Source organism: Dyadobacter sp. CY351 (genome assembly GCF_021502625.1).
GTDB lineage: Bacteria > Bacteroidota > Bacteroidia > Cytophagales > Spirosomataceae > Dyadobacter > Dyadobacter chenhuakuii.
In genome coordinates this window covers 1-57,671 of record NZ_JAKFFU010000002.1, presented here as the reverse complement: position 1 = coordinate 57,671, position 57,671 = coordinate 1, and the positions used below count along the sequence as shown (strand labels likewise).

Annotated in this window: 42 protein-coding genes and 2 tRNA genes (1 of these 44 running past the window's edge); 32 read left to right on the top strand and 12 right to left on the bottom strand. The window is 43.9% G+C overall.

Going from position 1 to position 57,671, the window contains the following annotated elements:
* On the bottom strand, window positions 1-43 hold the start of the coding sequence (arfB, locus tag L0660_RS02340) for an alternative ribosome rescue aminoacyl-tRNA hydrolase ArfB (RefSeq protein ID WP_233795372.1). Its footprint begins 365 nt before the window's first position; only the first 43 of its 408 coding nucleotides appear in the window; the start codon lies at window positions 41-43; its stop codon lies beyond the left edge, outside the window.
* Between the two features lie 303 nt (window positions 44-346).
* Between arfB and L0660_RS02335 the strand changes: the two genes are divergently transcribed.
* Window positions 347-1,702, top strand: a complete 1,356-nt coding sequence (locus tag L0660_RS02335; protein WP_233795371.1) for a DUF6600 domain-containing protein — start codon at window positions 347-349, stop codon at window positions 1,700-1,702.
* A gap of 95 nt (window positions 1,703-1,797) precedes the next feature.
* Window positions 1,798-2,817, top strand: coding sequence for a GntR family transcriptional regulator (locus tag L0660_RS02330; RefSeq protein ID WP_233795370.1), 1,020 nt, complete (start codon window positions 1,798-1,800; stop codon window positions 2,815-2,817).
* Between the two features lie 269 nt (window positions 2,818-3,086).
* On the opposite strand, the gene L0660_RS02325 is transcribed toward L0660_RS02330, so the two are convergent.
* The 8 genes from L0660_RS02325 to L0660_RS02295 all read right to left on the bottom strand — a co-directional run bounded on the left by L0660_RS02325 (window position 3,087) and on the right by L0660_RS02295 (window position 13,660).
* A complete protein-coding gene (locus L0660_RS02325) occupies window positions 3,087-4,370 on the bottom strand; it encodes a TIM barrel protein (protein ID WP_235157472.1) in 1,284 nt (427 codons plus the stop codon).
* Window positions 4,371-4,497: 127 nt separating this feature from the next.
* A complete protein-coding gene (locus tag L0660_RS02320) occupies window positions 4,498-6,621 on the bottom strand; it encodes a bifunctional aldolase/short-chain dehydrogenase (protein WP_235157469.1) in 2,124 nt (707 codons plus the stop codon).
* A 251-nt stretch (window positions 6,622-6,872) separates the two neighbouring features.
* Window positions 6,873-7,106, bottom strand: coding sequence for a T9SS type A sorting domain-containing protein (locus L0660_RS26270; protein WP_409013378.1), 234 nt, complete (start codon window positions 7,104-7,106; stop codon window positions 6,873-6,875).
* A gap of 96 nt (window positions 7,107-7,202) precedes the next feature.
* Window positions 7,203-7,595 carry a hypothetical protein gene (locus L0660_RS02315; RefSeq protein ID WP_235157468.1) on the bottom strand — a complete coding sequence of 131 codons (393 nt, stop codon included), beginning with the start codon at window positions 7,593-7,595 and terminating at the stop codon, window positions 7,203-7,205.
* Complete coding sequence (locus L0660_RS02310) at window positions 7,583-8,608, bottom strand: hypothetical protein (protein WP_235157465.1); 1,026 nt, start codon at window positions 8,606-8,608, stop codon at window positions 7,583-7,585. Before L0660_RS02310 ends, L0660_RS02315 begins: the two co-directional genes overlap by 13 nt.
* Before the next feature lie 121 nt (window positions 8,609-8,729).
* Window positions 8,730-10,817 (bottom strand): prolyl oligopeptidase family protein, encoded by a 2,088-nt coding sequence (locus tag L0660_RS02305; RefSeq protein ID WP_235157461.1) that lies wholly within the window; start codon window positions 10,815-10,817, stop codon window positions 8,730-8,732.
* Between the two features lie 32 nt (window positions 10,818-10,849).
* Window positions 10,850-12,733, bottom strand: a complete 1,884-nt coding sequence (locus L0660_RS02300) for a CocE/NonD family hydrolase (RefSeq protein WP_235157457.1) — start codon at window positions 12,731-12,733, stop codon at window positions 10,850-10,852.
* A gap of 9 nt (window positions 12,734-12,742) precedes the next feature.
* Window positions 12,743-13,660, bottom strand: coding sequence for a PE-PGRS family protein (locus tag L0660_RS02295; RefSeq protein ID WP_235157454.1), 918 nt, complete (start codon window positions 13,658-13,660; stop codon window positions 12,743-12,745).
* Between the two features lie 92 nt (window positions 13,661-13,752).
* Between L0660_RS02295 and aspS the strand changes: the two genes are divergently transcribed.
* From aspS to L0660_RS02185, 22 genes are all read left to right on the top strand, one after another.
* Window positions 13,753-15,510, top strand: a complete 1,758-nt coding sequence (gene aspS, locus L0660_RS02290; protein ID WP_235157452.1) for an aspartate--tRNA ligase — start codon at window positions 13,753-13,755, stop codon at window positions 15,508-15,510.
* Between the two features lie 141 nt (window positions 15,511-15,651).
* Window positions 15,652-18,057, top strand: a complete 2,406-nt coding sequence (locus L0660_RS02285; RefSeq protein ID WP_235157448.1) for an SLBB domain-containing protein — start codon at window positions 15,652-15,654, stop codon at window positions 18,055-18,057.
* A gap of 6 nt (window positions 18,058-18,063) precedes the next feature.
* Window positions 18,064-19,113, top strand: a complete 1,050-nt coding sequence (locus L0660_RS02280; RefSeq protein ID WP_255712123.1) for a Wzz/FepE/Etk N-terminal domain-containing protein — start codon at window positions 18,064-18,066, stop codon at window positions 19,111-19,113.
* Window positions 19,114-19,157: 44 nt separating this feature from the next.
* A complete protein-coding gene (gene pseB, locus L0660_RS02275) occupies window positions 19,158-20,174 on the top strand; it encodes a UDP-N-acetylglucosamine 4,6-dehydratase (inverting) (protein WP_235157442.1) in 1,017 nt (338 codons plus the stop codon).
* Window positions 20,175-20,185: 11 nt separating this feature from the next.
* Entirely contained in the window at window positions 20,186-21,361 is a 1,176-nt protein-coding gene (gene pseC / locus L0660_RS02270; RefSeq protein WP_235157435.1) for a UDP-4-amino-4,6-dideoxy-N-acetyl-beta-L-altrosamine transaminase, read from the top strand.
* A complete protein-coding gene (pseF, locus tag L0660_RS02265) occupies window positions 21,354-22,043 on the top strand; it encodes a pseudaminic acid cytidylyltransferase (protein ID WP_235157431.1) in 690 nt (229 codons plus the stop codon). The genes pseC and pseF overlap by 8 nt, the downstream gene beginning before the upstream one ends.
* Window positions 22,033-23,481 (top strand): UDP-2,4-diacetamido-2,4,6-trideoxy-beta-L-altropyranose hydrolase, encoded by a 1,449-nt coding sequence (gene pseG / locus L0660_RS02260; protein WP_235157427.1) that lies wholly within the window; start codon window positions 22,033-22,035, stop codon window positions 23,479-23,481. Before pseF ends, pseG begins: the two co-directional genes overlap by 11 nt.
* Window positions 23,462-24,499: a pseudaminic acid synthase gene (pseI, locus tag L0660_RS02255; protein ID WP_235157423.1), complete on the top strand. Its 1,038-nt coding sequence runs from the start codon at window positions 23,462-23,464 to the stop codon at window positions 24,497-24,499. Before pseG ends, pseI begins: the two co-directional genes overlap by 20 nt.
* Window positions 24,500-24,551: 52 nt before the next feature.
* On the top strand, window positions 24,552-25,886 hold the full coding sequence (locus tag L0660_RS02250; protein WP_235157421.1) for a lipopolysaccharide biosynthesis protein: 1,335 nt from the start codon (window positions 24,552-24,554) through the stop codon (window positions 25,884-25,886).
* Window positions 25,879-26,922, top strand: a complete 1,044-nt coding sequence (locus L0660_RS02245) for a hypothetical protein (protein WP_235157417.1) — start codon at window positions 25,879-25,881, stop codon at window positions 26,920-26,922. Before L0660_RS02250 ends, L0660_RS02245 begins: the two co-directional genes overlap by 8 nt.
* 21 nt (window positions 26,923-26,943) lie before the next feature.
* The gene (locus L0660_RS02240; protein WP_235157416.1) at window positions 26,944-28,236 is read left to right on the top strand and encodes a hypothetical protein; all 1,293 of its coding nucleotides are present in this window, start codon (window positions 26,944-26,946) and stop codon (window positions 28,234-28,236) included.
* Window positions 28,202-29,320 carry a glycosyltransferase gene (locus L0660_RS02235; protein ID WP_235157415.1) on the top strand — a complete coding sequence of 373 codons (1,119 nt, stop codon included), beginning with the start codon at window positions 28,202-28,204 and terminating at the stop codon, window positions 29,318-29,320. The genes L0660_RS02240 and L0660_RS02235 overlap by 35 nt, the downstream gene beginning before the upstream one ends.
* A gap of 74 nt (window positions 29,321-29,394) precedes the next feature.
* The gene (locus L0660_RS02230; RefSeq protein ID WP_235157413.1) at window positions 29,395-30,720 is read left to right on the top strand and encodes a right-handed parallel beta-helix repeat-containing protein; all 1,326 of its coding nucleotides are present in this window, start codon (window positions 29,395-29,397) and stop codon (window positions 30,718-30,720) included.
* Between the two features lie 46 nt (window positions 30,721-30,766).
* Complete coding sequence (locus L0660_RS02225; RefSeq protein WP_235157410.1) at window positions 30,767-31,873, top strand: glycosyltransferase; 1,107 nt, start codon at window positions 30,767-30,769, stop codon at window positions 31,871-31,873.
* Between the two features lie 255 nt (window positions 31,874-32,128).
* Complete coding sequence (locus tag L0660_RS02220; protein WP_235157408.1) at window positions 32,129-34,318, top strand: right-handed parallel beta-helix repeat-containing protein; 2,190 nt, start codon at window positions 32,129-32,131, stop codon at window positions 34,316-34,318.
* Window positions 34,319-34,496: 178 nt separating this feature from the next.
* A complete protein-coding gene (locus L0660_RS02215) occupies window positions 34,497-35,762 on the top strand; it encodes a nucleotide sugar dehydrogenase (protein WP_235157407.1) in 1,266 nt (421 codons plus the stop codon).
* A gap of 59 nt (window positions 35,763-35,821) precedes the next feature.
* A complete protein-coding gene (locus tag L0660_RS02210; protein WP_235157403.1) occupies window positions 35,822-36,814 on the top strand; it encodes an SDR family oxidoreductase in 993 nt (330 codons plus the stop codon).
* Between the two features lie 63 nt (window positions 36,815-36,877).
* Window positions 36,878-38,044, top strand: a complete 1,167-nt coding sequence (locus L0660_RS02205) for a glycosyltransferase family 4 protein (protein ID WP_235157400.1) — start codon at window positions 36,878-36,880, stop codon at window positions 38,042-38,044.
* A gap of 332 nt (window positions 38,045-38,376) precedes the next feature.
* Window positions 38,377-39,303 (top strand): sugar transferase, encoded by a 927-nt coding sequence (locus tag L0660_RS02200; RefSeq protein ID WP_233795346.1) that lies wholly within the window; start codon window positions 38,377-38,379, stop codon window positions 39,301-39,303.
* A 39-nt stretch (window positions 39,304-39,342) separates the two neighbouring features.
* Window positions 39,343-40,758 (top strand): capsule assembly Wzi family protein, encoded by a 1,416-nt coding sequence (locus L0660_RS02195; protein ID WP_235157398.1) that lies wholly within the window; start codon window positions 39,343-39,345, stop codon window positions 40,756-40,758.
* Between the two features lie 155 nt (window positions 40,759-40,913).
* Complete coding sequence (locus L0660_RS02190; protein WP_235157395.1) at window positions 40,914-42,248, top strand: capsule assembly Wzi family protein; 1,335 nt, start codon at window positions 40,914-40,916, stop codon at window positions 42,246-42,248.
* Between the two features lie 112 nt (window positions 42,249-42,360).
* Entirely contained in the window at window positions 42,361-43,833 is a 1,473-nt protein-coding gene (locus L0660_RS02185) for a capsule assembly Wzi family protein (protein WP_235157393.1), read from the top strand.
* 22 nt (window positions 43,834-43,855) lie between these two features.
* Here the strand turns inward: L0660_RS02185 and L0660_RS02180 are convergent, their stop codons facing one another.
* Window positions 43,856-44,248 carry an HIT family protein gene (locus tag L0660_RS02180; protein WP_235157392.1) on the bottom strand — a complete coding sequence of 131 codons (393 nt, stop codon included), beginning with the start codon at window positions 44,246-44,248 and terminating at the stop codon, window positions 43,856-43,858.
* A gap of 127 nt (window positions 44,249-44,375) precedes the next feature.
* Here L0660_RS02180 and L0660_RS02175 point away from each other — a divergent pair, with 127 nt between their 5' ends.
* Complete coding sequence (locus L0660_RS02175; RefSeq protein ID WP_235157391.1) at window positions 44,376-45,086, top strand: DUF1080 domain-containing protein; 711 nt, start codon at window positions 44,376-44,378, stop codon at window positions 45,084-45,086.
* Here L0660_RS02175 and L0660_RS02170 read toward each other — a convergent pair.
* Window positions 45,081-49,073, bottom strand: coding sequence for an AAA domain-containing protein (locus tag L0660_RS02170; protein WP_235157389.1), 3,993 nt, complete (start codon window positions 49,071-49,073; stop codon window positions 45,081-45,083). The genes L0660_RS02175 and L0660_RS02170 overlap by 6 nt on opposite strands.
* A gap of 37 nt (window positions 49,074-49,110) precedes the next feature.
* Entirely contained in the window at window positions 49,111-50,166 is a 1,056-nt protein-coding gene (locus L0660_RS02165) for a TerC/Alx family metal homeostasis membrane protein (RefSeq protein WP_235157388.1), read from the bottom strand.
* A gap of 356 nt (window positions 50,167-50,522) precedes the next feature.
* Between L0660_RS02165 and L0660_RS02160 the strand changes: the two genes are divergently transcribed.
* The 7 genes from L0660_RS02160 to L0660_RS02130 all read left to right on the top strand — a co-directional run bounded on the left by L0660_RS02160 (window position 50,523) and on the right by L0660_RS02130 (window position 57,562).
* Window positions 50,523-50,595 (top strand) — tRNA-Gly (locus L0660_RS02160).
* A gap of 65 nt (window positions 50,596-50,660) precedes the next feature.
* Window positions 50,661-50,746, top strand: a tRNA-Leu gene (locus L0660_RS02155).
* A 107-nt stretch (window positions 50,747-50,853) separates the two neighbouring features.
* On the top strand, window positions 50,854-51,552 hold the full coding sequence (locus L0660_RS02150) for a response regulator transcription factor (protein WP_235157382.1): 699 nt from the start codon (window positions 50,854-50,856) through the stop codon (window positions 51,550-51,552).
* Complete coding sequence (locus L0660_RS02145) at window positions 51,536-52,912, top strand: sensor histidine kinase (RefSeq protein WP_233795337.1); 1,377 nt, start codon at window positions 51,536-51,538, stop codon at window positions 52,910-52,912. Before L0660_RS02150 ends, L0660_RS02145 begins: the two co-directional genes overlap by 17 nt.
* A 142-nt stretch (window positions 52,913-53,054) precedes the next feature.
* Window positions 53,055-53,513, top strand: coding sequence for a hypothetical protein (locus L0660_RS02140; RefSeq protein WP_235157379.1), 459 nt, complete (start codon window positions 53,055-53,057; stop codon window positions 53,511-53,513).
* On the top strand, window positions 53,504-54,415 hold the full coding sequence (locus tag L0660_RS02135) for a bestrophin family protein (protein WP_233795335.1): 912 nt from the start codon (window positions 53,504-53,506) through the stop codon (window positions 54,413-54,415). The genes L0660_RS02140 and L0660_RS02135 overlap by 10 nt, the downstream gene beginning before the upstream one ends.
* Window positions 54,416-54,622: 207 nt before the next feature.
* Window positions 54,623-57,562, top strand: coding sequence for a DEAD/DEAH box helicase (locus L0660_RS02130; RefSeq protein WP_235157373.1), 2,940 nt, complete (start codon window positions 54,623-54,625; stop codon window positions 57,560-57,562).
* The last annotated feature ends 109 nt before the right edge of the window (window positions 57,563-57,671 follow it).

Genomic DNA, 57,671 nt, shown 5'->3' with positions numbered 1-57,671 from the left:
TTTGAAAGACCAGTTCGTTGTGTAAAATTTCAGGGTTGACCATTGGCTGACTGAAAATATTGTTAATGTGTTGTTAATGTTGACGATGGCGGATAGGGCTAAATTAGTTTACAATTGTCTTACAGTCAGCAAGCGGCAATTGAAATCTTTTATAATAGACAAATAAAGCATTAATAATCAATTACTTAATTTCATCATTTAAGAACAAAGCTGGAATCCGAATGTTACTCTGTTGCAACGTGGATTGTTTATACCGATTGCAGCGTTTTACAGCGTTTAAACCAAAACCAAAATAGTGTGTCTTACCTACGATTTAAATAAAGAAAAACAACTAATCCATATAGCCATGAAAATCATGCGAAAACTTCGGATAATGGGCCTGATCTTGCTTTTGCTCGGCGGTGTTTCCATATCTAGCAAGACACAGGCCCAGCCCGGAGTTAACATTTCTTTTCAAACATTCTATGAAGAGCTGTCTCCTTACGGACGATGGGTCCGGACGCCGCAATATGGCTCCGTTTGGGTACCAGATGCACCATCCGGCTTCCAGCCCTACTCCACTGCGGGATACTGGGAAGTGACCGAATATGGCAACACCTGGGTTTCGGAATACGACTGGGGCTGGGCGCCATTTCACTACGGGCGCTGGTCTTTTGATGATTATAATGGCTGGTTCTGGATTCCGGGTTATGAATGGGGCCCGGCATGGGTTAACTGGCGTTCCGGTGGCGGATACTATGGCTGGGCACCGTTGGGTCCTGGTATGCAAGTGAACATTTCGGTGAATCTGCCTTCTTTCTGGTGGGTTTTTGTCCCGCAACGTTACATTACCAGCCCGCGCTGGCATTCGTACTGCGCTCCGCGCAACCGCGTTTCGCATTACTATGGCAGAACGACCATTATCAACAACTACTATTATAATAACAACAGAACCTACGCTTACGGCCCGAGACGTGATGAAATTGAGCGTGTAACCAGAAGAAGTGTTTCCGTTCGTGAAATTGATATGCGGAACAGGGGACGTGTGGTTGTTGCGGGCAATAGCCGCGGCAATGACAGATACGACAACAGCCGCGGTTATAACGACCGCAGCAGCAGATATAACGATGCGAATCGCCGCGGATCAACCATCGACGCAGGTTCATCGGACCGGAGCAGCAGAGGCAATGGCAGAAACCCCGGATATGAGGCCAACCGCAGTGATAATAACAGCCGCAGCAATCGCGAGTACGAAGCGCCAACCCGTGCGGAGCGAGTTCCCAACCGTGACGTGCCTGACAATGGCCCGGAAAGAAGCAGCCGGTCGGAACGTGGTAATGAGCCGGTAAATCCCGGCGGAAACAGAGAATCTTACGAAGTGCCTGCAACAAGACCAAGCCGTTCGGAAAGAGGATCGTATGAAGCACCGGCTCAACGCGAAAGTCGTCAGCAAAGCGGTTCCTATGAGGCGCCTGTTCAACGTGAAAGCCGTTCCAACAGAGGTTCCTATGAAGCGCCTGTCCAACGCGAAAGCCGTTCCAACAGAGGTTCCTATGAAGCGCCTGTCCAACGCGAAAGCCGCTCAGACCGTGGTTCATCCGAAAGAGGTTCTTATGAATCCAGAGGCAGCGCGCCTGATGCGCGTTCTTCACAGGGAAGTTCCGAAAGAGGCTCACGAGGCGGCGGCGGCGCTTCGGATAGAAGCAGCAGAGGGCCAAGATAAATTTTAAAAGCCTAATAAAACAGCCGGGTAAGAAAGTAGTTTTCTTGCCCGGCTGTTTTTAATTTATAGTTACCCTGCATTTAAATACCGTTTTAATGGAAATACAGTTTGATATCGAGTTTAAGGAAAGTGCGCCGAAATACATGCAGATCATTAAGTCGCTGTTGCAGGCGATTAGTAAGGGGAAACTAAAACGTGGCGATAAAATTCCTTCGATCAATCAGTTAAGTGAAGAGTATTTGCTTTCCCGGGACACTGTTGAAAAGGCATACAAACATTTGATCAAAGACGGTGTACTAATTTCCGTTCGGGGCAAAGGTTATTTTATCAACCGCGTCGACATTGAGACATCGGTGCGTATTCTGCTGGTTTTCAACAAAATAAGTAACTATAAGAAGCAGATTTACAATGCTTTTGTGGAGAATGTCGGCCGCAACGTGAATGTTGACCTGCATATCCACCACTCTAATGCCAACATTTTCAAGAATCTGATAAAAAACAGCCTGGGTGAATACGATTACTATGTGATCATGCCGCATTTCTACGAAAAAGCGGAAGAGGCCATTGAAGCTTTAAAAATGATCCCGCCTGAGAAGCTGATTTTGTTGGATAAAGACATTGAACTGAACAGTAAAAAGCATTCTTCTGTCTTCCAAAACTTCGAAAAAGATATCGTTTATGCGTTAAATGAGGCCGTTGACTTATTGAAAGTTTACAAAAAACTGATCCTCATTTTTCCAACCATCATCCGCTATCCCAAAGAAATCATCAAAGGTTTCCGGATCTTCTGCATCCAACACGAATTTGAACACGAGATCATGTACGATTTTCATGAGAACAGCACGGCAGTAAAGGATACGGCCTACGTGGTCATTGAAGAAAATGACCTGGTTAATCTGATCAAAAAATGCCGCGAACAGCAGCTGACGATTGGGAAGGACATCGGCATTATTTCCTATAATGAAACGCCGTTGAAGGAAATTCTGCTGGACGGGATTACGACCATTTCAACCGATCATGAGCAGATGGGGAAGACGGCTGCGGAATTGATTACGGAAAATAGAAGGGCAGTTGTGAAGAACCCGTTTACGTTGATTCGGAGGAAGTCGCTATGAGGTGTTTGCTTGTTCGCATGGTCGCCTGTTCGCTGGTTTACTTGTCAGGAGCGTTGGGGACGCACTTCGGCTCCGCTCAGTGTGACAGGGCGTTGGGGACGTGCCTTCGACCCTCCGGCGGCCCGGGCCGCTCAGGCTGACAGGGCGTTGCGGTCCTCACTTCGGCTCCGCTCAGTGTGACAGACACAGCTACATGCCCTGTCACACTGAGCGGAGCCGAAGTGCGAGCACAACGCTCCCCAAACCGAAGTGAAGCGCACTATGCTTCCCTACAACCCCGTAGCCACCGTCACTCTTCCCCGCTCATTCATCAGTTCATTCCTAACTTTCAAATCCCGGAACAAGCCAATCGGATCCAGCGATCCGCCGCTCATTCGCATGGATTCACGAACCAACGGACGGACATCCGTCCTAAAAGCATTTTGCAGGATTTGCTGGGCGAGGACGACGTCGTTTTGCATTCTGGCTTGTTCCAGTTTGTTGCGGTCCACGAGCAATGCCTGTGCGTAGGATATCAAAATGGCTTCAACCGATTGCAGCAGATCTTCCAACGGATCCTTTACATTATGGCTTGCGTCAATCATCCAGGCGTACGTGTCTGCTGCGCGGTTGGCGCGTTTCATGCCTTCTACCAGTTCTACAAAAATCAGGAACAGCATATAAGGACGAATGCTGCCTACGGTCAGATCGTCGTCGCCATATTTGGAATCGTTAAAATGGAAACCTGCCAAACGGCCTTCCATCATGAGTGTGGCTACAATCTGCTCAATGTTGGCATTAGGCAAATGGTGTCCTAAGTCAACCAGGACATCTGCTTTTGGCCCTAGTTTCTGGCAGAATAACAATGAACTGCCCCAATCCTGAATTACGGTCGAATAGAAGTTCGGCTCATAGGCTTTATATTCCACATAAACTTTCCAATCCGCCGGCAATGCGGCGTAAATTTCCTGTAAAGATTCCAGCGTATTTTGAAATGCTTTTACAAAATTAGATTGTCCAGGAAAACACGATCCGTCTGAAAGCCAGATTGATAGCGCTTTTGATCCGAGGTCTTTGCCATATCTGATCACTTCAATGTTGTGCTCAACAGCCTGTTTCCTAACCGCAGGATCCACATGAGAAAGTGACCCAAACTTGTAGGAATGTGCCTGATCTTTCTGATCCTGGAATGTATTGGAATTAACTGCATCAAATTTCAGATCGAGTGAATTTGCAAGGCTGATAATGGACTCTGCCTGCTGAGGGATATCCCAGGGAATATGCAGCGAAATGGATCCGCTCGAACGATTCAATGCATGTAACAGACCGACATCCTCCACTTTCTCTTCCAGCGAACGCGGCTCTCCTCCGCCCGAAAAACGACCAAAACGCGTCCCGCCCGTGCCTAACGCCCAGCTTGGAATGGCAACCTGAAATGCTTTCAGAGCATTGATAATCTCGTTTGAATTAATGTCCTGCTCGCCCAGCTGCTCGTTCAGGAAGTTGAACTGGCTGTTATGGCGCGACAATATGCTGTCGTTATGCTGGTCTATCTGATATTGGTCGATTTTCATTTTTGTCAAAATTTAAAAGACTTCCCAAGTTGTAAAAACTTAGAAAGTCTGATTTAAAATTCTTGAAATGTAAGATTATTGTAAACATTTCCGCGACTTTAAAGTCGCGGGAATAGTTTGTCCTTTGCTATCTTAGGAATGCTGCGGGAACACCGCCGTCTACGTTGATTACGTTTCCGGTGCTTTTGTTTAATAAGCCACTTACGAAGATATAAACGCCATTGGCAATGTCTTCTGTGTGGATTTCAGCATTCAAAACTGTTCTTTTAGCATAATAGGCAGGCAATTCGGCTACACTGATGCCATAAGCTTTCGCGCGTCCTGCTGCCCAGCCGCTTTCCCATATTTTGCTTCCAGCAATTACAGCATCGGGATTCACGACATTAACACGGATTTTATCAGGTCCCAATTCTGCTGCCAAAAGGCGTGACATATGCTGCTGAGCCGCTTTTGCGGTTCCATAAGCCACATTGTTAGGGCCCGAAACGATTCCGTTTTTGCTGGCAATGTTAATGATATCACCACCCAATCCCTGCTGACGCATGATAGCAACCGCTTCCTGAGAAACCAGGAACTGGCCTTTCACCAAAACATCCTGCAAAATATCCCAATCCTTAATGGTCGTTTCTGCCAGAGGTTTTGAAATGGATAAGCCAGCACAGTTTACAATAATATCCACGCCGCCGTATTTCAATTTCGTGGTATGAAGCGCAGCTTTGATCTGATCCACTTCCAGCACATTTGCTATGGTAGTTGCAGAAAAGTCTTTGCCAAATTTCGCATCGAATTCCGCTTTGGTTTCTGCCAATGCTTTTTCATCAATATCTGAAATCACCACGCAGGCGCCTTCTTGCAACAATTTTAATGCAATAGCTTTTCCTATACCGCCTGAACCGCCAGTAACAACCGCAATCTTGCGTGATACAGACTTTTCCTTTGGCATACGCTGTAATTTAGCCTCTTCCAGAAGCCAGTATTCAATGTCAAATGCTTCTTGCTCAGGCAATGAGACGTAAGAAGAGATCGCTTCCGCACCTTTCATTACATTGATTGCATTGATATAGAACTCAGCCGCAACACGAGCCGTTTGCTTGTCCTTCGCAAAAGAGAACATGCCGACGCCCGGTAACAGGATAATGACCGGATTAGGGTCACGGACCGCAGGGCTGTTATCATGCTTGCAACGGTCGTAGTATGCCTGGTAATCAACACGGTAAGCTTCAAACTGAGGACGGATCTGATCCAGGATTTCCTGGTCTGTTGCGCCGAGTTTTTCAAATGGAAAATCCAGAACCAACGGACGTATTTTCGTGCGAAGGAAGTGGTCCGGGCAGCTTGTGCCTAATGGTGCCAGTTTATCCAGATCATGGCTGCCGATGAATTCAAGCACGCGCGCGTCATCCGTAAAATGACCGATCATGGCCTGTTGTTCAGAAGCTAATCCGCGCAGGTAAGGGGCCAGTTTGCCGGCTATTTCTGAACGACGTGTTTCAGGCTCACTTTCCAGGCGCTGGCCTCCGAAAACCGGACGGCTTTTGCCATAATGCTCATTCAGATATTCAGAAGCTTTTTCAATTGTATCCAGCGTATTGATATAAGATTCGTAAGCCGTATCACCCCAGGTAAACAGGCCATGACCGCCCAATACGATTCCGCGTATGCCCGGATTCTCTGCCAGTGCCTGTTCCAGTTTTAATCCAAGATCAAAACCGGGACGTTGCCAGGGCACCCACGCCAGTTCCCCGTTAAAAAGTTCTTTGGTAATCGCCTCTCCTTCTTTGGACGCTGCAATGGCAATTAATGCATCCGGGTGCAGGTGATCGATGTGCTTGAAGGGCAATAAGCCGTGTAAAGGCGTATCTATGGAAGGCGCCTTGGATTTAAGATCGTAAATGCAATGGTTGAAAAGCTCCACCATTTCATCCTCAAATTCCAGTCCGCGGTAAATGTTTTTCAGATTGTGCAGGCGATCCTGATAAAGTCCAGCCAGGCCGCTTCTTGTTAAAGTGCCAATGTCGCCACCAGAACCTTTGATCCACATTACTTCAACCGGATTACCGGTCAGCGGATCTTTTTCGATGGTTTTACAACTTGTGTTACCACCCGCGTAATTAGTAAGACGGAGGTCTGCACCCAACAAATTGGAACGGTACAAAAGAAGTGCTACCTGATCATCACCAAGCGAGGCCGCTTTGCTTTCATCCCATAAATAGCTAACATACCTGTACTGGCTTACATTAGAACTGCTCATATATTCTTAGTTGATTAATTATCATTTTTGAGGAAAGTGATTCCAATTTCTGAAAGGGTATCACTTTATGAATACTACTCTGTAACTGTCACAAGATTAGAAAACTTACCAATTCCCACCGTCCTGTTGTATCCTGCATGTAGAAATAAATTGAGAAATAATGGGAGATTAAGAAGTTAGCCGAAAACAAGAATGGTCCGAACCATGCTTTCATAGTTCAGACCATTTTGTAACGTTTTTACCTTAGTCCGCTACTTTTGAATTAGTAACTTTTTTGTCTGGTTATTGATTCGGACGTTGTAAATGCCATTCGGCAAACCTCCCGTATTTAGATTTCCTTTCACATCCGTTACCTGTTCGGAAACAATCGCTCCTTTTTGGTTATAAATGAATACATGCTTTCGGTCACGCAACCCTGAAACAGTCAATTGATTTTGCGCGGGATTGGGATAAATGCCTATCGTACTTCCTTCCTGCTTGACCACAATAATCTTCGAATGCTCAAACTTGCCGTCATAATCAAGCTGCTTCAGACGATAATAGGTAATGTCAAAAGGATGGGAATCTGAATAATGATAGGTTTAACGTTCATTCGCATCGCCATTTCCATACACAAAGCCAATCGTTGTAAATGTTCGCGCATTAACGCTTCTTTCTATTTCAAAGCCTTTGTTGTTAGTTTCAGACGTCGTGATCCAGGTCAAGCTGTTTCGATCCGGCCGGGGCTGGGCGGTGAATGAGATCAGGTGTACGGGAAGAGCATTCTGATATGTATCGCTAAAAAGTGTCAGACCCGGCGCCTGGCTATTGGTGACTTCTTCTTGGTAATAACCGTCTGGCTCCGCTAATGTAAGTGTATTATCTCCCGTTTTTGTCTCTATCACAGCGCCGTTATGATACCATTTGTACGTATTATTTACAATTGTCCCACCAGCATTCACCGATAGCTTGCCCTGGGATTTCACGATCGGCAAGCGCCTCTGAGAACTGTAATTTGCAATGGCCTGACATCAGGTTCGAAAGCATCGAAATCGTAATTGTTTCCTGAAACAGAGACGCTTAAGGATTTTATCCCTGGCAGCCGCGGGATCGTTCCGGATAGTCGATTCGAAACGCATACCATCCATCTTATCTTGGTTAAGGCATTGAATGAAGCCGGGATGGTGCCTGTATGGCCGTTCTCCGCCAACGCTAAGACCCTAAGATTAATCAAATTTCTGATAGTGGCTGGAATTGGTCCAGCCTCATTCACATGCGAAATGCTTAGGTCCTGCAAGTTTATCAAATTTCCAATTTGGTCGGGGATCGGACCACTGAAACGGGTATTTGTTATTAATAAATTCCTGAGTTTGGTGAGGTTACCAATTTCTGCAGGAATAGAACCAATGTCCGAATCGCCAAAAACACTTTCGCTCGTGTAAGCGCTGCGAATTGTCAAATCTTCAAGGTCTGACAAATTACCAATCGTTACGGGCACCGGCCAGAACGCGGAAAAGCTCATGTGCTTTAAACGGGTCAATGTGAAGATCACATTAAAATTCGCTTTTTCGAAAGTATTATCTTGTAAGTCCAGCGATTCTAAATTGGAGAGATTACCAAGTGATAATGGCAAGGAGCCGGTAAGTGGAGGATGTGCGTACAATAATGGCGGCCCCGCTGCAAGTTCGAGTGTTTTTAGCGCCGAGAGGTTGCCGATTTCCGATGGAATAAATCCTGTAAGCTCATTATTTGTCAGTCGGATATCTGTGACCCTTCCTCCCGTACAAGTAATCCCATACCAGCCGCAGGGATTGTCACCGGGATTGCCAGGAACAATCCAGGCCCCATATTCGTCGCCGTACTTAGGTCCGCTATGCTGTTGAGAGAACCAAAGCGGTCCGCCCGTAGCGTTGAAAAGTGCCACCAAAGCGAGCCGGTCATTTTCCAGGTCCTGGCCGAAAGAATTGAAAGCCCCAAGCAAAAGCATCAAAAGTACACAGTGTTTCATATATGGAAAGTTGGTAGAATTAACAACCAAAACTATCCATTAATCCACAACTAGTTACATAAGGGAGCAGGATTTGATAAGATTTAAATTTTTAATTGCACTTCTGATCGTTGTCGCAGTTTCACTTCCAAACCAACCCCATATTCGCGAACATAAAAGCGTAAATATCCGCTTGCGTTTCTAATGCTTTTTTGGTGTTGCTGGCGCCGTGGCCGGAGTTGGTGTCAATGCGGATTAATAGCGGATTATCGGATGATTTGCCTGCTTTGGCTTGGAGTTCAGCGGCGTATTTGAATGAATGTGCGGGCACCACGCGGTCGTCGTGATCAGCTGTGGTGATCATTGTTGCCGGATATTTGCCGCCTTCCTTAATGTTGTGCAACGGAGAATAAGCGTAAAGGACTTTGAATTCCTCGGCGTTATCGCTGCTGCCGTAGTCGGCGATCCAGTTCCAGCCGATGGTGAATTTGTGGAAACGGAGCATGTCCATCACTCCTACTGCCGGAAACGCAACTTTGAACAGCTCGGGCCGCTGGTTCATGACGGCTCCTACCAGCAATCCGCCGTTAGAACCACCCTGAATGGCCAATTTTGCAGCAGACGTATATTTCTCTTTGATCAAAAATTCCGCAGCAGCAATGAAATCGTCGAACACATTCTGCTTTTTGAGCTTCATCCCCTGCTCATGCCATTTCTCGCCGTATTCACTCCCTCCGCGCAAATTGGCCTGCACATAAATGCCGCCCTGGTCCAGAAAAGGAATGCGCGTAGGACTGAAAGCCGGGGTTAGGCTGATATTAAAACCGCCATATCCGTACAGGATCGTGGGATTGGAGCCGTCGCGTTTCATTCCTTTTTTGTAAGTAATGAACGCGGGGATCTTGGTGCCGTCTTTGCTGGGATAGAAAACCTGTTCAGTCTCATAATCTTCGGGCTTGAATGACACTTCAGGTTCGCGAAAAACAGCGCTCTTCTTGCTGGCAATGTCGTATTTGAAGATGGTAGGCGGGTAATTAAATGATGTATAGGTGTAAAAAACAAAGCTGTCCTCACGTTCACCGCCAAATCCGCTGGCTGTTCCCAAGCCGGGCAGCTTCACCTCATTTTCCAATGCACCGTCAATGCTATAAACATAAGCTCGGCTGCTGACGTCTTTGGAATAGGACGCAAATAACTTGTTACCTGCAAGTCCTGCACCTAGCAGAGGCTCGGGCTTTTCGGGGAGAACCGTTTTCCAGGATTTGGACGCCGCGACATAGCGCATAACCTTGCTGTTTGGCGCGTCTTCATTGGTTTCAATTAGAAAGTCGTCGCCAATGTTCTCAATCACACCATATTGAAAATCGGTGATCTCTTCTTTGATAGGCGTAAATTTCGTTTCTCCCTTTTTCAAAATCCACAAACCATTTCCATCCTTTCCTTTTCCGCGATCGCTTACGCTCAGCACGGCAAATTGCTCATCCTCAGTGGTTCCGATGGTGTGGAAACGTTGCGGGTTTGCCGGATCTTCGAATATGAGCTTGTCCTCGCTTTGTTTTGTTCCAATTTTGTGAAAATAAACCTGGTGATTTTCGTTTTTGGCGGCCAGCGCGCTGCCTTCCGGTTTTGGATAACGACTGTAATAAAAGCCATCGCCTTGCCATGCCGCGCCGGAGATTTTCACCCATTCTACCTTATCAGCAAGCATTGTGAGCGTTTTCATGTCCATCACCTGATATTCCTGCCAGTCGGAGCCGCCTTGCGAAAAGCCCAGAACAGCATGGTTCCCGTCTTTTGACAGGCTGAAAACAGTAAGTCTGGTGGTTCCGTCCGCGGAGAGTTTGTTGGGATCGATTACGGTTTCAGGCGCTCCATTTTCTCCTTTCTGGCGATACAGCACTGCCTGATTTTGCAGACCATCATTTTTATAAAAATAATAATAGTCTCCCTTTTTCCTCGGAGCCGAATATTTGGGATAATTATAGGCCTTTTCCAGATCAAGAAAGATCTTGTTCTTAAAAGGGATTTTATCTAAATACTTGAATGTGACATCATTCTGTGCCTTAACCCACTCGCCGGTTTCCTTTGAACGGTCATCTTCCAGCCAGCGATAAGGATCAGAAACCTTGATTCCGTGATATTCATCGATGTGATCAACGCGGTTTGTAGATGGATAATCTAGCTTTTGAGCCAAACCATTGGTCAGCATGGAAGCGGCAATCGTACTCATTGCAATGTTTTTAAGATTAAAAAAATGTCGCATTATTTGATAACGTCTACTTCAAGTGAACTGGCTGCGCTGGCCTGATGATAAATAGTCTGCTTTGCGCTGATAAAATCGGATGCCTCAGCCTTGTAAATGTTCTCCACGTATTTCTGCGGATTGCGGTCGAAAAGCGGGAATGCTGTGCTTTGAACCTGGACCATAATGCGGTGGCCCTTTTTGAATGTATGCAAAACATCCTGCAAGCGGAATTTAATGTCCGTCATTTTGCCAGCCACCAGCGCTTCCGGTTTTTCAAAACTGTTCCGGAATCTGGATCTCACGATTTCGCTTCGCACCATTTGCTGGTAACCCGCAAGAACAGTCGTAGGATTGGGCAGATATGCGTGATTTTTCTCGTCGCCAGGATACACGTCGATTAGTTTTACAAAAAAATCGGCATCGGTTCCGGTGGTGCTGATCTTTAATAATGCTGTAATCTCACCTCCTAATGTAATGTCATTTTCCAGCACATCTGTTTGAAAAACAAGCACATCCGGTCGTGTGGAAGCGAAACGCTGGTCTTCCGACATATATTCAAATGGTGTAAAACCCGACATTTGCTTGTAATTGGCCGTATAAGGAACCGGTTTGGCCGGATCGCTCACATATTCACTCACCGATTTGGCTTGTGCGGGCTCTTTAAAATCCAGCTTACCACTTTCGTGGAAATATAGTTTGCGTTTTTCAACAGCCGCTACGGGCCATTTGTCAAATGTTTGCCAGGCTTTTTTACCTGTATCGAACATATAAGCCTCCGGCAAGCCCGTTTTCCCATCACCCGATTCTTTCAGGAAATGTTTGAAAAATTTCGCCTCAATGTTGTTTTGGTAAAAAGTGGCAATGCTATCTCCGAAATAAATGTCATTGTGCAATGTATGGCCGGTTTCCCTGCTCCATCTTCCATGCCCGAACGGTCCGACAACAATCGTATTATAAGTAGAAGGATTGTTTTTCTCAATCGTTTTGTAAGTGTTCAAAGGACCATAAAGATCTTCTGCATCAAACCAGCCGCCAACCGTCATGAAGGCATGCTTGATGTTTTTCAAATGCGGCAGAATGTCTCTTTTTTGCCAGAACTCGTCCTTGTTAGGATGATTAACTGTTTCCTGCCAATAAAAATTTTTTGAATAATATTTATCAAAATTTTTGAGAGGGCCCATATTCAGGTTGAATGTGTAACCATCAGGCTTGGCTTCGAACATATCTCCCGCAAACCAGGAAGATGTCGTTGGCTTGGGCGGTTTAATCCCAAAAACCGGGAATGTGAGGTAATACCCTTGTGTAAATGCACCATTATGGTGAAAATCGTCAAAAAAGAAGTCGGCGATGGGCGCTTGCGGCGATGATGCCTTTAACGCAGGGTGCTCGGAAAGTGCGCTCGCCGTGGTGTAAAATCCGGGATAGGAAATGCCCCACTGGCCTACCTTACCGTTGTTATTTGGAATGTTTTTGAGCAGCCATTCGATCGTGTCATAAGTGTCTGAGGCTTCGTCCACATCTGTTTTTCCTTTCTTCTGTGCAATGTGCGGCGTCATGTTGGTCCACTCGCCTTCGCTCATGTAGCGGCCGCGCACATCCTGGTATACAAAAATAAATTTATCACGCATTAATGCAGGACTCGGCCCAATCCTTGGCGGGTAATTGTCCGGCCCGTAAGGCGCAACGCTGTAACATGTGCGCTGCATCAAGAACGGATATTTCTTCTGTGCCGAGGCGTCTTTTGGACTGTAAACGATCGTGTGCAATTTCACGCCATCCCGAACCGCGATGTCATATTCGGCTTTGGTATAGTTTTCCCGGATGAATTTCTCATCCCCATTCTGCGCATTTGCAACAGTAATAACGAGCATCAGAACGACGCTTAGTAAAGTTTTAAGCATGGCTTTGGTTTATTTTCTTTTGTAAAAATTCAAAGTGACGCTGGCAGCATTGGATTTTTCACTGATCGTATAAAATCCTTTTCCATCGGCGTCCATACAAACGGCCTCTCCTTGCGGTTCCAGCGCGACCAGCAATTGCTTTGTAGCAGATTGAGTCAATGTTTGCCCCACAGATTCGCCCGCCTTTATTTTCCAATAATATACAGCAAGATAAGTTCTGATGAGGATTTCGCTGCCATCTTTGGAAATATTTCCAGCCGTAGCTAACCCTACGCCAGGCACCGTTCCTACTCTTTCGGCAACAATTGTTTGCGATGTAGACTGTGGAAAGGCAAGTTTATAAATTCCGGTGTTCTGCCCTTCTTTTGATATAACAAAAAGGTCTTTGGTGGTCGGGTCCAGCATTAATGCCTCCGCGTCTCTGGTTCCGTCCGGATAACTGAATGTGATCTTTTCCAATTTTGTCTCGTCAAAATTCGCATTTGCATCACTCACTTCCGGAACCCTGTAAATCACACCAACCTGGCTTTTGGGCTCATTGTTGTTTCCAATATCACCGATGTAAAGATAATTAACACCTGCATTCGGACCGGGGCCAATCTCCACATCCTCCCAATCCCGGTTAGCAGCACCTGGAACCTTCATTTCCTTTATATTTTTCCCGTCTGCACTTAACAGATACAACGAGCTCGGCTGGCCTGAATCCTGGTTGATCCAAAAATTTCCTGGCATGCTGTAACTCGGGACAATGCCGGATGCTTCGTCAATAATGCCGGGGGTAATTGCCACTTTCTGAGGCGTCATATCGAAATCGGCGGCGGTCGTAGGGTTTGTAGTGGGGTCGGTATCGCAGGAACAGTTCACACAAAAAATAATGGATGACAAAACCACTCCTGCTTGTCTGCTCAGCCTTTTATATAATTTCATAAAAAACACTTCATGTTAGATTTGCTAAAAATACGTACTTTTGCGGCATTTATTATCAGGCAGTTTCACTATATCAGTATTAAAAAAGTTATATGTTACGTACCCATACCTGTGGAGAGTTAAGCTTAGAACATGTAAATCAAGAAGTTGTATTGTGTGGCTGGGTTCAGCGTGTCCGTGATAAGGGAGGCATGATCTGGCTTGATTTGCGTGACCGCTACGGACTAACTCAGCTTCTTTTTGAAGAGGGGAAAACACAGGCTGATGTGCTTGAAATCGCGCGCTCATTAGGCCGCGAATTCGTTATTTCAGCAAAAGGCCAGGTAATTGAAAGGCTTTCTAAAAACGATAAAATTGCCACAGGCGCTATTGAAATCCGCGTTTCCGAGCTTAATATTCTGAATCCTGCTAAGTTGCCTCCTTTCCTTATTGAGGATGAAACGGATGGCGGCGATGATATCCGGATGAAATACAGATATCTGGATTTGAGAAGAAATAATGTTCGTAAAAATCTGCAATTAAGGCATCAGGTTGCGCGTCATACACGTGCATATCTGGACGACCTGGACTTTATAGAAGTTGAAACACCCGTATTAATAAAATCCACACCGGAAGGTGCGCGTGATTTCGTCGTGCCGAGCCGCATGAACCCGGGTGAATTTTACGCACTGCCGCAATCTCCGCAAACATTCAAGCAATTGCTCATGGTAGCAGGTTTCGACCGTTACTATCAGATCGTTAAATGTTTCCGGGATGAGGATTTACGTGCCGACCGTCAGCCTGAATTTACGCAGATAGACTGTGAAATGTCGTTTGTGACGCAGGAAGACGTGCTTAATACATTTGAAGGACTTATCCGTAACCTGTTTGCAAAAGTAAAAGGACTGGACCTGCCGGAGGTTCCGCGCATGACTTATGCCGATGCAATGCGCCTTTACGGCTCAGACAAGCCGGATATCCGGTTTGATATGCAGTTTGTTGAATTAAAAGGAGCTTCGCAGGATCTTACTTCGGGCAAAGGTTTCGGTGTTTTCGACGATGCCGAGTTGGTTGTGGGCATCTGCGCACCGGATAGCGCCGTATATACCCGCAAGCAGATGGACGAGCTGACGGACTGGTTGAAACGTCCGCAAATCGGAGCCAAAGGCTTGATTTATGTTCGTTATAATACCGATGGTTCACTGAAATCGTCCGTTGACAAATTCTACGCCGAAGAGGATATTAAGAAATGGGCTGAGGCGTTTAATGCTAAGCCAGGAGATTTAATTTTGATCCTTTCAGGCGCAGCAGACAAAGCGCGCAAGCAATTGAATGAGCTTCGCCTTGAAATGGGAACGAGGCTGGGATTGAGAAAACCGGATGAATACAGAGCATTATGGGTGCTGGATTTCCCGCTTTTGGAATATGGAGAAGCTGAAAATCGCTGGTTTGCCATGCACCATCCTTTTACCAGTCCGAAGCCGGAGGATATTGCGTTACTGGACGGGAACTTAGGAGCAGTTCGGGCCAATGCATACGATATGGTAATCAATGGCGTTGAAGTTGGCGGAGGTTCTGTAAGGATTTTTGAAAAAGAGCTTCAAAAGCAAATGTTCGGAATTCTTGGCTTTACCGAGGAAGAGGCTCAGGAGCAGTTCGGATTTTTAATGAATGCATTTGAGTTCGGCGCTCCTCCCCACGCTGGGATTGCGTTTGGATTCGACCGTCTGTGTTCCATCTTTGGCGGAGCGGACTCTATCAGGGACTTCATCGCGTTTCCAAAGAATAATTCAGGGCGTGATGTGATGATTGATTCACCCTCTGTTATATCGGACGCACAATTGAAAGAATTGGCGATTAAAGTAGAATAGTGAAAATATTTATCGGATTAATATATTTTACCGGGGAATTTAGATATTGTAAGATTTCGTAGTTTTACTGCTTGCTTGGTCAAGCACCCCGGATCAAATTAAGAAATGCGTACCGACGCGATTTAATATAATTAACACTGCATGCATTATTTATCTAAAACAGTTAACGCCATCCGGATAGCGTTTTTTATCCTACTGATAAGCACAGTCACTCAAGCCCAGGATCCAGTACCACAGACCCCGACCACTGTACCGGGGCAAACCACCCCGACACCATCAACCGGAGCGCCCGTTTCCAATTCGCAGGCTGTTGAGTTCTATAACCAGGCCAAGCAGTCGGGAATGTCTGATATGGACATTGAAAAGGCAGCATTACAACGCGGTTACACGCTGGACGATATCTCTGCCATGCGGAAACGCCTGGAACAGACTTCCAAAGACAACACAAAAAACGATCCTAACAGAGACCAGCTGGACGAAACCCGGGAGCAGGATGATCTGGACGAGTTGGAAGATGAAACAAACAACGAAAGAGACACGACCGCTGCTGGCAGAGCGCGGTTGAGAAGACTGGACAGAACATTTGGCTCTTCGTTTTTCAGAGGAACCTCAACCACATTTGAACCGAATTTACGTATTCCTACGCCAAGAAATTATATACTAGGTCCTGACGACGAGCTTGTTGTAGACATCTACGGCAATTCAGTAGATAACTTCCGCATGAAGATCAGCCCGGAAGGCACAGTTAAAATGCTGAATCTTGCGCCGGTTTATGTAAATGGATTGACCATCGAACAGGCTAGCGAAAGGATTATCAACAGACTAAGACAAGCATACTCAACATTAAATCGCCCGGGATCCGGCACCTATTCCACGATTACACTGGGTAACGTCCGCAGCATCCGGGTTATGATCGCCGGTGAAGTTGTACGACCCGGAACTTACACTGTTTCTTCTTTATCCACTGCCTTCAATGCACTTTACGTCTCAGGAGGCCCGGGCCGGAATGGTTCTTACCGGAACATTGATATCATCAGAAATAACAAAGTAATCCGTCAGATTGACTTATATCGGTTTCTGATTGATGCTGATTTAAGGGATAATATTGCTTTGCAGGACCAGGATATCATTTTGATCCGCCCTTATGAAACCCGACTGGAACTCACCGGTGAAGTTAAGAAAAGTGGGATTTTTGAAGCCAAAGCAGGCGAAACTGTAAAAGACATCTTGAAATATGCAGGTGGCTTTACGCCTGAGGCATTCACACAATTGATTCAATATCAGAGAAACACTGGCAACAACTTCATAATTGGAAGCATTGACTCTGCTCAGGTAAATACTTTTATCCCGAAAAATGGGGATATATATAATGTTAAAAGGATTCTGGAAGTAGTTGCTAACCAAGTTGAAGTACGCGGCGCAGTAACAAGGCCCGGCATATATCCACTGGATGAGCGCACCAAAACGGTTAAAGAATTGATTACGATTTCGCAAGGGATCAGTCCACGCGCATTTCTGAACCGCGCACTTCTGGAAAGATCAAGCGGTGACACACAGACCGGGCTTGTTGCCATTGATCTGAGGAAACTGATGAACAATGAGATTCCGGATATAACCTTGCTTCCTGGTGATATCCTTACCATTAAGTCGGTGGAGGACCTTAAAGAATTTACTTTCCTGTCGGTTAAAGGATCGGTTATCAATCCGGGTGAATATTATTATTACAAAGATATCACCATCGCGGATTTGATATTCCAGGCAGGCGGCTATACAGAAGGCGGTATCCCCTACCGTATCGAAGTTTCGCGCAGGGTTAAAAATGATACAACCGGGCTTCCTTCGGACCAAAATGTCCGTATTTTCACATTGGACGTTGCCGATAACCTGACATTGAATGAGCAGGACCAGAAGTTTACGCTCTACCCTTACGACATTGTCCTGGTGCGTAAATCGCCAAGATATGAGACGCAGAAAACAGTTACGATTTTTGGTCAGGTAACCTATCCGGGAACTTACACCATTCTCAACAACTTCGAAAAAATATCGGACCTGTTCCCTAAGGCAGGTGGCATGCGGAAGGAAGCTTACATAGAAGGAGCGAGGTTTTACCGCAACCGGGAGTTAGTTGCCCTCGACCTAAAAGCTATCATTGAGAAGCCATCTATCCCGGCAAATTTACTTTTGGCTGATGGAGATACAATTTATATCCCAAAGAAATCGGAAATGGTTAGGATCCAAGGAGGTGTTTATAACCCTTCACTGGTAAACTATGATCCAGGATTCAACTTCCATGAATACATTTCGCAGGCCGGTGGATTTGCCGAAAGAGCCCGTAAAAACAGGGTTTACGTATCTTACCCAAATGGTAGGACGCACCGTACAAGTAAGTTCTTGTTTTTCAGATCCTACCCTAAAGTTCAGCCAGGATCTACGGTTACCGTTCCACTGAAGGAACCGAAACTGGAACAGCCAATGTCGAGAGGAGAAAGACTGGCGATTATATCCCTGTTTACTACCCTTGCCATCGCTCTCATCCGTATTCTTTAAGATAGTATGCCTGATATTCATTTAGAAAAGACAACCGATACCGTCGAAATCAGCTTTCTTGAGGTAGTCGGATTCTTCAAAAGATATTTTTTAGTGTTGGTGATTGCTGCCATTGCCTTTGCGGTTCTTGGCGTTGCAATCAGTTTCCTGCTACAAAAAAAATATACCGCTCAAACCATATTGCTGCCTGAGTTAGGTTCCAGCAGAAGCAGTTCCTTCTTCAGCATGGCCCTGGGTGCGGGTTCTGACCCGAGTGGAAAGCTTGTTCCGGAACTTTATCCGAACATCCTCTCAACAGTCCCGTTCGGACAGTATTTATTAAAAGTTCCAGTTACGGACCAGGATAATGTTTCCTATCCCTCGCTTGAGAATTTCATGAAAAGAGATAGTTCGCAAAGCTTTCTATCCCGCCTCATGTCATTTGGAAGGGATAAACCGAACAAACCTGAGAAAAAGGCTGCAACGAGCAATGAGCGGATCATTTCGTTCACGCCGCAACAGGAAGCAATGGTTAATGCAGCTAAAAGCTACGTTCAAGCTACGGTTGGGACCAATGACGGAATTATCACTATTGAAAGTGAAATGACCGATCCCGTAGTTGCCGCGATATTGGTTGAAGCCAGCGAAAAATATCTCATTGAATACGTGACGAATTATACCGTATCCAAAACAACGCAGCAAGTTGAGTTCCTGCAAAAACGGGTAGAGGAAGCGAAGAAAAGACAGCAGAGCGCAGAATATGCCTTGCAAACATATAGAGACACACACAGAAATACGTTCTTGAACGTAGCCAGAATTGAAGAACAACGATTGCAAGCGGAGTATGTGCTTTCACAAGCCATATATTCAGACCTATCCAATAAGCTCGAACAGTTTAAAATCCGGGAAAAAGAAGAGAAACCAGTATTTAAAGTGCTTGAACCTGTGCGCGTGCCATTAGCCAAAAGCAGTCCGAAGCGATTATTTATAGCCATCATTTTCTCCGTCCTTGGCGTATTTATAACGCTCTCTTACATCATATTCTTCAAGGAAAAGCTTCATAGACATTTTGTGTAATTCATAAATCAATAAGAATAAGTTTAAAACTAAATACAACTAACATGCTAGATTTGACCGGTAAATCAATACTAATAACAGGAGGAACTGGTTCTTTAGGTAAAGCATTGACCGAAACGATCTTCCAAAGATGGCCGGGCGTGAAAAGGTTAGTAATCTTTTCAAGGGATGAGCAGAAGCAATTCCAGATGGCGCAGGAATACACACCAGAAAAATACCCCCAAATTCGTTTTTTCATTGGTGATGTAAGAGATGAAGAACGATTAAGAAGAGCTTTCAAAGGAATCGACTTCGTTATACATGCTGCTGCTATGAAGCATGTGCCTATTGCAGAATACAATCCTTCGGAATGTGTTAAGACCAACATTAACGGCGCGCAAAATGTAATTAATGCATCCTTGGACACCGAGGTGAGCCATGTTGTTGCGCTGTCAACAGATAAAGCTGCCGCTCCGATCAACCTTTACGGCGCCACAAAACTAACGTCCGACAAGCTCTTTATTGCTGCCAATAACATCCGTGGACGTAATCCTATCAAGTTTTCGGTGGTGCGTTACGGTAACGTAATGGGCTCTAACGGTTCCGTGATTCCTTTTTTCATCAATAAAAAGAAAACCGGTGTATTGCCGATAACAGTTGAAACGATGACCCGCTTCAACATCTCCCTGCAAGGCGGAGTTGACATGGTTTTGCATGCGTTGGAAACTGCCTGGGGAGGCGAACTTTTCGTTCCTAAAATTCCATCTTATAATATTCTGGACATTGCGCAGGCCATTGGCCCCGAATGTGAGCATCGCGTAATCGGTATACGCCCTGGCGAGAAGATCCACGAGGAAATGATTACAACCTCGGACTCATTCTTTACTTATGATTTAGGTAAGTACTATGCCATTGTTCCTCAGACTCCTAACTGGAATTTAGCGGATTTCATTGCACATTTCGATGCAAAGAAAGTGCCTGATGGCTTTTCATATAATTCCGGAAATAATACAGAGTGGGAAACAGTTGACAGTCTGCGCGCGTTGATTAAGGAGCACGTAGATTCAGATTTTACAGTTTAATTTTTTCGGGTATGATACCATACGGAAGGCAAAACATCACTGAGAAAGATCTAAGGGCTGTTACGGATGTTTTGAAATCCGATTACCTGACCCAGGGTCCGAATATCCAGGAGTTTGAAACAGCATTTGCAAAGTATGTAGGGGCAAAATATGCTGTTGCGGTTGCAAATGGAACTGCCGCGCTGCATTTATGCGCGCTTGCACTCAATGTAAGTCCGGGGGACAAGGTGATAACAACGCCGATTACATTCGCAGCTTCTGCGAATTGTATCCGCTATTGCGGAGGCGAAATTGTGTTTGCAGACATTGATCCTTCCAGTTATTTAATTGATATCAATGCTGTAAGAAGCCTTTTGGAAGCATCGCCAAAAGGGACTTACACAGGCATAGTTCCTGTCGACTTCGCTGGCAGGGCCGTTAATCTGGAGGAAATAAAAAATCTTGCAGACGAATACGGTTTGTGGATTATTGAAGATGCATGCCACGCGCCAGGAGGCTTTTTTACAGACTCTGAGGGCAACCAGCAGCTTTGTGGAAACAGCAAATTTGCAGATCTTGCTATATTCAGCTTCCACCCTGTTAAGCACATTGCTTGTGGGGAAGGCGGAATGGTCACAACAAATAGCATAGAGCTGTACCAAAAGCTTCTTGCACTCCGTACACATGGCATCGTAAAATCCAATGACCTATACGTGAATAGCATAGAACTGGCTGGTGGAGACGAAAGTTACCCAGGCTGGTATATGGAAATGCAGACATTGGGTTACAATTACCGCCTGACCGATTTCCAGGCTGCGCTTGGAACAAGTCAATTGAAAAGGGCCGACGAAGGAATCGCGAGACGCAGGCTGATTGCTCAAAAATACAACGATGCATTTTCAGGAAAATCCTTCATTTCAGGACAAAGCGGCGTGGATGCCGGTCATGCTTATCACCTTTACATTATAGAAGCGGACGATCGTCTAGGTCTTTATAACCATTTGCGGGAGCAGAAAATTTTCGCGCAGATCCATTACATTCCCTGCCACTTAATGCCTTATTACCAAAGCTTAGGCTGGAAAGCTGGTGACATGCCGAAAGCTGAAAGCTATTATCGGAAATGTATCAGCTTGCCGATGTATCCTACGCTGACGGATGAAGAGCAATTATTTGTGATACAGTCTGTTAAAGAATTTTACAATGAGTAAATCCCTGGCGATCATTCCGGCAAGGGGCGGCAGTAAGCGGATTCCGAAGAAAAATATTAAGGATTTTCTCGGTAAACCAATTATCGCTTATGCCATCGAGACGGCGCTGGCTTCTGGCCTGTTCGACGAGGTAATGGTGTCTACGGATGATCAGGAGATTGCCGCTATTGCAAAACAATTCGGCGCTGCGGTCCCATTTTTAAGGACTGAAAAGAACTCGGACGATTTCGCCTCTACTGTTGACGTGATCAAAGAGGTTGAGCGAGAATATTTATCCCGTTTTTCAAAGAGGTTCGATAGCATTTGCTGTATATATCCTACTGCACCGCTGATCAGAAAAGAACATCTGGCAGAAGGGCTAGCATTACTCAATACATTCAATTACGATTCTGTATTCCCGGTTGTACCATTCTCGTATCCCGTTTGGCGCGGATTACAATTGAATGATGGGAAGATAGAAATGGTGTGGCCGGAAAATAAAAATGTCCGGTCTCAGGATTTAAAACCGGTTTATCATGATGCCGGTCAATGGTATTGGTACAATCCATTGCGCGTTACCGACTCGCTTTTTAGCCCAAACAGCGCTCCTGTAATTCTTTCAGAAGAGGAAGTGCAGGACATTGATACACATTCAGACTGGTTAATGGCGGAGATGAAATTTCGATTGCTATATGAAAAGTAAGCTATACATTAGAACGGATGGAAGCCCCAGTATTGGCCTAGGTCATCTCGTTAGATGTATAGCTTTGGCGAAAATGCTCGTTGACGACTTCGAAATCATTTTCGCCTGCAAGCAAGTTCCCGAAACCATTATTGAAGAAATAAAAACAGACGGTTTTCAGTTGCTTCGGTTAGACAATGATGACGACCTGATATCCATTTTGTCAGCAGACGACTTGGTCGTGCTGGATAGTTACGAATTGGAAAGTGACTATCAGAAATCCATTAAAATGATCGGCTGCGGCTTGATCTGCATTGATGATCTGCATGAGAAAACGACATATGCGGACCTCGTGTTAAATCATACGCCCTGCGTTTCTCCGAGTGAATATCCGGCACAGCCTTATACGCAATATGCATTAGGCCCAAATTATGCCCTGATCAGACCGGCGTTTTTAAATCTGGCAAAAAAAGGCAGGCTGCCTGGTAAGAGCGATTCTGTTTTGATATGTTTCGGAGGATCGGACAGCAGAAATTTAACAAAACTTGCAACTGAAGTAGTGCTTGACACGAAGCGCTTCAAAAAAATAATTGTAGTTACCGGTGCTGCTTATGCTCATCACGATACAATCGATGAGATTCTGAGCGAGCAGGAAAATGTGCTGCATTATTCGAATATCAGTGCAGAGGATATGGCACAACACATGTCAGAAGTTGACCTCTGCATTGTTCCCTCGAGCGGGATTTTAACGGAGGCGCTTACCTCGGGAGCCAATATCATATCCGGAATGTATGTTTCAAATCAACGCTTTGTTTTTGAAAACTACAAGGATGCAAATGCTTTCATCAGCGCAGCAGATTTTTCTAAAGAGAATTTAACAAAGGCGGTTGAAACATATTTCAGCCAGGGTTCTGACAAGAACCAGCAGCTAGTTGATGGGTTGTCGGGTAACCGGATTCAAAACCTTTTCAGGCAATTATTAAACGAGAAAAACTTTGCTATAAGGGACCTGGCAAGCGATGATGCTGAATTGACTTACAAATGGGCAATTAATGAAAACGTCCGGAGATATTCCCTGAGTAAAGGCAAAATTAAATTTGAAGAACACATTGCCTGGCTGACGCGCAAACTGGATGATCCGAAGTGTAAATTTTACATTGCGTCTCTTTCCGGAAAACCTGTTGGATCAATCAGGTTTGATATAGATGGGCAAGAAGCTGTCATCAGTTACTTGTTGGATCCGGCATATCATGGCAAAGGTCTTGGCGCAACGTTACTTAAGCAAGGAATTTTGTCTTTCATTAGTGCCCCGCATTCGGCGAATTTGATCTCCGGGATAGTTATGAGAGAAAACATCTCATCTTGCAAAACATTTGAACGCTTCGGATTTGTAAAACAAACAGACGGCGAAAATTATAAATACACTATGTATATCGGTGATGAAAATAGGAACATTTGAAATCAATCAGGACAGCCCCGTATTTATTATTGCTGAGCTTTCGGCAAACCATAACGGCAGCTTAGAAACGGCCATAGCAACGATCAGGGCAGCAAAACGTGCGGGAGCTGATTGCATTAAGCTACAAACTTACACGGCGGATACCATTACGATCGATTCGCGCATGGACGACTTCCGCATTGGCGGAACGATCTGGGACGGACAATATCTTCATGATCTGTACCAGGAGGCTTACACGCCTTGGGAATGGCACGCCGAACTATTCCGGGTAGCGGAAGAAGAAGGTTTGATTTGTTTTTCCTCCCCTTTCAATCCAACGGCTGTCGAATTTCTGGAAAATCTTAATGTTCCAGCTTACAAAATCGCTTCGTTCGAAATCACAGATATCCCGCTTATTGAGCTGGTTGCTTCTAAGGGTAAGCCTGTGATTATTTCTACCGGGATTGCCACGGAAGAGGACATTGAGCTTGCATTGGATGCTTGCAAAAGACAAGGTAACGATCAGATCGCCCTGTTAAAATGCACATCAAGCTATCCGGCGCCAATTGCGGAAGCAAATATGACGATGATCAAGGACTTCCGCGAACGTTTCAATGTTATCAGCGGACTTTCCGACCACACCATTGGCAGCACAGTTCCCATTGTTGCAACAGTTCTTGGTGCCAAAATCATTGAAAAGCATTTCATTCTGGATAGATCGATCGGTGGCCCGGATGCTTCCTTTTCGATGAACGAAGCTGAATTTTCCGAAATGGTAAAATCTGTCCGCGAAGCCGAACAGGCCATTGGAAAAGTGGATTATCAGTTGACCGAAAAGCAGGCAAAAGGGAAAGATTTTTCGCGATCTCTATATGTAGTTCAGGACATTGCTGCGGGAGAAAATGTGACAACGGCGAACGTGCGGTCCATTCGTCCCGGCTTCGGACTTCACCCGAAACATCTAAAAGACATTATAGGAAAACCTGTAAAGGAGGATATCAAAAGAGGATCCAGGATGTCGATGGACAAAATGGCCTAGAGAACTGGCTCATAACAACAAAACAGCACATTAGAAAAAGGTGATATTAAGCTTGAAACAAAGGATTGGTAGTATTCAAAAGCATCCGCTTGTTAAAAATAGCTTATTGTATGTACTCACTGACGCCGTCAACAAAGCAGTTCCTTTTCTACTTCTTCCATTACTCACGCACTATCTGCTTCCAGCTGATTACGGCATTGTCGCCAACTATAATGTTTATGTCAATTTCCTGGCAATATTCATTGGGCTAAGTGTTCAGAGCATTATCTCAGTCAATTTTTATAAACTGGATAAGGCAGAAATCGGGAAATATATTTTTAATATATTCTTCGTGATAACGACAACACTTACAACTTGCGGGCTAGTTATTTTCTTGTTCAATAAGCAGATAGAAGAGTTTCTTTCTGTAACTCAAATCTTCGTTGTGAGTGGACTGGCCATTGGCCTTTCTCAGGTTCTCAGCTCGATAAGCCTTATTATTTGGAGATTGGAAGAACGGCCACTTGCTTTTGGTGGCTACCAGATTTCCCAAACGATTTGCGATGTTGTTATATCACTGATTCTGATTACCATGTTCAATATGGGATGGCGCGGAAGGCTCATTGGCATCGGCACCAGCTCTGTCATATACGGTTTTATCAGTATCTTTTTATTATGGAAACGGGGCTATCTCAACGCCTTTTACAACAAATCCTATATCAAGGAAATATTGGGATTTTGCCTCCCGCTGGTGCCTCATGCATTAAGCATCTGGGCAAGGGCTGGATCTGACAGACTCATCGTGTCTAAGCTGGCAGGAGTTTCTGCAAGTGGTATTTATGCCGCAGGATTTCAGTTTGGCTTGCTTATTTCATTTCTGACCCTTGCATTTAACAACGCATATGCACCCTTTGTTTATAAAAGCTTATCCATTTCGGATGAAAGTATTTTAGAATCGAAGAAACAAAAGTTGGTCAGGTTCACCTATTTATACATTGTCGCGTTATTAGGATTAACATTCATTGCATCAATTGCTTCGAATTTTGCAATTGACAATTATTTGTCAGCAAAATATGCGGATGCAAAAATGTATGTAGGGTGGGCCCTTTTTTCCCAAGCCTTTCAAGGGGTCTACCTCATGTATGCGAGTTTCATTTTTTTTGTAAAAAGGTCTGGATCCCTTGCAATAGTAACATTTGTATGTTCAACCCTGCAAGTAGCATTATCGTACTATTTAGTTAAAAGCGTCGGACCAATCGGGGCAGCTTATTCGAACTTTGCGATCAGCGTACTCAACACTGCGATAGTCATGATTCTCAGCGCCAAAGTCTACCCAATGCCATGGCTTAACTTCCGCATGATTTTTGCGAGATCGTTAAAGCAGCTTAAAAAAACATACTATGATTAATACTTTAAAGAGAGAAGTTGTCAAGCTGGCGGAGAAAAGTAAACTATTTCGCAAAATATATTGCCAATACAAAAGGTCAAAATCGATCAACTTTCCGGCGTTGGCTGAATCCAGGCGGTCGGCGGACATCTTCGATCTGGAACAATTGAGCTCGCCCCTGCCCTATTATCCCCTATTCTATTTTGACGACTGTAATTATTATGGCATACTATGCCGCTTACTTGAATACAGCAATATCAAAGTTGGTAATGCCAGGCTTCCATTGCATGAAATATATTTAGAACATGGAATTGTCATTGGAAGTGTCGTCCGGGCAGATTCGGTTAAGCTCGCCAAAACAACGCTCACATATAGCAGCTATCGTGAAAAATATATAGCTGAGAAAGCCAAAAAAACTTCCATTTCAATTGGCCCTTATATCCACTACGCTGAAAGTTTGCTTAATCAAAGGGATCTGGATGATTTAAAGAAACAGCTTGGCCGGGTACTATTGGTTTTCCCCAGCCACTCCATTGGTGCAGTATTATCCGAATATGACCAGCATGAATTCTGCAATGAAATAGAAAAGAGGAAAGTTGGATTTGATACGGTGTTGGTCTGCATGTATTGGAAAGATGTACAGAACGGAGATCATGAAGCATACAAAAAAATGGGTTACAAGCTCACGACTGCTGGGCACCGCGACGACCTGTATTTTCTGAATAGGCTAAAATCGATCATCATGCTTTCCGATATGGTGATTTCGAATAGCACCGGCACACACGTAGGATACAGCATCTATTTAAATAAACCTAATTATCTGTTTAAGCAGAATGTAGCATTTGTGGCAGTGTCAAAAAGTGGGGAGTCACTCGTAAAAAATCACTATATGCCGGACGTAACGGCTACGAAAGACCGGGATAACCAGATGCTATATGATGCTTTTAATGTTTTCCAAGATCAAATAACTGACGATCAATACAAACTGACCAACTACATTTGGGGGTTTGATTGCGTTAAAACCCCCGAGGAACTGAAAGCTATTCTTTTCGGATAAATCCTTGTTGATGTACAACTTATGACAATTTCCCTGCCAAGTATCACCGTCAAAAAGGATCTCAAAATTGATATCCGCAATCTGATATGCATCAATCTGGTGTTAATCGCTTTCGTTGATTCGTACCCGGTATATAGTTCAATGTTGTTTGTTAAAGTGGGTGTTTACGGCTTGAAGTTTTTGAATTTGTATGCATTTCTGTTTCTGCTATTCAAAAATAATTACAGAAACTATATCCTTGCAGCACTTTTCCTTCCAATGTGGTGGGCGTATTACAATGAAGATTCACTGATTATATCCTTTCAGCTTCTGTATTCAGGCGTTTTTCCGGTCTTAACTTTTATCCTGCTGAATGACGAAGAGAAATATAAGGTTGCACGGTGGTATATCAAGGTGTTTCTCTTTTTAATGATAATCGGGATTCCCATTTTCCTGCTGATCAATATTTTCGGTATTCCGCCTTTGTTTTCAATTCAGCGCGGTGAGCTAGGTAAAGGCCGGCTATACGATAACTATTTACTTTTCTATTGGTCGCGGGCAGGTGTAGAAAATCGGTTCAGCTCGGTGTTTGATGAACCAGGTGTTGTGGGCACAATTATCCCGCTCATTCTCTATTATTACAGGCGAATGCTGACTGGATTTGAGTACTGGATACTAATCATTACAGGAATTCTATCGTTTTCGTTATTCTTTTTAATTGTCTTTTTGCCTGTCCTCTACTTTTCAAATACCAGGTTGCTCTCAACGAAACAATTAATGCTGCGACTGACTTTCTCGTTTGTCTTCATTTTCATTTCATATGTTGCATTTGTATTCATTGCAAGGAGCACAAAAGATGACCCGATCCTGGCATTAAAGGTCTATCACCGTTTTGAGTGGAAAGACGATTGGATCGTTGGGATAGTAAACAACAGAGATACCCGGATCAGAGGTTTTGATTCCATGTACCAAGGCTTTGCCAAGGGAGATAATGCTGATTTTTACACAGGCAAGGGCAAAGACTATATGCTGAAAGAATATGGAGGATCTACTTTGTCTTACAGAGTTTTTGTACTCGAACGAGGCATTATAATACTGGTATACCTGGCATTTCTCTTTGCATACTTTCACCCGTGGCGTCAGTATTTGATATTCAGCCTGATATCCATGGTGCTCCTGGCTCTGGTTTTCTTTCAACGGCCAGGATTATTTTCCTTGAATTACTTTTTACTTGTTTATGCAGGATTAACACTATTTAAAATGCAGATTCCGCATAAATCAAAAAATATTGAAACTGATAATGAAGATCGTACACATTATTCCATCGTTAAGTAGAGGGGGAGCAGAGCGGTTTGTTATTGATCTCTGCAATGAGCTTGCAAATATCGAATCAACAAATGTTTACCTGGTCTCATTGAGAGATAATTCTGACTCAGACTCGTTTGTATCAGAATTGCATAACCAGGTCAACTATATTTCATTTGGGAAAAAACCAGGATTTGATGCTAAAACCTTATCAAGAATCACTCGGTGGATTAATGAGTTAAAGCCTGATGTGGTAAATACGCACATTAATGCATTCGAATATGTCAACCTAAATGTTTTTTTTAAGCTTCCTTCCAGCACATTTTATTTTCATACCGTTCACAGTAGAGCTGCTCAGGAATGTCCAAATAACATTTTGAAGCAAGTCAGGAAGCGTTACTATAAAAATGACCGGGTTACGCCCATTACCATTTCACAGGATGGCAAAGCCACTTTTAAAGAGTATTATGGCCTTAATAATGACGTTACAATTGTAAATGGTCGTCCCGAATTGTTACCAACATCAGCATTGCCTGGTATTAAAACGAAATATGCTTTAAGAGAAAACGAATATCTGTTTCTGAATGTCGGCCGGGTGGTTGAGGTAAAGAACCAAGCCATGCTTATCCGATCAGTCCAGAGATTTAATAAACAGGTCGCTGATAAGAAATGCAGACTATTGATCATCGGCGATTTGAGGGAACGAGATATCGTCGAAAAGTTGCAGGAACTTGTTAAGGATGATCCTTATATAGAATTGATTGGCGCAAAGGATAACATTGTGGATTATCTCTCCATTGCGGATGCTTTTTGTCTGTCAAGTCATTATGAAGGTATGCCGATCTCTCTCATTGAAGCGCTATCGGGCGGTTGTATCCCAATCTGCACTGCGGTTGGTGGAATCACCGAAATGATCACGGATAATGTAAATGGATTTCTTAGCAAGGAAGTCACCGAAGAAGCTTACCTGGAAGCGATCATGGCCTTTCATCTATCAGGAAACAAGCTAGAAATAGCTAAAAATGGTGTAGCCACTTTCACGCAACATTACCATATCCGCTCGACGGCCGGGAATTATTACCGGCTATACAAGCACCGTATGATGTCAAAATAAACGAGATTTTTTTGACGGGCAGATTCCATTAGGCATGGTTGTTGTCCGACCAGCATTAATCAATTACTCCGCTTATGAAACTAACAACATTCTGGGCAACCATTATCTGCCTTCATTTATTTTATTCCCAGGCGCATTCCCAACGCAAAGTTTTATCCTACGATTCAACCAAACACTCGAGCAGAGTCAAAAAGGCGATCATCAAACTGAACATTCAAAAGGACTTTGGTGCGATCCCTAATGATACCATTAATGATCATGCCGCATTCCAGGCAGCATCGGAGTTTATTAATAGCCGGAAAGGAAATTGCGAACTGCTCATACCAGCTGGAAATTATATTGTAGGCAAACAGATAAAATTGAGCAATCGCGATTACTACTATCGTGGTGCAGATGTTATTCAAATTCTTAATGCAAAGAACGTTACAATAAAGGGCCAACCTGGAACCAAGCTGAAATATGATACGGGCTTCCGGTTTGGCTCATTTAATCCCGAGGACGGCTCAAGCTCAAACATCTCAGTAGAATGCACACCTAAACCAGGAGCGACTTCCGCAAAAAGGGCTGATCTGGGAAGGTGCATTGTAGTGGCAAGCAGCAGCAATGTTAAGATCGAGAACTTGGTTCTGGATGGCAATTTTTATGCTGAGAACCTGAATAACATGAATACTTTCAATATGAAGTGCATGGATAAAAAGAATACAGCCTTTGATCCTGAGAAGATTAACATTGGTGGCGGATATGGTGATTGTGGAATCCAACTTGCTCATTATGGAGTGATGATTGCACATTCGGGCAACATTGTTGTCAGGAACGTTACTGCCAAGCGATTTGGATTGGACGGGATTCAGATAGCCAACTCTCACACGGAGGCAGGCCAAAAAAATGTGAAACTTATCCAATGCGACCTCAACTTCAATGCAAGAACCGGGTTAGCCATTATAGGTGGCGATAAAATTGACGTGATCAGTACATCGATAACAAGAACTGGAAATTGCTTGTACGCTGCCACGGGAACTGGCGTTGACATTGAAGCAGAGATTGATGCCAAAAGACAAGCAAGGCAGGTTACTAACGTTAAATTCTTGAAGTGTAAATTCAGCAATAACAGTTCCGGGGAAATTTTGGCAAAGTTTGGGTTAGGATCATCAAACATTACATTTGAAGACTGCGATATCAAAAGCTCTAGCCTGGCTATCAATCTTGGCAGAAAGAATTCCGGATACAGATTTGTCAACAACAGAATAAGCGGCACAAAGGTCGTTGTACTGGAAGACAAAAAAATTGATGTTATGGCCCATCAAAGCGAGCAGAAAAAGACTATAAGCGCAAAAGGCGTGACTTCGTCAAGAACGGAAAACCCATCTAATGTTTTTTTAAAAAACGTTCTGGTTGAATAGCCTTAATAGCAATGACCAAAAGCCATAACTGGCAAAAAACAGTTTAATGAAAGTACTTGTAATCATTAATGACATTTCACAAGGTGGTGGAGAAAAGCTGCTAGTTTCTTCTCTTCCTATCTTCAAAAAGAAAAATATTGATATCAACGTTTTGCTGCTCAATGCCGCAAATTCGGTTCCATCCTTCCTGGCCCATATAGAAAATGCGGGCATTACTATTCATGATCTCCGGATTTCCAACTTTTACAATCCAGTGTGTGCGCTTGAAATATGGAAATTCCTTAAAGCCAACTCGTTTGACGTAGTTCATGTGCATTTGTTCCCAGCGTCCTATTGGTCCAGCTTGGCAATTTCCACGCTTAAAACAAAGCCAGTTTTAATATTTACTGAACATAGTAATCATAACACGAGACGTGATAAGCAATATTTCAGACCGCTCGAAAAAGCCTTTTATCGTCCTTATAATGCGATCATTGCAATTACCGATAGTGTAAAAGAAAAATTATCTGAGTGGATCGGACAGGGTGATAAAATTAAAGTAATAAATAATGGCGTTGATCTCACTACTATTGCAAATGCCAGTAAGGTTGAAAGGCAGCATCTCTGTGCTGAACTGAATATCCCAACAAATTCGAAACTGATCCTTATGGCTGCCGGTTTCAGATATCCAAAGGATCAGGCAACACTTATCCGGGCATGTGCATTGCTGGGGGAAGACTTTCACTTGTTATTAGCAGGTGAGGGTGAGGCAATGGAAGCTACACAAAAGATAGCCGCAGAATGTGAAGTGCTCGAACGTATACATTATCTGGGATTTCGAACAGATATATCCTCACTCATGAAATCCGTTGATTTGAATGTACTTTCTTCCGAATACGAGGGAATGTCTGGTGTAACCTTGGAATCACTCGCCGCAAATGTGCCGTTTTTAGGCTCCGACGTAAATGGTATACAGGAAATTGTACCAAGCGAAGATTTTCTGTTCAAACCCGCTGATAGTCAGGAATTAGCCAGTAAAGTACGGGCAATCCTGGATAATCCAGATGCTAGCGAGGCGATGGTCAAAGCAGCAAAATCCTTCGTTAAGAATTTTGACTTGGAATTCATGGTTGACAAGTATATTAGTTTATACCAATCATTACTCAAAAAGTAAAATAACTTCTACAATAGTCTATAAAGCACGAACATTTCATGTTCGTGCTTTATTTATTTTCACGCGATCTTAATGCTTAAATCACAGGTGATTCTACATAAAACGACTTTTTAACCTTCTATTGTGTAGTATAAAAATAAAATATTCTACGCGATTGTAGTTATATAGATTTCTTACGTAAATTTGATCTATAATTTTATAGAATATATTCTATATATGAGGTCATATTTATTCATTATAACCATTAAGAAATCTATGATGATCCGAGCCGTAGCATTATTCTGCTTCTTCGTAGTGAATGCTTCTGTCAACAGCCTTACACACGCAGCCGCATTTATTGATCCCATTCGCTTTTCAATAACCACACAGACAACGGAAGTGGTTGTTAATGAAGAGTTCGAAATTGAAATTAAAGCAGATCTGATAGATATACCCATTAATACAGTCTATGTATTTAAAAGTGCACGGGCATTCAGGCTAAAACTGATTTTACCGCAAGGTTTCCAGCAAACTGGTGGTTCCTTCCATGATTTTGTCGGTTTAGAATTAACAGCAAGTAAACCCACCGCTGTTTTTCATCTGAAAGGAAAATTTGTAAGTGCAGAACGCGCCGGCGTGTTCCAGTTACTCCGAAGCCATGAAAACGCAAACAACAGCAGTGACTTCGTCGAGGTAGGCCGACTTCCTTTTGGCATGGCTGAAACAGCATCTGAAAGTCCATCCAATGCCCGTATAGCACTTGTTGGTACCATATCTTATGTTCCATACCTGACAATGGCAAGCCTACGTCAACTGCCAGACACAGCTACAACAGTTTTTATTACAGATCAGGGACGGGCTGGCACTTTTAAGCTCAATCCATCTTCAACCCGTGCAGATGACGGTGCCCTGACTATTGTATCATCCGGAAAACGGTTTGAGCGTGTCTTTGAAGGTCCTGTGAATGTTGAGTGGTTTGGAGTTAAAGGCGACGGAACTACTGACAACACTGCTACGATCCAAGCTATATTAAACAGGACAGACATCCCAAACATTTTCTTTCCAAAACCTGCGGTTTCCTATCGCTTGAAGGAAATGTTCATGAGATCCAATAAGAATATAGTTTTCGCAGACGGTACGATCGTTGAAGGCTTGGGAACGCTTGGCTTAGAGGAAAGAATGGTCCTGATGAATGGTATACAAAATGTTACTATCAAGGGAAACAATGTCGTTTTTAAAGATCAAAAAGCGAATTATACCAGCGGACAGCAAAGACATATTTTCACAATGCTAGGCGTTACCAATGTGACGATTGAAGGAATAGCAGCCAATAATAGCGGCGGTGACGGCTACTACATAGGGTCAAGCGTATGGCAAAAGTTCTCTCAAAATGTGAAATTGATCAATATCAGCGCTGACAATAACCGAAGACAGGGTCTTTCCATCGTTTCAGGTAAAAACATTGAAATTATTAGTCCTGTTTTAACCAATACCAACGGCGTTGCTCCTTCCGCAGGAATTGACATAGAACCGGATAATGCAGATGAATTTCTGGAAGGCATACGCATTACGAATCCAATAACGAAAAATAATGTCGGAGGAGGAATTGTAATTCTTATAGATGATTTCAAAGGGACTAATCGCGTAGTAGATATCACAGTCACCAATCATCATGATGATGGAAGCTTTTATGGAACTTATATTTCAAAAGCTACGGGAGCCATTGCAGGATCCATCGTCTTTCAAAATCCGCTTTGGAAAAACAATAAGTCTAATGGCCTTTGCGTGAGTAATTACAGCGTTAACGCTTGTACCATCCAGGTCAATGATGCGACTGTCATCGACTGCAATGTAAATGGCATGGCTCATGCTGTTTTCGGATCCGCCTTTTTGGTATATCGCGAAGCTAACGCAATAGGTGACGCCAATATTGGTAATGTTCATATAGTACGCCCAAAGGTGGAAGATACGCGAAGCACGAAAAAAATCTTTTCTGCCTTTGCATTTGATGACGTTTCCAAGAAAGGAAGTATTAAAAATTGCAGTCTTATAGATCCGGTAGTCATCAATGGACTTAATCCGGTGAACTACGTTCATTTTGCGGTGCTGGAAGATTTGGCCTTGTCGGACAAGAACGAAAAGTTAACTTTTGACATCGCGCAGGGTAACAGGACGCTCACTTATGGATTTTACAAAAGAGTATTTCACAACGCTACATCCACGGGTTTAAGAACCATCTCACTGAACAGTTTGCCAGCAAATTATCCTGAAATAACATTTGAAGTGAGAAATGCGCAGATTCTAAGGCTTATACCAACTGTCAATGATAACATAGTCCCCGTGGCTCCGACCAAAGGCAAGTATATCCAAAGCGCAACTGTAGGCAGCAAGATAACGCTTCGAAAAACAAGCACGAACACGTGGCAAGTTAAGGACATGATCGGAACCTGGACCGTTCAGCCATAAGTGTACACCAAATCATCACAGATGCATTTGTCGTAGTGCAGCACGGTAATTGTAAATTATAAAATGTTATCAAAATTGAATCTTATGAAACAATTTTGATAACATTTTCATTTAATGACAATCATTTTTTCAGCACATCGACTATTTTTGTCATTTATTGGCAATACTAACAGACTATATGCACCTAGAAAACAAAACAATTTGTGTAATCGGCTTGGGTTACGTGGGACTGCCACTCGCAGTTGAGTTTGGAAAAATTTTTGTTACAATCGGTCTTGACATTGACCAGCAACGGATTACAGAGTTAAAAAACCATTTTGATCGGACATTAGAAGTCGATGAGGAAGGTTTGAAAAAGGCTTCAAGACTAAGCTTCACTTGCGATCCGACAAGTATTAAACAAGCCTCCATCTTCATTATCACCGTTCCGACGCCCGTCGACCAATTCAATAATCCTGATCTTACACCTGTCCGAAAAGCAACTGAAACTGTTGCCCGTAGTCTGAAATCCGGTGACATTGTCATTTATGAATCAACGGTTTATCCGGGAGTTACGGAGGATTACTGTGTTCCTATTTTGGAGAAAATCTCCGGTTTGACGTTTAATCAGGATTTTTTCTGCGGATATTCTCCTGAACGGATCAACCCGGGCGACAAACACCATACACTGACCAAAATAAGGAAGGTCACGTCCGGTTCCACACCCGAAATTGCAGAAGAGGTCAATAATTTATATGCGTCTATTATTACAGCAGGCACATTTAAAGCGTCAAGCATTAAAGTTGCGGAGTCTGCGAAAGTAATTGAGAATGCTCAGCGCGACATTAACATTGCATTTGTCAATGAACTGGCAAAAATATTTAACCTGCTAAAAATCGACACCAGCGAGGTCCTTGAAGCCGCTGGAACGAAATGGAATTTTCTTCCATTCAAGCCCGGACTGGTAGGAGGACATTGCATCGGCGTTGATCCTTTTTATCTGGCGCAAAAGGCAAAGGAAGTGGGTTACCATCCCGAAATCATCCTCGCCGGCCGAAGACTGAATGATTCTATGGGTCCTTACGTGGCTACGCAATTTGTAAAATTACTAATTCAGAGCGAGCGTAAAATAAAGGGGCAGGATGTACTGATTTTAGGAATAACTTTCAAAGAAAATTGCCCGGATATTCGCAATAGCCGGGTTATTGACATTGTCAGGGAGCTGGAATCATATGATATGAATGTGCATGTATATGACCCTTGGGCGGATAAAAATGAAGTTGAGCACGAATATGGCATTCGCCTGATCGACAACCTGGACGGACTCAACGGATACCAGGGCATTATTGCAGCTGTGGGTCACGATCAATTATTGGATCTTGAAATTCCATCAGGAGAAAACGCTCCGATTGTCTATGACGTGAAGGGAATATTTCCAAAAGATAAAGGCTACACCAGGCTATAATGGTTGCGTCACGCTGCCGAAATTTAGCTATTCAAATTATATCTTAGTCGCATAACTCAATGACTTTTAACCAATATCATCAGCAGGATATCACCTCCTCAAAATTCCTTATCACCGGAGGAGCGGGGTTCATCGGTTCCAACTTGGTCGCATATCTTGTTCAATATCAAGCTGCTAAGATCGTAGTGCTGGATAACTTATCAACGGGTTACCTGGAAAACATTGCAGCGTACATTGATAAAGGACAAGTCGAGTTTATCGAAGGCGACATCAGGGATTATCAAACCTGCGTAAAGGCGATGCAGAATGTTGATTACGTGCTGCATGAGGCTGCGCTGGGTTCAGTTCCAAGAAGCATTAATGATCCGATTACAACTAATGAAGTAAATATCAGCGGCTTTTTGAATATTCTCCAGGCTGCTAAGGAGGCTGGTGTAAAGCGTATGGTCTATGCAGCGTCGTCGTCAACGTATGGGGACAGTCCATCACTGCCGAAACAGGAAGCGATCATCGGAAACCCGCTCTCACCATACGCAGTTACAAAATATGTCAATGAGCTTTATGCGGATGTGTTTTCAAGGACCTATCAGTTTCACAGCGTTGGATTACGGTATTTTAATGTATTTGGGCCAAAACAGAATGTGAATGGTCCTTATGCTGCTGTGATTCCACTGTTTATAACCCAGGTTTTGAATGGTCAGGCACCGGTAATTAACGGCGATGGCTTAACCTCCCGCGATTTCACGTTCGTATCTAATGTTGTTCAGGCGAATATTAAAGCTTTGCTTGCCCACAATCTGACGAAGCACGAGGTTTTCAATGTGGCTTGTAATGAGCAGACTTCGCTTACCGAACTCGTTTCTGCTATCACTGAGGAACTAGGCAGTCCACTCGAACCAACTTACGTGCCGGAAAGAAGGGGTGACGTGAAGCACAGTCTCGCGGATATTTCAAAAGCAAAATCACAATTACAATATCAACCGGAAGTACTTTTTAAAAACGGACTTAAAGAAACTATTCTTTATTTCCAGGAATTGACAAGCGCTTCCTGATTGGTCTGGCATGATCGGATCAATCAAACTTCCACCGGTTAAAACGAAATACAGCACACTTGAATGGAGAAAATCAAATTACTTAGGATAACAACCGAAACTTATTCGCTACGTATATTATTAAAGGGCCAGCTGAAATTCATGTTGGAGCAGGGCGTGGAAGTATCAATGGCAAGCACTCCGGATAAACATGTTGGTGATCTGGTACTTAATCAGGGAGCCCCGTTTTACCCTCTTAATCTTTCGCGGGAATTAACACCTTTCAAAGACCTGTTAGCTCTTTTTGAAACCATCCGGCTTATCCGGAAAATCAAACCGCAAGTTGTTCATACCCATTCGCCTAAGGCCGGAATCATCGGAATGCTTGCAGCATATATTTGCAGGGTTCCACTTAGAATGCACACAGTAGCCGGGCTGCCGCTCATGGAAGTCACCGGCCCGAAAAGAAAGCTTCTTGACTTCGTGGAATCGTTAACCTATAAGTGTGCACATTGGGTTTTACCAAACTCACAGGAGCTCAAAAAATTCATTTTAGATAACGACCTCAGTCCCGACAAATCGAAAGTGCAGGTTATCGGCAACGGCAGCAGCAACGGAATTGATCTGAAATACTTTTCGGTTACGCCGAAACTGCTGGCAGAAAGCAATGAGTTTAGAAAAGCACATAACATCGGCCATAGCGATATTTTACTATCATTTATGGGTCGGCTTGCTAATTACAAGGGTGTCAATGAATTGGTTGCAGCATTTTCAGAGCTTCAGAAACGCCACGAAAACCTCAAACTTGTACTGATAGGAGCCCCAGAAGACCTTAATCCGCTGGAAGAACACACCAAAACGGAAATCGCAAATAATAAATCCATTATTGCGGTGGGGCATCAGCATGACGTGCGAAAGTTCTTGGCTGCTTCTGACATATTTGTGTTTCCCAGTTACCGGGAGGGCTTTCCGCAAGCGCTTTTGCAGGCCAGCGCCATGGGCATTCCGTGCATTGCAACCAACATTAACGGCTGCAATGAAATGATCGATGATGGAAATACGGGAATATTGATCCAGCCAAAAAGTATCCATGCCATAGTAAATGCCTGTGAGAAGCTGATAAACAATCCGCAGGACAGTAGAAAAATGGGGAAACTGGCGCAACAATTTGTCCTCAGGAATTTCGAACAGCAGCAACTTTGGCGAGCCATTCATGCATTTTATAGTTCGAACCTGACGGCAAGAAAATAATATGTTCAAAATATTTTTTCTAAAAAGCGAAGTATAAATTTACCGCACTTATCTTTGTGAAATACTTGCTCAATGCCCTCTCCTCGATATATGAACAGACAATCGTATCTAACGTTTGTTCAAACCTATAAACCTTTAATTAAATGAAAGCCGCCGATGGTTCAGTATGCCTGGCTGACTGTTTCAAAATAGGAATTTTTACATTATAATTGCATTCTTTTTGCACACGCTTTAACTTTTACTATTGCCGCACACATATGGATCAAACTTCTGTTTCTAATCGAAAGTACGTACATCGATTGTTGAGCAAAAATGCTTCTACCGATGAAATCTTGATTATCACGAGTTATGACTATTTTTTACAGAAATACGATTTAAAACATCTGCGTCAGACTTACAGGGAAATTATTCTGGTCCCTCATACAGAAGACGATGATTACCTCATTAACTACACGGTAAGGCCGTTGCTGGACAAATTTGAGAAAGTCCATCTTGTCACCAATCCTCACTACGACAAGCGTAACAAAGTCATTTACGAATTGGTTATTCGTAAAAACAAATCCATTCGCATCACTACGGTTTATGACTTCTGCGAGAAGAGCTTGAAGAAAGTTTATATACCCGAAGACATATCGGAAATCAATCCTAATTTATCTGATATGCCCGCATTCGGTAAAAGGGTAAGATATCCAAAGAAGATTATCGATGTTGCCGTTTCTATCGTTTTATTTCTGCTGACTTTTCCGCTCTGGATTTTAAGCTATTTCCGCATCAAGCTTGAGTCGCCCGGTCCCGTATTTTATTATCAGGAAAGGGTCGGGATGGATAACATCGCCTTTAAGTGTATCAAATTCCGCTCTATGTCATTGGATGCAGAGTCTAATGGGGCGACTTTTTCCAAAAAGAACGATTCGAGGACTTTTTCATACGGGTCTTTCATGCGGTTAAGCCGAATTGATGAATTGCCACAAATCATTAATATTTTCAGAAGAGATTTGTCTCTGATCGGTCCACGGCCGGAAAGACAGGTTTTTACAGAAACCTTTGATGAGGTTATCCCCTACTACAATTCTCGGCATAGCATTAAGCCCGGAATCACTGGATACGCTCAGGTAATGTATTCCTACGGCGCCGGGGTCTTCGATGCGCGGCACAAGCTGATGTACGATCTCTACTACATCAAAAACTGGTCATTGTTTCTTGAATTGAAGATTATTCTTCTTACGGCTGTTGTCATTTTTGGCAAAAGAGGGCGGTAACAATTTCTCGAACATTCTTTCGCGGTCAACTTATCATGCATGAGAAATCCATTCTTAATGCTGCTATTAATGATAGCATCGCAAACAGGCAGTTTTTCTCAGGATTCTACATGGCACTATTCTTCGGAAATTAAAAGCGAACTGTCGTCGAGTCAAACACCATATTTAATTCATGCAAACACGTATGGTGTTACTCCTACAAACGGATCGTTTTTGCTGGCCCAAGCTGGTCTTCATAAAATTTATAACCAGAATAACCCACGGTTTTTTCAATGGTCCGGGGGATTTGAGGCGGTAGCAAGCACAAACCATTCCCCGGCTGCATTCCTTACCGATTTATTTGTAGCAGGCAAAGCTGGCCCGGTAGAACTCAGCATTGGGCAGCGAAAAGAATTCTACGGCTTGGGTGATAGTCTATTAACAAGTGGCTCGGTAGCAATATCATCCAATGCTAGACCGTTCCCAAAAATTCAGATTTCTACCCCTCACTTCATCAATCTGATTCCCCGCAATGACCTCTTTTCATTTAAGTTTTCGTATTCAGATGGCCTCTTAGGCCCCGCAAAATCGATTTATGGCAATGTGAAAGCTGTGCCAGAAACATATCTTCACCACAAATCCGTATACATCAAGCTTGGCAAGAGAAGGCATCTACTGAATTTATATGCAGGATTTAACCACCAGGTAATGTGGGGCGGGGAAGATAAAATCTTTTCAGGCGGACTCAAATTCCCCGAAGCATATCGCTACGTTGTTTTAGGAAAGCCATGGGCCGCCAGCAGAGTTGGCAATCATTTTGGTACGATTGATGCAGGGCTGGAAATAAACGGAAAAGGATGGACAACGCTTTTGTACCGCCAGAGCATTTATGAAGATGGCTCAATTGCAAACACTGCAAATGTTTCCGACGGGCTTAACGGGCTCAGGATCAAAAGGAACAAACTCCAAAATAAAGGTTTCCAACTCAATACGATCTTGCTTGAATATCTTTACACAAAGAAACAGGGTGGCGACGTTTTCGATTTTGCTAATAGCACATTTGGACGCGATGATTATTTTAATCACTACGTTTATAGCCAGGGTTGGTCTTACAAAGGCCGGACGCTCGGCACTCCAGTGATCGCTCCCCAGCATTTAATGCGCGAAGAATTGCGAACCTCGCAAAGGCTTTTCACTGCAAACAACCGCCTTGTTGCCCTTCATGGCGGTTTGGAAGCTTCAATGAACCGTGTGAGGCTATTGTTGAAAGCGAGTTATTCAATCAACTCAGGTACATATAATAAGCCTTTCAAATCCCCCATTAATCAGACTTCCCTCCTAGCGCGCGTGGAAATGCCGCTGAAACTTATGAATGAAAGCCATTTGAGCGCTTCTCTTGGCACGGATTTTGGACAATTTTACCCAAACAACACTGCTATTTTGATTGGATGGAGAAAATCCCGTTTTATCAGATAACTTTGGGAAGTCAACTCAACCCCTTAATGAGTAATTTTTACATTTAAATGCCGGTCCCAATCTCTCAGATACGAGTCTGCCTTTTTGCCGTCTTGACATGTCTCGCGATACATTCTAACGCCCAAGACTCAACAATTTATTACCGAGCCAGCCTAATGTTGTCTGGTGCTACCGATAATACTCCTTTTTGGGCTCACGCGAACCAGAATGGCAATGTGCCGATGAATGGAAATTTTGGTCTGGCCAATGTCGGCATTTACAAAGTTTATAATCCACACAACCCCAGAACATTCCAGTGGAGCGCTGGTCTTCAAGGAATTGCCAGCTATGGTAAATCAGCTAATGCGTTTCTTTCAGATGCGTACATTGCTGCAAGGATAGGAAAGCTGGAAATCCTGGCCGGACAAAAAAACAATGTAGTCGGGTTAATGGACACGACTATGACTTCGGGCTCTTTGTCGGTTTCCGGCAATTCCCGACCCTTTCCCAGGCTGCAAATTTCACTTCCCGAATATCTGCCGTTGTATTTCACAAAAAATTTTGTGGCTCTCAAATTTTCTTATTCCGAAGGTTATTTGGGAAGCAGCAGGCTGAATTATGGCGTGGAACGGAACATTTCATACACCTATTTTCATCAGAAATCGCTGTATTTCAGGTTCGGACCGGAGCACGGCCGTTTAAAAATCCATGCTGGTGCTAACCATCAGGCTATGTGGGGCGGCGAGGATAAGATCACGCCGCTGTACGAACTGGAACCATTGAATGCTTACTGGCATACAATCTCTGGTAAAACATTAAACTACAATAAAGTAGGCTACCACTTTGGAACCGTTGATATCGGTGCCGAATGGCGAGGTAGAACATGGTCTTACTTTGCGTACAGACAAAATATTTACGAGACTGGCTCCCTGTTTCACATTATCAATTTTGAAGATGGTCTGAACGGGATAAGGATGAAGCGGATCAAGCCTTTACCAGCCGGATCAACCGCTTTTGCGTTTCAAAGCTTCCTGCTCGAAGCAGTTGGGACCAATAACCAGACAAATAAATCTCCATTGTCCGGTCTGGCTATTTATGAAAAAGGAAATTATTACAACAGTTACATTTATCAACGTGGCTGGTCTTATTTCAACCGCGGCATAGGCACGCCACTGGCACCATCTTCGGGCATGACCAGGCCGTCTTTACCGGTTACTGGATCAGAGTTTACTAATAATAACCGGTTCTGGGCGTTTCATACTGGTGTTACCGCTACTTGGCAAAAGACTTATTTTGGGCTGAGAGGCACATATTCAAGAAATTCAGGGTCGTTATTAAGTCCTTTCGAATCACTGAAAGAGCAGGTGTCCTTGTCTCTTACAGCTGAAAAGAATATAAAGTTATTAAACGGTTGCAGTGTCTTTTCCAACCTTACAACTGATTTCGGACAACTTTATCCTATTTCTCATGGCCTGATTATAGGACTTAGGAAAAGTGGATTCCTGGATTAACGTTGCTTTTTCACGTTGCCTGATATGTCCAATATGAATAGCAAAAAGTTATACTTATTTTTGTCAAAATGTCACATTATACACATTGAAGAAAAAGCTTGAGGGCACGCCTATGAAAATCTTTCCCATACTGACATTACTGTTATGCATTTCCATAGCCGGCTTTTCCCAATCTGAGCCTGCCGAGACTACTGAATTCCCGGATTCTACAAATAATTTTATTGAGATTGCCGGTTTTGGCAGCAACAATACGCATACACCATTCTGGATTCAGGCCAATCAGTACGGCACCGTTCCTTTGGACGTTCCCGCCGGAAGTGCGCGTATTTCGCTTGAAAATTACTGGCCGCTCAACTCATCCTGGCGTGTGGGTGCTGGCGTAGAAGCGGTAGGGAACTTCAATGAACACCCTAAAATGCTTGTGCCGCAGCTGCACGCAACCGTAAAATTCAAAAATTGGCAGCTTTTTATCGGACGAAAAAAGCAGAATGTCGGCCTGGCTGATTCCACACTCGGTACCGGCTCTTATGCATGGTCGGGCAATGCGCTGCCAGTACCCAAAATATTTTTCGGAACCAGTGGTTTTGTTGCTGTCCCTTTTACAAAAGGCTGGATCTCATTCAACGCATTCTATTCCGACGGACTTTTCGAAAAACACCGTCCGGCCACCACAAACCTAAAATTTCATCAGAAGGCTTTTTACGCGCGACTGGGAAAGGTTAATTCGAGGCTTAAATTATACGGTGGATTCAATCACCAAGTGCAGTGGGGCGGAAAATCAAAATACCTTGTTAAAGATCCAGAAAGTGGAAAGCTGCCCGATGGTTTCTCTAATTATGTCTATGCCGTTTTTGGAACCATCGGCGGAACCGGGACTGACATTTCACATTTTGATAGCACCAATCGCGTTGGAAATCACTTGGGATCGCTTGACCTGGCCGTTGAAGTGGAGACTTACGGAAGCACCATTTATCTATACAGGCAATTTATCTATGAAGATGGTTCACTATTCTATATGGAGGGCATCAAGGACGGGTTAACCGGATTGCGGATCAAGCGGAAAAACTCGTACGGTGCCAATTTTGAGATAACCGAAGGCGTTATTGAAATGCTTTTCACAAAAGATCAGGGAGGTCCGCTATTTGAAATGGGGAATGGCAAGAAACGCGGTAATGACAACTATTTCAACAACCAGCAGATCCGCGACGGATGGTCCTACTACGGGCGCGGCATCGGAACACCTTTTATTCCGCCTACCTCCCAGACAAATTGGAAATGGCCCGGCTACGCAGATAATTTTACCAGCAACAATCGCGTGTTAGTATGGCATGTAGGGTTAAGAGGAACACTTTTCAGACAGGTGCAGTGGCATACCAAATTATCTTTCTCAAGTAATTCGGGCGCTTACAATTCGCGCTTGGAAGGTTCTCCAAAACAATTCTCCGGCCTGATCGGCGCGCAAACCAATGTGAATGTGCTTGGCGGAATGACCCTTAAAGGTTCTTATGCCAGCGATATTGGCGATCTATATCGCAAGACACACGGATTTATGTTGGGAATCAGAAAAGATTTTTCTTTTAACTGAGGACAATCCATTTTCTAAAAACCTATCCCATTTCTGCGCGAATCTTCGCTGCCAGCGCTGCCAATTCTTCTCGCGTAGTCTGTATTTTTTTCGAGAAGTCCGCGTCGGCCATGCTATTTAAGGGAAGCAGGTGAATGTGGGTATGCGGCACCTCCAACCCTATGACTGTCAAGCCTATACGAAGGCAAGGAACTGCTTTTTGGAGTGCAGGAACAATGCTTTTTGCAAAGAGAAACAGCTCGGAATATTCCTGATCATTCAGATCAAACACATAATCTACCTCTCTTTTCGGGATCACTAATGTATGCCCCGCGGCGATCGGAAAAGCGTCCAGGAAGGCAAGGAAATGATCCGTTTCTGCGATTTTATGACTAGGAATTTCACCCCTTACAATTTTTGAAAATATAGACGCCATCAGAATATCAATTAAATATCGTTTAGTTGCAGAGCAGCGCGACATATCGCGCCATATCTTTACCCAAATAAGTAATTAAAAACTGAAAAGTACTTAATATTGCGTTCCAAACTTTAACACTAAGAATATGAATTTTACGAATTGGCGTGCTTTCACTAAGGCAGGCGTGGTTGCATTATTTTCACTCGCCCTTATTTCAAACACCGCAGAAGCGCAGGAAAAAGGGAAATGGGTGAAATTATTCGACGGCAAAAGTTTGAACGGCTGGCATAGCTGGCAGTCGGATAATGTGTTACCACAATGGAAAGTGGAAGATGGCGCTATTGTTCTTGCGGAAAAAGGCGGCAAGGACCTTGTTACCGACAAAGAATACGGCGATTTCGAATTAGAACTGGAATGGAAAATTTCAGAATCAGGAAATAGCGGTATCATTTACCATGTAATTGAAGACAAAAAATATTGCTGCCCCTACTCAACCGGCCCTGAAATCCAGATTCTGGATGATGAAAAGCACCCGGATGCAAAAGCGGGAAAAGCTGGAAACCACAAATCAGGATCACTTTATGACATGCTCCCACCAACTGACTTTGCTGCTGTAAAACCAGCCGGCCAGTGGAATAAGGCAAAAGTTGTAATCAAAGGCGGTCGTGGCGAAAGCTGGTTGAACGGCAAAAAAGTAGTTGACTTTCCTGCACAAGGCGGCGAATGGGATAAATTGGTTTCCGACAGCAAATTCAAAACCTGGGAAGGCTTCGGCGCCTCTTCCAAAGGGAAAATTGCTTTGCAAGATCACGGAAATAAGGTTTCTTTCAGAAATATTCGTATTAAGGAGTTATAGTAACTGCTGGTAGTCCATAGTCTTGGTCCAGTATTCGCGGCTGTAAATACGCCTGTAAGGCCAATTTTTCTGCTGCAAAAGAAGGGGTAAATAAGCGTGCGGTTCTTTTGACGATTTGCTGTAATGATAGAAATCATCGTCGGTCAGGATCAAACCCTTGTAAACCCCTTCTTTTTTTATGGTAATGTCGCCAAACGGTAACTCTTTCTCAAAATCCGGATGCTGCTTCACCAACTGGTCTTTCAGCAGCCAATCTGACCTGAATTTGCCGGTTGCCACCGGTGCCGGCACAAATTTCCCTTCCGACACATTCAGGGCATATTCAAGATAAGCTTTTAAGATTTTCGGACCCGCATTTGCGGTCTGATCCGTTTGGAGTTGCGAAGGCCATAAGCTCGTTACGAAATAAATCCGCTCTCTTGCGCGTGTCACGGCCACATTAAGCCTGTTTTCGCCACCCTGCATATTCAGGCTGCCGAATTGCATGGAAACTCTCCCCTTCTCATCCGGCGCATATCCCATTGAAAAGATAATAATGTCGCGCTCGTCGCCCTGCACGTTCTCAATGTTTTTAACGAATAGGTCCTTGAAGAACACATTTTCCCTTTCAAGCGCGTCCTGAATCGCATTTTGCTGGTAAAAGTTAAATGTCACAACACCAATGCTCCTGCCGGTTTCTCCAAGCTCTTTGATCAATGAAACAACCTGCTCAATTTCAACGAGGTTAATGTTATTCTTCCAAACCCCATCCGTCTTAATATATTGAATGCCAGGCTCATCATTATTGATTCGCAGGAAATCAGGAAGCAATCTTAATGTGTTCTTATAAAAATTCCTGTTGGAAAAATCAATCAAATCAAGCGATAAGCTGCGATAATGACCTGTAAGCTGGTATTGATCAAGCGATTGTGCTGCCAGGTCCAGTAACGATTCGATTTCTATGGCAGCTGTATATTCTTCCTCGTCTGCTTTTTCTTCATATCGTATTTTATATAAATCACTCGGAGACAGCTGCTTGCTATCCCCTGTTACTACAACCTGCGCCCCCCGAAATGCCGCGGGCAGGCCATATTCAGCATAACATTGCGAAGCTTCATCAAAAATTACGAGATCAAACAATGCACGCTGCATGGGAAAAACTGCTGAAACAGCCTCCGGCGAAGCCATCCAGCAGGGAATTAAAGAAAAAACCTCATCTGTGTAGTTTTCAAGCAATTTCCTGATCGGCCAGATCATTCTTTTCTTAGTCACCTGATGCCCTAGCTCGCGATAAGTGACGCGGTTACCAAGGCGGTTTTTCTCGATATCCTCATAAGTCGCCTCCCTGAGTTTTATCCCGGTAATGTCTGTGCTCAGCTGCTGTTTTTCCGCAATGCTTTCTTGTAAACTGGTCTCCCATTGCTTCATTTTCAATGAGGTAACCGCTCTCAAATCCGGAAATTTGCTCTCTATATGCTCAATCCAAGCTAGCCGGATGCTATTTTCAAAAAGATTGACAAACTCTTCCGAACTCGTATGCCTAAGATTTAAACTTTTTTCAACGATGATTTTGGCAACCGCCTGTTCCGGCACAGTCATGCTTTCCGTGAGGTTGTCCATATCAACCATTGAATCAAAATCCCTGGCTAATGCTGCTGACAACTGCTGGCTGAAAAGGTCCGGATCTTTAAGCAATTTCCGGACTTGCTGCGGCAGCAAATAAGGTAACATAGCAGCCTCCAATTTGCTCCAAACTGTGATCCAGGCTTTCAGCTCATGGATACGCTCATTGAATGTCGTGTAATCTGTACTTTCAGAAGCAATGTGCCGCAAAGTCAACAACCAAGGATCCAATGCAGCCCTTACCGCCGCATCGGCGGCTGATTCTGCTTTTTGGAAAAAAGAAATGTATTCCGCACCTTCACTCAGCTCATTCTGATCAATGTAGGAAACGTCGAAATTCAAATGCTTGCTCGTAAGCCAGCCTTCTAGTTCGATCCTGTTTTTAACTTTAATTTCAAGCTTTGAAAGATCGTCCAGTGCAGTTGAAAGCCCATTTGCCTTCGCAACCTCTTCCACCTCCTTCTTTTCTTTCCCAAACATGTTCCACCAAAGACCCGAAACCGTCGAGCTGTTTGCTTCAATGGATTTTCTCAGTGATTGAAGGAATGACTGTAATTTTGAAGCTGGTAAGGAAAATTCAATGCCATCTTCTGCCAAAAATCCTTCAAGCGCATCCGTGGTTTGCCGGATGAATGCAAGCCGTTCGTGGCCACCTGAGGAGTTGATATATTTCTTAAACAGCGTAAATGTTGTATTGTCTGCTATAAGCCCGGTAATGTCGGTGAGCCGTTCGGTGATCTCGCCTTTCTTTTCCAGATAGTCAAGCGAAAAGGGCTGGCTGGTTAAATGCTCGAATTTTTGTTTTTGCCTGGAAAACACTTTCGGCCATTCTGCAAGCATCTCTTCCATGTTTCGCAATTCGCTCATGCCAAACTTTGAGAAGCTTCTGCGCTCTGCCCAGACATGACCGGCAGGAAAATGCAAAACATATGCACTATACGTTTTCAACTTCCTCCTGAAATGATCCAGATTGTCCATACGAAAAGACCTGTAATGATCTTTCATCTCCACTTTCGGAGCCGTTTGGTCACTTTTCAGGTAAAGCTCTTTGATACTCACACCACATTCCATTTCATCAAACAATGCTTCCCGAAACGCATTTAAATCTTGAACCGTACGGTCAATGGCCCGACTCTGCTGGGTAAACTGCCTTTCCAGAAAAACGGCATCCAGGCTGTAATTTTGTTGTTTATATGCTTCAACCTTGTCAATCTGTGATGCCAGCTGTCTGTATAATGCCGAGCGGTCATTTTTAAAATCATGGATCAGGCCCACAAAATCGGTCATTCCAATGGTTTGCAGCCTTTGATACACAACATCCAGCGCCACACGTTTCTGGCATACAAGCAAAACACGCTTTCCTCGGGCTGCAAAATCAGCCATCAGATTACAAATAAGCTGAGATTTCCCGCTCCCCGGTGGGCCCTGCACCACGACCGATTTCCCGGATTTCACAGCCAAAATGATTTCCTCCTGTGACTGATCCACCGGAAACGGCGTCAAGATCTCCTCTTCTCTGACTGTTTTAGTATTAATAATTGCATCAGGGATATCTTTTGGCGCTTCTGATCCCGAAGATTCTCCTTCGAGCAAGGGAATGGAGAAATTTGCATTCAGGGCGTTTTCCAGCAGCAAATTATAGTCCGGAACAAGATAGGAACCGGCTTGCGGAAAAATGCCGAGAACGGCCTCAGCGAAAAGTTTCAGTTCTCCGTTTCGCTCACTAGCAGCCAGCTCTGAACTTTTCAACGCATTAAATGCAATGAGCTTGTCTTCAAAAAGATCCTGATTGAAATTAATTTTGAGCGGCGTAGTCTTTAACCATTCATATAACTGCGTCCTGAATTCCAGGAAATCCTTTGGAAAATCTTCAAACGACTTTTCAAGAATGTCGTCCGTTATAACCGACTCATTGAAATGTGCATAAGCCAGCGCAAAACTGGAATTAAGGACCACATTGCTTTCCGGCACTTCAAACAGGCACCATTGCTCCCGGTCCATTTTTAGAGTAACCGGAAAAAACAAAAGCGGCGCATGAATGGGTGTTCCATCGGAAAGCTTTCCTTTTACAAACGGAAACCCCACATACAAATCCCGCGAGCCTCTCTCCTCTTCGATAAACCGTTCTGTACGAGCAATCTTTCTGAGCTTCTTGCTGGCTTCGTTAACCTTTTCAAAACGGGAATCTGCAACATCACAAAGGGCAATGCGTGATTTCCCGGAAACGAGCTGCCTGATAAGTTCTATTGCAGGCTTTTCCAGCAAAAAATCAGTTTCATGAAGATCCAGGAACTGCTCCGAAGGCAGCCCTGGCAACAATAACGATTTATTACGCGTACTAAGGTTGGTAAGTCGTTTTAAGTAAGCTTTAAGAATGCGATCCATAGATACTCAAACGATCCTGATTGCTTAACTATTGGATTTAGCGTGTTTCTACCTTTTTCTCCGGAAAAACAACAGAGGCGAGCACGCTTATGGCCAAAATGCCGAGGATTACGTAAAGTGAATAAACCGTCTCAAATCCAAGCTCTTCCAGTTTTGAATGGAACAGCATTTTTCCACCAATAAATACCAGCAGCACTCCTAACCCGTATTTCAGGAAGCGGAAAAGGCCCATAATGTTGCTCAGGAAAAAGAACATGGAACGAAGCCCCATGATGGCGAAGATATTGGAAAAGAAGACAACATATGGATCCTTCGTAACAGAGAAAACCGCCGGCACCGAGTCAACAGCAAAAATCAAATCGGTGAATTCGACAATCAAAACAACCACAAAAAGCGGTGTTACCAGCCATTTTCCTTTTTTCAAAACAAAGAAATGCTCACGCACATATCTTGGGAAAACAGGTAAATACTTGGATGCAAATTTCACAACCGGATGCTTGGCCGGATCAATTTTTTCATCCTCGCCAGCTTCGAAGAAGATCTTACCACCCTGATAAACCAGCAGCAAACCGAAGATATAAATGATCCATTCAAAACGCTGCATTAATGCCGAGCCCAGGAAGATAAAGATGAAACGCATGATAATTGCGCCCAAAACGCCCCAGAAAAGCACCTTCTTGTAATACTGCGGACGAACGCCGAACGAAGAAAATATCAGGATAATAACGAAAATATTGTCAACAGAGAGCGCGTATTCAAGCAGATAGCCCGTGATAAATTCCAGGGACATATTCTTCCGGTAAATTTCAAGACTTCCCTCAAAATCTCCGGGAATGAGCTTCAAATGCGGTGCGTACTTGTCTTTAACTGCTGCCAAATCAGCGTAGTTCTCCATGCCATGCACCAGATCGCCATGTGTGTTGATGATGACGTAGAAAACGAGTGCAAGAAAGATCCAGGCGACAGTCCACGCAGCGGCTTCGCCGAATTTTACAACATGGTCTTTTTTATTAAAAACGCCGAGGTCTAAAAGCAGCATGACGCTGATCACCAATATAAACCCGCCAAAAAACAGAACTTCGTTGGAAAACATGAATAAATATATTTACTATTTAAAATCACCCACAGACAGGATCATGCAATAAAACATCAATCTATGCAATCCTGTCAAAGGAGGCAAAGGTAATTAAAATATAAAGTGCTAAAATTAAATAGGACGGACGGCATTAAAATTATGCGAGGCCAGCCCAAGCAAGAAGCAGAAACTGCACATTGCACCGGCAGCGCACATTCATTTTAATTTTTTTTGAAAAAAAATGCGTCCAGTATCAATTGAGTAACAATTTGTTAATAAAATGTTGCGTTTTTTTTCCTAAATATTTTTTACAAAAACTTGCGTCACATACTCCCTGTGCCTACATTTGCACCACCATAATCAAAAACGGTTATGCGAAAGTAGCTCAGCTGGTAGAGCGCGACCTTGCCAAGGTCGAGGTCGCGGGTTCGAACCCCGTCTTTCGCTCAGAGGTTAAAGCACCGGAAACGGTGCTTTTTTTCTCTATATGCCATCCTAATCGCGTGGATGATGCCGGGGTGGTGGAACTGGTAGACACGCAGGACTTAAAATCCTGTGAGCCGAAACGCTCGTACGGGTTCGATTCCCGTCCCCGGTACAAAGCCTCTGGAACCTCACCAGAGGCTTTTTTCTTTTCAGGCATGCTTTATTTAAGCAATACTTTTCTACATTTATCTTCCTGACGATTTTTCAATATCTGCCTGCATGAAGCTTTTGCTTATCGAAGACGAACCCAGCGTAATTTCCCTCATTCAAAGAAGCCTATCCGCTTCCGGGCACGAAATAACGGTGGCTATGGACGGCAAATCGGGCCTCGAAATGGCTACGAACCACACCTTCGATATGATCATACTGGACCTGATGCTCCCCGTCATCAATGGCATGGAAGTATGCAGGAAAATCCGCAGCGCTGGCCATGCAACGCCTATTCTCATGCTGACAGCGCTGGGCACAACAGAGAATATCGTATCGGGATTAGATGCCGGAGCAGACGATTATATGACCAAGCCCTTCAAACTGGCAGAGCTCGAAGCGCGCATTCGCACGCTCACCCGGCGAGGAAAGGAAGTTGAAAAAGAGAAAAACGGGACGAAGCTTGAAATCGCGGATCTGGTGCTGAATACAGAGACGAAGATCGTGCAAAGAAACGGCCACATCATTGACCTCACTGCCACGGAATTCCGCCTGCTGGAATTTCTGATCCATAACCGGAACAAAGTGCTCAACCGAATGGAGATCCTGGAAAATGTATGGGACATCAACTTTAACCTAGGCACCAATGTCGTGGATGTTTACATTAATTATCTCCGCAAAAAAGTTGATAAAAATCAAAAAAATAAGCTGATACACACCGTTTTCGGCATGGGATATGTGATGCGACAGTCTTATGAAGATACAAACTAAAATTGCCCTTCTCTTCACGATTCTCACGTCGGGCATTATCGTGGCGCTGAGCGTATTTATTTACACATTCGGGTCGGAAAGCGTTTCAAACAGCTTTTATCACCGGTTGGAAGTCCGGGCAGACATTGTCGGGCACGCAGCATTGCAGGAAAGTAAATCGACTACTTCTATTTACTACGACATCAAGGAACGACACCTGGGCGACCTGCCTTTTGAGCAGCACCATATTATCAAGAATGGCGAGATTGAAAAGGCAAGACAACTGAAAGAACGGCTGCCGATGCCATCTGCTTTTTACGACAATATTGTTAGAAAAGAACCTGCCCGCTTTTTCAAGAATGATACTTCTTATGTTGGATTGAACATTAACCAGTCCGGTAAAACCATAATCATATTGTCATCCGCAGTGGATCTTTACGGTCTGGAAGAAATTGAAAACCTTAAAAAACTGCTGATCGTTGGCTTTTTCATCTCCATGATCTTCGTTTTCACGTTTGGAAAACTATTTTCTACACAAATTTTCAATCCCATCCGACGCATTATTCGCAATGTAAAAGGGATTAGTGCGCATAACCTGCACCAGCGCCTCGAAGTTGCCGGCAGTAAGGACGAAATCGATGATCTCACGCATACGTTCAATGATATGCTGAACCGCCTCGAAATTACATTTGAAATACAAAACAACTTTGTCAGCAACGCCTCCCACGAGTTCAGAACGCCCCTTACCGTAATCAGCGGCGAAGCGCAACTGGGCCTTTCCCTTGAAGAAATTCCTCCTGCCGCAAAGACCTCGTTTGAAGTTATTTACAAGGAAGCGGGAAAGCTGGAACATCTGGCCAACAGTATGTTAAAGCTGGCACAAACCGGTTTCGATGGCACAAAGGAGCAATGGTCGCCGATACGGGTGGATGAGTTGGTGTTGTCTGTCAAGGAAGCGGTGGACAAGATTATTCCCGATAATCAGGTGGATATCGACTTTAATCATTTACCAGAGGACGAAGCCAAGCTGACAATTAACGGGAATCAGACCCTTCTCACGGCAGCATTGTCAAACATTGTTCTTAATAGTTGCAAGTATTCTGATAATAAACCGGTTACTATTATCATTTCTTCTGATGGAACCCATTCTATTGTGGAGATTCAGGACATAGGGATCGGCATTCCTGATCGGGAGATTGCTCAGATCTATGTTCCATTCTTCCGGGCCTCTAATACGGAGCGTTACAAAGGCTTCGGGATAGGGCTTCCTTTGGCTAATAACATTATCAAGAAGCATAACGGAACCATTGCCGTTGATAGTCAGGTTGGTGCGGGAACGAGCTTCAAAATTCACTTACCCTGCTCAAAAGCATCCTTCTAATGTCATTTTAATAATCTAATCCCCTTCTAATAAGTCTCACATTGTATTATAACACCGCTTTTAAGTGGTGCTAACAACCTCGCCGTAACATTGCATTATCAATTTAATTCAATGGATCAATCAACAAAACAAGCGAGAAAATATGAAGACTGTAATTATCCCGGCCGACTTTACTGCTGACAGCCTGCAAGTTGCACACATTCTGGCACGAAACGCCCAACAGAAGTTCTCCATCGTCTTTACACATCTTTTCCACGTTGCAGACGACATTCAGGACCTTCTTTTTTCAACTTATAGAAAGAAAGAATACGACTTCGTTTCAGAGGATTTCTGGAAGGAATGCCATGCTATTAAAGATGTATACAGCAACAAGGTGCACAGTATCAAAGTGGAATTCTTTTACGGCAACAAGCTTGCTGCATTCAAGAACTTCCTGGACGCCAATAACGCGGACTTCATTGCATTTTCGGAAAGCAATGGCATTCCAAAGCTATCGAAGAGCAGCCTGGACGCATTGCCGATCATTAAAAAAGCAGGTGTAGAATTGATTAATGTGGACAAGATTGAGGAACCAGCTAACACACAGGAAATATGCTTCTGAAAAAAAACATCCCCATCAGATACATCTTTGGCAAGATCAAATACGAAATACTGTTTGTGGCCATTTATGGATTTGCAATTGAAGTGATTTACAAAAACTTCAACATTACAGACATTTCAATTCCAATGACCGTCCCAACGGTGCTCGGAACAATCATCTCACTGCTGCTCGCATTCCGGTCCAACCAGGCTTACGACCGCTGGTGGGAAGCGCGCCAGATCTGGGGTGCGATCGTTAACGATTCGAGGACATTAGCACGTCAGGTCATGTTTTTAATCGACGATCCTTACGATCCGGATCAGATAGAAGGTTTTAAAAACCGGATTATCAAACGACAAATAGCCTGGTGTTATGCATTAGCGCATGGTTTGCGGAAAGAAGATCCTATGCCAGACATTGAAAAATATGTTTCGCCGGAAGAGAGCGAATCTCTGCAAGATTATGATAATAAGCATGTTGGCCTTATCCAGTTGCATGCCCGTGATTATAACAATGCATTGAAGCAAGGCTGGGTGAATCCTTATCAGCAAATCGAGATGGATGCTACATTGACGCGCCTTGTAGATTCAATGGGAAAATGTGAACGTATCAAAAACACCGTTTTTCCATCTACATATAGTCTGTACATTCATCTGGCATTGCACTTCTTCATATTGTTGCTCCCGTTCGGACTTGTTGAACTCTTTGGTTTCCTGATGGTTCCTGTGCTGATCGTCATAACAGGCTGCTTTTTCCTGATTGAAAAAATGGCCATTCATTTACAGGATCCGTTTGAAAATAAGCCCACAGATACGCCAATGCTGACTATTTCAAGGAACATTGAGCGCGATCTGAAACAAATGATGCGCGATAAACAAATGCCGGTAGCCGTTCAGCAGCCATCGCATTTCTATGTCCTTTAATCATTAAGGAAACCCCCTCTTTTTGCCTTAAATTATTTGATAATTAACTAGGAACTTGTTCTATGACTTTAAAAAAGACTTCCGCCTGGAAGTCTTTTTTATTGATCCCTTTTCGCTTATATTTGAAGTTTTCCAAATTGTTAAGAGCCTGTTAAATCGAATTAGCGGCTCTTTACCAGCACTTCACGCCTACCCAACCATAACAGAATGAAAGTTTCTCCCACCGAGCCGTTTAAAATTGTTTATTCCATTCTCAATCATGAATTTTTGGGATACATTTTTGAATCCTTTGTGGTCCAACTGAACAATCAGGGCGATTTTTCATTCCAGATCCAGAACATTTCATCCAAGAATATCAAGGAGTTCCGCACCGGTATTGACCAGCGCGATGTGGAACTCGTAGGGTTAATTGACGACATTCAGCAAGATGTTATTCTTCGAAAATTCAATCCCAAAAAACTGAATGCCGTAGACTTTTTCCTGAAAGTTTATGACGCGCAAAAAGGCGATAAGGCGACTCAGGAAACCATTGCGGCTTATCTTGAAAATTGTAAAGCCAAGATACTCGAAAGGCTTAGCGGCAAAGAGATTTTTATTATGGGAAGCGATGGAAACCCATTGTGGAAACCGGTTTTCTGGGAGCCAGAAAAAGCTACGATCCGCTTTCACTTTATCCGAAACGAGGATAACACACATTATTTCCCTACAATCCGTCACAAATATCAAAAGGTTGATTTTCAATATAAAAATGCCTTCCTGATTTGCGAAGAACCAGCCTGGCTCGTTGTGGACGGACATTTGCTGCATTTTGAAGGTCACGTGGATGGCAAAAAGATCAAACCATTCCTCGCCAAAAAATTCATCGCCATTCCCGGACAGGTGGAGGAACAATATTATGGCAGGTTTGTGGCTCCGCTGATAGCGTCCTATGATGTGGTGGCCAGAGGTTTTGAGATCAGAAATGTCTCATCAACGCCTAAAACCGTCCTGACAATCTCGGAATATAGCACAAATAAAAAGGCTCCGGTCATTTTCCAGGACGGGGATGTGGATGTGATGGAAGAAGAAGAGGACAATGATGTGGCATTCGATTTGTCATTTCAATATGCCAATTTCTCCTTCCACTACGACAGTTTTGCGCATGCGTCGAGCGTGCATATGGAGAAGAAGGATAATGATTATGTTTTTAATAAGGTTAAACGCAGCATTGAAGCAGAAAGCCAGCATGTGGCCCTGCTGAAAGACTGGGGCCTCAATATACGAAACGGCAATATCCAGATGCCAAAGTCACAGGCTTTTGGCTGGCTGCAAAGCAATGCGAATACACTGGCTGAAAATGGCATTTCCGTCCGTCAAAATACGAGTGACGCTAAGCGCTATTTTCTGGGTTATTCCTCCATTGATATTTCCATTCAGGAAGGCCGGGATTGGTTTGATATCAATGCAAAAGTGAAATTCGGTGAGTTTGAAATTCCTTTTATTCAGCTAAGAAGCTATATACTCAACCGTAAGAAGGAATTTTTGCTTCCTAATGGTGAAATTGCGGTGATCCCCGAATGGTGGTTTACCAAATATTCAGAGTTTTTCTCTTTCACGGAGCACGATGGCGATGACGATCCTTTGCGGCTGCGTATGCACCATCTTGCATTGGTCCAGGAGCTAAAAGAAGAGAACCTTGCCACAGCCACGATCAGCCGGAAACTTGAAAATCTGCGGGATTTCAATCACATTGAGGCAGTTGAGCCACCATTACATTTCGAAGGAACATTGCGTCCTTACCAAAAGACCGGTTATGACTGGTTAAGGTTTTTGAAACAATATCGCTTCGGCGGATGTCTTGCGGATGATATGGGTTTGGGGAAAACCGTGCAAACGCTGGCATTGCTTCAAGCCGAAAAGGAAACAGGCGTAAAAGAGCCTTCCATGCTCATTATGCCCACTTCGCTGCTCTATAACTGGCAGTTAGAGGCAAAACGCTTTACGCCGGACATGAAAGTGTTGCTATATACCGGCACAAACCGTGAAAAAGACACCGCCCAGTTCGATCATTACGACTTGATCCTGACATCCTACGGAATTGTGCGGCTGGACATTGATTTCATTCAGTCTTACCGTTTCAATTACGTGATCCTGGACGAGTCCCAGGCCATTAAAAACCCTGCTTCCATCATTACCAAGGCGGTTAAGAAGCTCAATGCAGCAAACAGGCTGGTTTTGACGGGCACGCCGATTGAGAATAATACATTGGATCTCTGGTCTCAAATGTCATTCGTGAACCCGGGGTTGCTGGGCAGTCAGTCGTTTTTCAGGGATGAATTTCAGGTTCCTATTGAGAAGCGCGGGGATGAGGAGAAGACAAAAAGGCTGTACAATCTCATTAAGCCATTCATATTAAGGAGGTTAAAATCGCAGGTTGCTACCGATTTGCCAGAAAAGGTTGAAAGCATTCAATACTGCGATATGTCCGATGAGCAGGAAAAAGCTTACGAAGAAGCAAAAGCATACTATCGCAACCTGATCCTGCAAAGCATTGATAATGATGGTATTTCAAAATCGCAACTCGTTGTTCTGCAAGGCCTGACCAAACTCCGGCAGCTGGCCAATCATCCATTAATGGTTGATCCGGAATATTCACACGGCTCCGGCAAGTTTGAAGATGTGCTTTACAAGATGCAAACCGCTATCAGCGAAAATCACAAAATATTGATTTTCAGCCAATACATTAAGCACCTCGATCTGTTCCGCCAGTTTCTGAACGAAAAAGAAATCACTTACGCCTACCTCGACGGCTCAACCAAAAACCGCCAGGAGCAAGTGGAACTCTTCCAAAATAACAACGACATTAAAATATTCCTGATCTCACTAAAAGCCGGAGGCTTAGGCCTCAATCTCACAGCCGCAGATTACGTTTTCATCCTCGACCCCTGGTGGAACCCCGCCATAGAAGCCCAAGCCGTAGACCGCGCCCACCGCATCGGCCAGGACCGAACAGTCTTTACTTATAAGTTTATTACTAAAAATTCGGTTGAGGAGAAGATTCTAGCGCTTCAACGAACCAAGAAGCAGCTGGCAGATGACTTGATTTCGAATGAGGAAGGGTTTATTAAGTCACTGAGCCGGGAGGATGTATTGAATTTATTGGCATGACCCTCGAAAGCCGTGTCATGCTGAGCCCTACAGCCCTGTCAGCCTGAGCGGAGGGGGGGGGGGCGCGGGCGGGCCGGCACCCCGCCCGCCGAGCCCCCACAGGAGCCGC

Bases quoted from the DNA above. Each gene is read 5' to 3' on its own strand.
- L0660_RS02335 (WP_233795371.1), top strand. From the start codon at position 347: ATGAAAATCATGCGAAAACTTCGGATAATGGGCCTGATCTTGCTTTTG.
- L0660_RS02330 (WP_233795370.1), top strand. From the start codon at position 1,798: ATGGAAATACAGTTTGATATCGAGTTTAAGGAAAGTGCGCCGAAATAC.
- L0660_RS02325 (WP_235157472.1), bottom strand. From the start codon at position 4,370: ATGAAAATCGACCAATATCAGATAGACCAGCATAACGACAGCATATTG.
- L0660_RS02320 (WP_235157469.1), bottom strand. From the start codon at position 6,621: ATGAGCAGTTCTAATGTAAGCCAGTACAGGTATGTTAGCTATTTATGG.
- L0660_RS02310 (WP_235157465.1), bottom strand. From the start codon at position 8,608: ATGAAACACTGTGTACTTTTGATGCTTTTGCTTGGGGCTTTCAATTCT.
- L0660_RS02305 (WP_235157461.1), bottom strand. From the start codon at position 10,817: ATGAGTACGATTGCCGCTTCCATGCTGACCAATGGTTTGGCTCAAAAG.
- L0660_RS02300 (WP_235157457.1), bottom strand. From the start codon at position 12,733: ATGCTTAAAACTTTACTAAGCGTCGTTCTGATGCTCGTTATTACTGTT.
- L0660_RS02295 (WP_235157454.1), bottom strand. From the start codon at position 13,660: ATGAAATTATATAAAAGGCTGAGCAGACAAGCAGGAGTGGTTTTGTCA.
- aspS (WP_235157452.1), top strand. From the start codon at position 13,753: ATGTTACGTACCCATACCTGTGGAGAGTTAAGCTTAGAACATGTAAAT.
- L0660_RS02285 (WP_235157448.1), top strand. From the start codon at position 15,652: ATGCATTATTTATCTAAAACAGTTAACGCCATCCGGATAGCGTTTTTT.
- L0660_RS02280 (WP_255712123.1), top strand. From the start codon at position 18,064: ATGCCTGATATTCATTTAGAAAAGACAACCGATACCGTCGAAATCAGC.
- pseB (WP_235157442.1), top strand. From the start codon at position 19,158: ATGCTAGATTTGACCGGTAAATCAATACTAATAACAGGAGGAACTGGT.
- pseC (WP_235157435.1), top strand. From the start codon at position 20,186: ATGATACCATACGGAAGGCAAAACATCACTGAGAAAGATCTAAGGGCT.
- pseF (WP_235157431.1), top strand. From the start codon at position 21,354: ATGAGTAAATCCCTGGCGATCATTCCGGCAAGGGGCGGCAGTAAGCGG.
- pseG (WP_235157427.1), top strand. From the start codon at position 22,033: ATGAAAAGTAAGCTATACATTAGAACGGATGGAAGCCCCAGTATTGGC.
- pseI (WP_235157423.1), top strand. From the start codon at position 23,462: ATGAAAATAGGAACATTTGAAATCAATCAGGACAGCCCCGTATTTATT.
- L0660_RS02245 (WP_235157417.1), top strand. From the start codon at position 25,879: ATGATTAATACTTTAAAGAGAGAAGTTGTCAAGCTGGCGGAGAAAAGT.
- L0660_RS02240 (WP_235157416.1), top strand. From the start codon at position 26,944: ATGACAATTTCCCTGCCAAGTATCACCGTCAAAAAGGATCTCAAAATT.
- L0660_RS02235 (WP_235157415.1), top strand. From the start codon at position 28,202: ATGAAGATCGTACACATTATTCCATCGTTAAGTAGAGGGGGAGCAGAG.
- L0660_RS02230 (WP_235157413.1), top strand. From the start codon at position 29,395: ATGAAACTAACAACATTCTGGGCAACCATTATCTGCCTTCATTTATTT.
- L0660_RS02225 (WP_235157410.1), top strand. From the start codon at position 30,767: ATGAAAGTACTTGTAATCATTAATGACATTTCACAAGGTGGTGGAGAA.
- L0660_RS02220 (WP_235157408.1), top strand. From the start codon at position 32,129: ATGATGATCCGAGCCGTAGCATTATTCTGCTTCTTCGTAGTGAATGCT.
- L0660_RS02215 (WP_235157407.1), top strand. From the start codon at position 34,497: ATGCACCTAGAAAACAAAACAATTTGTGTAATCGGCTTGGGTTACGTG.
- L0660_RS02210 (WP_235157403.1), top strand. From the start codon at position 35,822: ATGACTTTTAACCAATATCATCAGCAGGATATCACCTCCTCAAAATTC.
- L0660_RS02205 (WP_235157400.1), top strand. From the start codon at position 36,878: ATGGAGAAAATCAAATTACTTAGGATAACAACCGAAACTTATTCGCTA.
- L0660_RS02195 (WP_235157398.1), top strand. From the start codon at position 39,343: ATGAGAAATCCATTCTTAATGCTGCTATTAATGATAGCATCGCAAACA.
- L0660_RS02190 (WP_235157395.1), top strand. From the start codon at position 40,914: ATGTTGTCTGGTGCTACCGATAATACTCCTTTTTGGGCTCACGCGAAC.
- L0660_RS02185 (WP_235157393.1), top strand. From the start codon at position 42,361: ATGAAAATCTTTCCCATACTGACATTACTGTTATGCATTTCCATAGCC.
- L0660_RS02180 (WP_235157392.1), bottom strand. From the start codon at position 44,248: ATGGCGTCTATATTTTCAAAAATTGTAAGGGGTGAAATTCCTAGTCAT.
- L0660_RS02175 (WP_235157391.1), top strand. From the start codon at position 44,376: ATGAATTTTACGAATTGGCGTGCTTTCACTAAGGCAGGCGTGGTTGCA.
- L0660_RS02170 (WP_235157389.1), bottom strand. From the start codon at position 49,073: ATGGATCGCATTCTTAAAGCTTACTTAAAACGACTTACCAACCTTAGT.
- L0660_RS02165 (WP_235157388.1), bottom strand. From the start codon at position 50,166: ATGTTTTCCAACGAAGTTCTGTTTTTTGGCGGGTTTATATTGGTGATC.
- L0660_RS02150 (WP_235157382.1), top strand. From the start codon at position 50,854: ATGAAGCTTTTGCTTATCGAAGACGAACCCAGCGTAATTTCCCTCATT.
- L0660_RS02145 (WP_233795337.1), top strand. From the start codon at position 51,536: ATGAAGATACAAACTAAAATTGCCCTTCTCTTCACGATTCTCACGTCG.
- L0660_RS02140 (WP_235157379.1), top strand. From the start codon at position 53,055: ATGAAGACTGTAATTATCCCGGCCGACTTTACTGCTGACAGCCTGCAA.
- L0660_RS02135 (WP_233795335.1), top strand. From the start codon at position 53,504: ATGCTTCTGAAAAAAAACATCCCCATCAGATACATCTTTGGCAAGATC.
- L0660_RS02130 (WP_235157373.1), top strand. From the start codon at position 54,623: ATGAAAGTTTCTCCCACCGAGCCGTTTAAAATTGTTTATTCCATTCTC.